A 44,657-nucleotide genomic window follows, 5' to 3' on the forward strand; every position below is an offset into this window, starting at 1 on the left:
CCGGACAGCTACGTGCGCAGGATCCTGACCAACCAGTTCATCGAGTCCCGTCGAGCCTCGTGGTGGCGCCGTGTGCTGCTGCGGGCCGACGCGGATCCGGTGGTCGCGGCGCCCTCCGACCACGCCGCCGAGAGTGCCGAGCGGGATCGCGTCTGGTCCCTGCTCGCCACCCTGCCGCGCCGCCAGCGCGCGGCCCTGGTGTTGCGGTTCTACGAGGACCTGCCCGATCAGGAGATCGCCGACATTCTCGGCTGCGCCGTCGGGACGGTCCGTTCATCCATCTCGCGAGGGCTCGACGCACTCCGCGCCGAGCTGGTGGAGGCCCCCATGAGCGCAGCGGAGGTGACGAAATGAGCACGGTCGAGGAAGACCTGAGGGCCGCCTTCGGGCGGCAGGAGGCGGTGGTCCCGGAGGCTGGTCCGGTCCGGGCTCGCATCGATCTTGCCTGGGTACGGGTGAAGCGCCGCCGCACCCGGCGACGAGCGCTCGGCGCGGCCGCCGCCGTGCTGCTCGCCGCGGCAGCTGTACCGGTCGTGACCACCAACTGGTGGCACGGGGGACAACCGGAACAGATCCAGTCGGAGGAGCTCCTGGGCACCGCCATGCCGGGGAGCTCCGTGCCGGTCGCCCGCGACCCGGTCGACGTGCTGCTGATCGGCATCGACCGCCGACCGGGCTCGAAGACCGCGCGGGCGGACACGGTCATGCTGCTGCACCTGCCGGCCGACCGCAGCGCCGGCTGGATGGTGAGCCTGCCGCGTGACGGCCTGGTCGACGTGCCCGGCCACGGCCGGCAGAAACTCGCCGCGACGACGGCCCTGGGCGGCGCCCAGGTGACCACCGCGACAGTGACGGCGTTGACCGGGGTCGACCTGGATGCCGCCGTGGTGGTCGACTATCCGGCCTGGCGCGGGGTGACCGAGGCGGCCGGCCCGGTCCGGGTCTGCCTCGACCAGGCCATTTCGGCGCAGGGCGGCCGCAAGGGGCTGGCGAAGGGCTGCCAGCAGATCAACGACGGTGACGTCACCGCCCTGCTGCAGGGGCAGGACGGGCTGCGGCAACTCGGCATCGACCGGGATCGCAACACCCAGCGGTTCGTGGCCGCGCTGGCGAGGAAGCTGGCGGCCGACGGCACGGCCGGGTCCCTGACCCGGGTCCAGCAGTTGATCGCCGCAGCCGGGGCGGGTCTGCAGTACGACGGCGACCTGCCGGTCCTGCTGAAAGCGGCCACCCAGCTGGCGAGCCCGGAGCTGATCGGCCTGACCGCGCCCCGCTTCAACATCAGGTATGACGGCGAGAACACCGGCGTGATCGTCGACAGCGCCGACTGGAAGAGTCTCTACCAGGCGATTCGTGACGATCGGCTGGCGGGCTGGGCGGTCGCCAACCCGACCTATGTCACCAAGTGAACCGGTCCGGGCCGCGTGCGGCCCGGACCGTCGTCAGCGGTAGTCGTCGTCGAACTCGACGATCCGGTTCTGTTCCGCGGCGTCCCACTCGTTCGCCTCGGCGAAGACCGGCGCCTCGTCGGGTTCGTCGTCCGGCCCGGCCGGGACCGCACTCATCGCCTGCTCGGCGGCGTCCACCTCGGGCGTCTCCAGGTCGGCTTCGTCCATCAGACGTGTCATCCTCGGCTCCCCTCTCGTGTCGCCGGCTTCAGTCCCATGGTGCGCGTTTGCCCGGCCGGATGCCGCACAAACCGGCACCCGGCCACCGGCTGTCGCGGAGCGCGACACCTGTCGGCGGCAATATGCCCCACAACTGCTGATTCGTCACGGGACGGCGAGGCCGAGCCGACGAATTTCGGGGCGATTTCCGCTACGCACCGCGACTGCGGAATACTGCTGCTGGAGGACAGCGCGGTCCTGCCCTCTGCTTCCCGTTTGAAGAGCAAGGAGCGCACTGATGCCTATCGCTTCCCCCGAGGTCTACGCCGAGATGATCGATCGCGCCAAGGCCGGCGCGTTCGCCTACCCGGCGATCAACGTGACGTCCTCGCAGACTCTCAACGCGGCCCTGCAGGGCTTCGCGGAGGCCGGCAGCGACGGCATCGTGCAGATCTCCACCGGTGGCGCGGAGTACGCGTCCGGCCCGACGATCAAGAACATGATCACGGGCGCGGTCGCGCTGGCTGAGTACGCGACCGAGGTCGCCAAGAACTACCCGGTCAACATCGCGCTGCACACCGACCACTGCCCGAAGGACAAGCTGGACAAGTACGTCCGGCCGCTGATCGCGATCTCCCAGGAGCGCGTGAACAAGGGCCTGGCCCCGCTGTTCCAGTCGCACATGTGGGACGGCTCGGCCGTGCCGCTGGACGAGAACCTGCAGATCGCCGAGGAGCTGCTCGCCGCGGCCGCTGCCGCGAAGATCATCCTCGAGATCGAGGTCGGCGTCGTCGGTGGCGAGGAGGACGGCGTCTCCGCCGCGATCGACGACAAGCTGTACTCGACCGTCGAGGACGGCCTGGCCACCGCCGCCAAGCTGGGCCTGGGCGAGCGGGGTCGCTACCTGACCGCGCTGACCTTCGGCAACGTGCACGGCGTCTACAAGCCGGGCAACGTCAAGCTCCGTCCGGAGATCCTCAAGGAGATCCAGGACGCGATCGGCGCGAAGTACGGCGAGGAGAAGCCGCTCGACCTGGTCTTCCACGGCGGCTCCGGCTCGCTGCTCTCGGAGATCCACGGCGCGTTGGACTTCGGTGTGGTGAAGATGAACATCGACACCGACACGCAGTACGCGTTCACCCGCCCGGTCGTCGACCACGTCTTCAAGAACTACGACGGCGTGCTGAAGATCGACGGCGAGGTCGGCAACAAGAAGGCGTACGACCCGCGCGCCTGGGGCAAGCTGGCCGAGAACGGTCTGGCCAAGCGCGTTGTCGAGGCCTGCGAGCACCTCCGCTCGACCGGCACGACCCTCGCGAAGTAACTCTCCCGACGTAAGCGGCCGGTCCTCGTTCGCGGGGATCGGCCGTCTTCGTCTTGCGGGGTTACACAGCGACATGGGTACGATCGAGCGGTCTTGATCAAGGGACGGTGATCGTGCTCGCTATCGAGGGTTGGAAACCCGAGTGGCATCACGACGCCGAGGCGCTCGCCGCCACTCATCGACACATGTTCGTGCGGCTCATCGGCCGTAAATTGCGATCAAGCCGGCTGCTCTGGGATGTCGCCGAGCGTGGTTGGTTCGCCGACGGTCCGGTGATCCTCGACTTCGGACTGAGTCGCGTTGAGATCACTCACCGTAAGTTCGACGAGTGTGCGATCACCTGGGACCAGATCGACATGTCGATTCCGATCGACATGTACGAGCACTTCGACTGGCGTCCCGATCCGCACGCCGCGCTGCGCAACGCCCGGGGCCGTCAGCTGCGCGCGGTCAACATCATCGAGCGGACCACGGTGGCCGACTGGCGCCCGCGGGTGCTGCACGCGATCGAGTTCCTGTTCGACGGCGCCCGGCTCGCCGTCTTCAACGCGATGGACGAGAACGGGCTCACCGACGTACCGGAAAATGATCTTCCGGCGGCGCACTGGCGCCGGGTGCACGTCGCCTGAGCGGCGGGCTCAATCGCCGCCACCGCCGCTGTCGCCGCCGCCGCTGTCCGACGACGATCCGCTGTCGCCGCCCCCGCCGCCGTCGTGACTCGAGCCGTGGTGGCCGTCTGAGCCGTGGTGGTGGCCGTGCTGCGGGCTGTTGTCGCTCCACGAGTGTGAGGACGAGAGGCTGTCGGTGTGCGGCCCCGGTCCCCCGGAGTACCGGCGCCCGGCCGGGCCGTGGCCGCGCCGGGACCGGAGCCCCTTGGCGAGCCCGACGACGGCGAAACCGGCGATGATCACGAAGAGCAGGATCTCCATCAGCGCAGTGTGCGTCGGGCCGGCAAATCCCGCCTCAGTTCCCGCCGCCCCCACCGTCGCCGCCGCCCCCGAACGAGCCGCCGTCGCCACCCCACGAGGCGCCGCCGCCGTCGTGGTGCCCGACACCGTGGTGCCCGCCGTGATGGTGGTGGTGACTGGAGCCCGCGTCCGGCGGGAGGTAGTTCGCGTCGGTCCCGAAGTAACCGGCGTGATGTCCGCGGCCGGCCGAGCGACGATTGCGCCGCCCGGCCGTCACGGCCGAGATGAGCCCCAGGATCAGAATGCCCGCGAAGAACAGCAACAGGATCGCCATGCTCGCAGTGTGCGCCCCGCTGCCAAGCTCCCGTGAGCTGGGACTATGCGGTCAGTGCCGTCATCGCTTCGTCGATCGAGTCGGTGACCACGATCAGCCCGGACTGGTCGCCGTGCGGCGAGCGGGCCAGCAGCGTGCTCAGCAGCTCCACCACCGGGAGCTTGGCCCAGTGGTCGGAGCCGAGGAAGACGAACGCCCCGGACGGCCCGTCGGTCTGGTAGAACGTCTTCGTCGCGGCCTGGAACACCTCCTGCACGGTGCCGGCCCAGCCGGGCGCGAAGACGATCCCGCCGCGGGACAGGCGCAGGATCGAGTCCTCCCGGACGGCGTTGGAGAAGTACTTGCCGATCTGGCCGGCGAACAGGTTGGCCGGCTCGTGACCGTAGAGCCAGGTCGGCAGCGCCAGCCCGCCGTACCGGAGCCGGTCGGCCAGGTCGACGGCCGGCAGCGGGTAGGTCGCCCGGACACCCAGCGCCGCCGCGGTGTACGGATCGTGGTCCAGGAAGTGCGGCGCGGCCGCCAGCAGGTCGATCGCCGCGTCCAGCTCCCGCTCGCTCCGGGAGGCGAAGTACGCCCCCAGGTTGGCCGCCTCCATCACGCCGGGCCCGCCACCGGTCACGATCAGCCGGTTGCCCTTGGCCAGCCGCCGGGTCAGCGTCGCGGCCATCCGGAACGCCTCCGAGCCACGGGGCTCGGCGTGCCCGCCCATGATTCCGACCGCGCCCGCGGTGCCGTGCGACGTCGCCCACGCGGACAGCGCCTTGCCCAGCGCGTTGTCGATCCCGGCGTCGTGCAGCCGCTGGGCGACCGCCTCGCGGACGTCCGGAACCGCCCCGCCCCGGGCCACGAAGTGCTGGTAGACGACGGTGTCGTACATGCCGGCGAAGCCGCCCTCGTCGAACCCGGCGGCCAGGTCCTCCGGGGTGTAGAGCAGCGCGGGATGCGTCGGGTACGGCAGCGTGCGGAACGGCGGGACCACGTGCGCGCCCCGCCGGATCAGGTCGATCTCCACCTCGGGCGAGACGATCCGGCACCCGACGAACAGGGTGTCGCGCACGTCGACGGAGGCGAGGTCGGGCGGGTTCCGGTCGAGCCGCAGACCGAGAACGATCAGTCCGGCCAGGCTGTTCCGGACGAGGTGGGAATCGAGCTCTTCACGAGACTCGATCTCGAACGCGGTCGCGTCGAACGGCACGTCGCCGCCGAGCACCGGTTGCAGGGGATCGGGCATGGGTACATGGTGCGCCGCTCGGGCCAGGGCCGGACGCACACCCCGACCGTTGATGCGCGATGAACAACCGGGAACCTAGAGTTGCACCATGCGTGCTGCGTCGGGATCGATGTTCGGGTTGGCCTACGGCGACTCCCTCGGCAAACCCACCGAGTTCATGGACTACCCGGCGATCGTCTCCCGCTACGGCCCGGCCGGCCCGCGGCAGCTGCACGGCGAGCCGGCCCTGGTCACCGACGACACCCAGATGGCGCTCGCGGTCGGTGAGTCGCTGCTCGAGGTGCGCGACCCGGACGCCGAGCGGCTCGAACCGGTGCTCCGCCGCCGGTTCCTGGCCTGGGCGTACAGCCCGGAGAACGACCGCGCGCCGGGGATGACCTGCCTGCGCGCGATCGGTGCGCTGGCCGAGGGCGGCCCGTGGGTCGAGGCGACCCAGGCCGGTTCCAAGGGCTGCGGGGCGAACATGCGGGTCACCCCGGTCGGCCTGGTTCCCGGGTTCTCCGACGATCAGCGCGCCGGGGTGGCGCAGTTCCAGGCGGCCCTGACGCACGGGCACCCCACCGCGCTTGCGGCGAGCGAGCTCACCGCGTACGCGGTGCATTGGCTTCGCGGCGGCCTCGCGCCGGCGGACCTCCTGGCCGCCCTCCGCGACCGCTGCGATGAGCAGCGAAAAATTTATCGGGGGGACTGGCTCGGCGAACTTTGGCGCCGCCCGATGGTCGACTCGCCGGAGGAATTCATCGCGCGCGGCTGGGACGAGACCGCGGCCGCGCTGGACAAGGCGGCCGCGGGCCTCGCCGCCGGGCAGTTCGAGGGCGATCCGTGCCAGGTCACCGGCGGCGGCTGGATCGCCGAGGAGGCGCTGGCCGGCGCGCTCTACTGCTACCTGATCTCGCCGGACGAGCCGGTCACGGTCCTCGGCCGGGCCGCCGCGTCCTCCGGCGACTCGGACTCGATCGCCTGTCTGGCCGGTGCGTTCGCGGGCGCGGCGCTCGGCCTGGGCGCCTGGCCGGCCGGCTGGCAGACCCAGATCGAGTACGCCGATCGCCTGGTCAAACTGGGCACGGCCTGGGACTGAAACACAACGCCGGGGGCAGCGGGTTGAATGGGGGCATGCAGAACCTCCTTCCCGAGCCGCCGGCCACTCGACTTCCGGCCGACGCCGACGCCGACCAGGCCCTCGCCGCCGCCGCGACCGCCGGTACCGACGAGGCGTTCAAGGCGGTCGCGGCCAAGTTTCCGTCCTACAGCGCGGCGTGGGCCCCGCTGGCCGCCAACGCTCTCGCCGCCGGCGAGCCGGTGACCGCTTACGCCTATGCCCGCACGGGTTACCACCGCGGCCTGGACGCGCTGCGCCGCAACGGGTGGAAGGGCCACGGCCCGGTGCCCTGGGCGCACGAGGCGAACCAGGGCTTCCTCCGCTGCCTGCACGCGCTGTCGCAGGCGGCCGCGACGATCGGGGAGGCCGACGAGGCGGCCCGATGCGCTCAGTTCCTGCGGGACAGTGACCCGGCCGCGGCCGACGCCCTGACCTGAATCCGGTCCTGAGTCGCGCGTGACCCTCGTCCACATGTGATGAGGGTCACGCGCGAAGGTCCGAAAAGGATCAGGCGTAGACCGCCCAGGCCCCCGCCTCGGTCCACCACGACTTCTTCCGGCTGGTCGACCCGGCCACCCCGTCGTCGAGGAACTGCAGCTCCCCCTCGCGCGGCAGCACGGACACCGCACGGCCACGGGCGCGACGGACCTCGACCCGTACCCGAACGCCTTTTTTGAATCTCTGTTTGACGACGACCGGAACCGCGACCGCGACCTCGACCCGGCCGTCCTCGGGGTTTCCGTCGGCCAGCAGGCGGATCCCGTCGAACTCGGCGTAACCACCACCGTTGCCGACGACGCAGGCCAGGATCGGCTCCTCACCCTCGCTGAGGACGTGGTCGTCGACCTCGACCCGGCCCCGCCACGGCACCGCCGCGCCCTGCTCGTCCGAACCGCCGAGCAGCGCCCCGTCCAGGGTCACCGAGCCGCCGTCGTTGCGCAGCAGGTCGAGCCGGCGGGTCGAGCCGGCCAGCACGGCTTTCGCCACGTCGACCGGGGTCCGCGGCAGGCCCAGCTGAGCGGCCAGATCGTCCTTGTTGTCCGGATCGAGCGGCAGGATCGCCAGCGGCGGCAGATCCGGCACGGTCCGGTCCGCGGCCAGGTCGCCGGGGCGCTTGCTGGGCGCCGGCGCCCAGCGCCGCACCATCCGGCGGACCACGGCGCGCAGCTGGGCGTCGCTCGCGCTGGCGATCACCAGGCGGAGATCGTCGGCGAAGGCCGGCCAGGTCAGGCCGTCCGCCCGGGCCGGGCCGTCGAACCGGGCCAGCACGGCGTCGATCTCCTGATCCGAGCCGGCCTGCACCGTCTCGACCTGGGCGCCGGCCTCGCGGAGCACATCCGCGCAGGCCAGCACCGGGGTGCGCGGCGTGGCGCAGACCGCGTTGCAGCCGCCGCAGCCGGATTCGGAGCCGCACGAGTCGCCCGACCCCTCGGCCAGGCTGAGGACCACCACGTCCATGACTCAGGCCTCGCTCAGCACCGAGTGCCGCTCGATGACCGCTTCGCGGCCGGGGCCGACGCCGACGATCGAGATCCGCGCGCCGATCCGGGCCTCGACGAACTCGACGAAGTCCTGCGCCTCCCGGGGCAGGTCGGCGAACTTGCGGCAGCCGGAGATGTCCTGCTTCCAGCCGGGCAGCGTCTCGTAGATCGGCTTGGCGTGATGGAAATCGGTCTGGTTGATCGGCATCTCGTCGTGCCGGACGCCGTTCACCTCATACGCGACGCAGACCGGGATCTCGTCCAGGCCGTCGTAGTTGTCCAGCTTGGTCATCGCGAAGTCGGTGACCCCGTTGATCCGCTGCGCGTAGCGGCCGATCACCAGGTCGAGCCAGCCGATCCGGCGCGGGCGGCCGGTGGTCGTCCCGTACTCGTGGCCGACCTCGCGCAGGTAGTCGCCCCACTTGTCGCGCAGCTCGGTGGGGAACGGGCCCTCGCCGACCCGGCTGGTGAACGCCTTGAGCACCGCGACGACCCGGTCGATCCGGGTGGGCGGGATGCCGGCGCCGGTGCAGGCGCCGCCGGACGTCGCGTTCGAGCTGGTCACGAACGGGTAGGTGCCGTGGTCGACGTCGAGCAGGGTGGCCTGGCCGGCCTCGCAGAGGACGACCTTGCCCTGGTCGAGGGCCTGGGACAGCTCCAGGGCGGTGTCCGCGACGTACGGCCGCAGGCGGTCGACGTACGACAACAGCTCCTGGACGACCTCCTCGCCCTTGACCGCGCTGCGGTTGTAGATCTTCGACAGCACCTGGTTCTTGAAGGCCAGGGCGGCGGTCACCTTCTGCCGCAGGATCGACTCGTCGAAGAGGTCCTGCACCCGGATGCCGACCCGGTTCATCTTGTCGGCGTAGGTCGGGCCGATGCCCCGGCCGGTGGTGCCGATCCGGCGGGCGCCCAGGAAGCGCTCGGAGACCTTGTCCAGCGAGCGGTTGTACGACGCGATGACGTGCGCGTTCGCACTGATCCGCAGCCGGGAGGTGTCGATGCCGCGGGCCTCCAGGCCGTCGATCTCCTGGAACAGCACGTTCAGGTCGACGACGACGCCGTTGCCGATCACCGGGATGACGTTCGGGGAGAGGATCCCGCTCGGGAGCAGGTGCAGTGCGTACTTCTCGCCGTCGATGACGACGGTGTGGCCCGCGTTGTTGCCACCGTTGAACTTGACCACGTAATCCAGCCGGTCGCCCAGCAGGTCCGTGGCTTTGCCCTTGCCCTCGTCGCCCCACTGGGCGCCGATCAAAACGATCACCGGCACTGGAAGGATGCCTTTCCCCAAGGTCGTACCTGGAGGAGCCCGGGTACTGCCGAAGTTTACGCGACGTAAGATGGGCCGTCGTGCGCGTACTTCTGATCGGCTCCGGCGGGCGTGAACACGCGCTTGCTGTCGGGCTAGCCGCCGACCCATCCGTCAACTTCCTCGCCGCCGCTCCCGGCAATCCAGGGATAGCGCAGGTGGCGGAGCTGCACGAGGTGACGGCCACCGATCCCGCCGCGGTCGCCGCGCTCGCCGTCGAGCTGAGCGCCGACCTGGTGGTGGTCGGCCCGGAGGCGCCGCTGGTGGCCGGGGTCGCCGACGCGGTCCGGGCCAAGGGCATCGCCTGCTTCGGCCCGTCCGCCGCCGCGGCGCGGCTGGAGGGCTCCAAGGCGTTCGCCAACGAGGTGATGGCCGCCGCCGGGGTGCCGACCGCCCGGTCGTTCGCCTGCACCGACATGGCCGCGGTCCGCGCCGCGCTGGACGAGCTGGGCGCGCCCTACGTGGTGAAGAACGACGGTCTCGCCGCCGGCAAGGGCGTGGTGGTCACCGACGACCTCGACGAGGCGCTGATCCACGCCGAGGCCTGCGGCAAGGTCGTCATCGAGGAGTTCCTGCCCGGCCCCGAGGTCTCGCTCTTCGTGATCACCGACGGCACCGCGGTTGCCCCGCTGATGCCGGCACAGGACTTCAAGCGGCTCGCCGACGGCGACGAGGGTCCGAACACCGGCGGGATGGGCGCCTACGCGCCGCTCGACTGGGCGCCGGAGGACCTGACCGAGCGCGTGCTCCGGGAGACCGTCGAGCCCACCCTCGCCGAGATGCGCCGGCGCGGCACGCCGTTCGCCGGCCTGCTCTACGTCGGCCTCGCGCTCACCCCGGACGGGCCCAAGGTCATCGAGTTCAACGCGCGCTTCGGCGACCCGGAGACCCAGGTGGTCCTCGCGCTGCTGGGGACGCCGCTGGGCGGTCTGCTGAAGGCCGCCGCGGACGGGACGCTCGCCGCCCACCCGCCGCTGATCTGGCACGGCGGTTCGGCGATCACGATCGTCGTCGCGAGCCACAACTACCCCGGCACCCCGCGCACCGGCGACGTGATCACCGGCGGCGAGGTCCCCGGGGTGATCCACGCCGGCACCGCGCGCAACTCCTCGGGCGAGCTGATCTCGGCCGGCGGTCGCGTGCTCAGCGTCACCGCGACCGGCGTCGATCTCCCGTCCGCCCGCGACGCCGCCTACGCCCTGGTCAGCGGCGTCTCACTGCCGGGCGCACAGTTCCGCTCGGACATCGCGCTGCGCGCGATCAACCACGAGATCAAAATCTAAAACCTGCTTGGCGTACGGGGTGAAACCGCGCCCCGCCGCCCCTGAGCGCCACGCGGCCGGGCCCGGCACCGGGGCGGACGCCGCGACGGGTCACTGGGCGGGGCCTGCACGTCGTACCGAAAAGGGGTGTGTGATCTGGTCGCGGAAAGCGCGACCGGACCGCACACCCCGCCCGGAGCGGACCTGGATCAGGCCTTCGGGATGTCGAAGAGCTTGGCGATGCTGGCCGCCAGCGCCAGGTCGCCCTTCGCCTTGATCTTGCCGGTCATGAACAGCATCATCGGGTTGCCGTCGCCCGCGACGACCTTGAGGAAGGTGACCGCGTCCATGGTCATCGCCAGCTTCGGCTCGCGGGCCGGCTCGGTGGTGACGGTGCAGGCGCCGTTCTCGATCACGGTCTCGTAGGTGTTCGAGGCGGCGTTCGGCCCGGTGATGATCCAGTGGATGACGGCCTGGGCGTCGCCCGCCTTCTCCGCGCGGAACAGCGAGGGCATCCGGTTGAAGACCTCGTCGAGGATCTTCGTCCGCGAGTCCGACGCCATGACCTCAGCGAGCTTGGAGTCCGGCGTGGACTTGACGAGCTGAGCGAACTCCTTCGGGCCGATCGAGGAGAGCGACTCGGTGTTGAATTCAGTCATCGGTGGACCTTTCGGAATGAGCGTCGAACCTACTCGCCAGTAACCTTAGCGAGAATGCCGCCTTTTCGTGCAGTCTGCCACTCTCCAACAAGTGTTGGACGGTTGACCCGGCCGGTTCTAGACTCCCCAACATGTCTTTGGGGGATGCTTCGCTGCGCGCCCTGGCCCACCCGGTCCGCCTGCGCATTCTTTCGCTGCTCACCGGGGCCGAGCTGACCGCCGCCGACATCGCGCGGGAGCTCGGCATCACCCACGCCAACGCCAGTTATCACCTGCGCAACCTGCTGGCCGGCGGCCTGATCGTGGCCGCCGGGGAGGAGAAGATCCGCGGCGGTCTGGCCAAGCGCTACCGGTACGACCTGAAGAGTTCACTCAGCAGCGACCAGGTCGCGCACTTCTACCCGGCCGCGGCCGAGGAGCTGACCCGGCGTGCCGCGCGACGTCGACCGGGCAACAAGGGCGCGCTCGGCGACGCCGAGGTCTGGGTCGACCCGGCGGTCTGGCTGGAGATCCGGGACCGGATCGCCGCCGCGGTGCGCGACCTGCACGCCGCGGCCCGCCCACCCGGCACCCCGGGCACGATCCGGACCAGCACGACGGTGGCCCTGTTCGAGATGGAGGACGAGTGACCCGCGCGTTCCGCCTGCTCGTGGCCGGGCGGGCGGTGGACGTGTTCGGCAACGCGTTCGCGCCGATCGCGCTCGCCTTCGCGGTGCTCGACCTGACCGGCAGCGCCGGCGACCTGGGCCTGGTGGTCGGCGTCCGGACCGTCTGCAACGTGGCCTTCCTGCTCTTCGGCGGCGTCCTCGCCGACCGCCTGCCGAAGAATCTGCTGATGGTCGGCGCCAACCTGGTCGCCGCGCTCACCCAGGGCCTGATCGCCGCGCTGGTGCTCACCCACACCGCGACCATCCCGGCGCTGATCGGGCTCTCCGCGGTCAACGGCGCGGTGGCCGCGCTCGCCATGCCGGCCAGCTCCGCGCTGCTGCCCCGGACGGTCGCTCCGGACTACCGGCAGCGGGCGATCGCGCTCAGCCGGCTCACCTTCAGCGGCGCGATGATCATCGGAGCGCCGCTGGCCGGGGTGGTGGTCGCCGCGGTCGGGCCGGGCTGGGGCATCGTCGTCGACGCCGCCACGTTCGTGATCTCCGCCGCCTGTTTCGCGTTCATCCGGGTGCCCTTCGTGGCTCCGGCGGAGCGGGTGGGTGTGCTCCGGGAACTGCGGACCGGGTGGTCGGAGTTCCGCTCGCACACCTGGCTCTGGGTCGTGGTGGTCGGCGCCTGCGTGACGAATCTGGCCTGGTCCGGGGCCACCCACGTGCTGGCTCCGGCGCTCGCCGACGTGACCATCGGCCGCCGGGCCTGGGGCCTGGTCCTCGCGGCCCAGACCGCCGGCATGATCGCCGGGGGCCTGCTGGCGATGCGGTTGCGGCTGCGGCGCTTTCTTCGGTACGGCGTACTCACCCTGTTCGCGATGGCCGGGCCGCTGATCGTTCTCGGACTCTCTCCGCACCTGCTCCCACTGGCCGGCGCCGCGTTCCTGGCCGGGGTCGGGCTGGAGCAGTTCAGCGTGGCCTGGGAGTCCACGATGCAGGAGCACATCCCGGCGGACCGGCTGGCCCGGGTCTACTCGTACGACATGGTCGGCTCGTTCCTCGCCGTCCCGATCGGCGAGATGGCGGTCGGCCCGATCGCGGACCACATCGGTCTGCGGCCGGCCCTGCTGGGCTGTGCCGGAGTCCTGGTGGCCGGCCTGCTCGGCATGTTGCTCAGCTCGGACGTCCGCACCCTGCGTCACCGGCTGCCGAGGAGTGAGCCGGAGCACATGGAAGAATCAGTGCCGTGACCATCCCGAACGTGCTTGCCAGTCGCTACGCCTCCGCCGACCTCGTCACTCTCTGGTCGCCGGAGGAGAAGATCCGGATGGAGCGCCGGCTCTGGCTGGCGGTCCTGAAGGCCCAGCGTGACCTCGGCGTCTCGGTGCCCGACGGCGCCGTCGAGGCGTACGAGTCGGTGCTCGACCAGGTCGACCTGGCCTCGATCGCGGCCCGCGAGCGGGTCACCCGGCACGACGTCAAGGCGCGGATCGAGGAGTTCTCCGACCTCGCCGGCTTCGAGCAGATCCACAAGGGAATGACCTCCCGCGACCTCACCGAGAACGTCGAGCAGCTGCAGGTCCGGGCGTCGCTCGAGCTGATCCGGGACCGCGTGGTCGCCACCCTGGCCCGGCTCGCCGCCCTCGCCGTGGAGCACTCCGACCTGGTGCTGACCGGCCGCTCGCACAACGTCGCGGCGCAGGCCACCACGCTGGGCAAGCGGTTCGCGTCGGCGACCGAGGAGCTGCTGATCGCGTTCGAGCGGCTGGAGGACCTGCTCGGCCGGTACCCGCTGCGCGGCATCAAGGGCCCGGTCGGCACCGCGGCCGACCAGCTGGACCTGCTCGACGGGGACTCCGAGAAGCTGGCCGAGCTGGAGGCCAAGGTCGCCCGGCACCTCGGCTTCGCCCGGGTGCTGAGCAGCGTCGGCCAGGTCTACCCGCGCTCACTCGACTTCGACGTGGTCTCCGCGCTCGCCCAGATCGTCGCCGGTCCGTCCTCGCTGGCCACCACGATCCGCCTGATGGTCGGCCAGGAGCTGGTCACCGAGGGCTTCAAGCCGGGCCAGGTGGGCTCGTCGGCGATGCCGCACAAGATGAACACCCGCTCGTCCGAGCGGGTCAACGGCCTCGCCGTGATCGTCCGGGGCTACCTGTCGATGGTCGGCGAGCTGGCCGGCGACCAGTGGAACGAGGGCGACGTCTCCTGCTCGGTGGTGCGCCGGGTGGCCCTGCCGGACGCGTTCTTCGCCACCGACGGGCTGTTCCAGACGTTCCTCACCGTGCTGGACGAGTTCGGGGCGTACCCCGCGGTGATCGCCCGCGAGCTGGACCGCTTCCTGCCGTTCCTGACCACCACCAAGCTGCTCGTGGCGGCGGTCCGCAAGGGCGTCGGCCGGGAGGTCGCGCACGAGGTGATCAAGGAGCACGCGGTCGCCGTGGCGCTGGCCATGCGGGAGAAGGGCGTGGCGGTCAACGACCTGTTCGACCGGCTCGCCGTCGACGGCCGCCTGCAGTTGACCCGGGCCGAGATCGACACCCTGGTGGCCGACCGGGCCGCCTTCGTGGGCGCCGCGCCGGCCCAGGTGCGCGCGGTCGCGGACCGGGTCGCCGAGATCGTCGAGCGTTACCCCTCGGCGGCCGGCTACACCCCCGCGCCCATCCTTTGAACTGCCTGAACAGTTGACCAGGTAGTCTCTTTCGTGCTTACACCTATCAGTCAGGAGTGCCCGTGGCTCGCGTCGTGGTCGACGTCATGCTCAAGCCGGAGATCCTGGATCCGCAGGGTCAGGCAGTAGCGAATGCGCTGCCTCGGCTCGGCGTCACCGATGTCTCGTCTGTTCGCATCGGCCGTCGGATCGAGATCGAATTCGATGGCGAACCCGACCTGGATCGGGCTCGTGAGATCGCCGACAAGCTGCTCGCCAACCCGGTGATCGAGGACTACGTGGTCCGGGTCGAGAACGCGGCGGGGGTCGCCTGACCATGCGGATCGGTGTGGTCACCTTCCCTGGTTCACTCGACGACGGGGACGCCGCCCGCGCCGCCCGGATCGCCGGCGCCGAGGCCGTCCGCCTCTGGCACGGGGACCCGGATCTGCACGGGGTCGATGCCGTGGTCCTGCCCGGCGGCTTCTCGTACGGCGACTATCTGCGCTGCGGCGCCATCGCGCGATTCGCTCCGGTGATGGAGTCGATCATCGACGCGGCCCGTGGCGGCCTGCCCGTGCTCGGCATCTGCAACGGCTTCCAGGTCCTCTGCGAGGCGCATCTGCTGCCCGGCGCGCTGACCCGGAACCAGCACCTGCACTTCCGTAACCGGGACCAGTGGCTCAAGGTCGAGGCGACGAACACCGCCTGGACCAACGGCTTCACCCCCGGCCAGGAGATCCTCATCCCGGTCAAGAACGGCGAGGGCTGCTTCGTCGCCGACCCGGCCACGCTGGACAAGCTGGAGGCCGAGGGCCGGGTGATCGCCCGGTACATCAACGGCAACCCGAACGGCTCGCAGCGCGACATCGCCGGGATCACCAACGAGGCCGGCAACGTCGTCGGCATCATGCCGCACCCGGAACACGCCGTGGAGGCGCTGACCGGCCCGTCGCTCGACGGCCTCGGCTTCTTCACCTCCGTCCTGCGGGCCCTGGCGGGGTCGTCCGCGGGCGGCACGCAAGGGGGACAGCAGTGACGACGCAGCAGACCAAGTCGGAGACGGCCTTCGCTGCGACCGACGTCCTGGCCGACAGCTACGCGGACGGGCCGGACACCGTCGAGAAGGCGGAGCAGTCCTCGGACGACCTCCAGCCGTACGCGGATCTCGGCCTCAAGGACGACGAGTACGCGAAGATCAAGGAGATCCTCGGCCGCCGGCCGACCGCCTCCGAGCTCGCGATGTACTCGATCATGTGGAGTGAGCACTGCTCGTACAAGTCGAGCAAGGTGCATCTGCGCGAGTTCGTCGCCAAGGTCCCGAAGAACACCCGGATGCTCGCCGGCATCGGCGAGAACGCGGGCGTCGTGCAGGTCTCCGACGACCTGGCGGTGACCTTCAAGGTCGAGTCGCACAACCACCCGAGCTACGTGGAGCCCTACCAGGGCGCGGCCACCGGCGTCGGCGGCATCGTGCGGGACATCCTGGCGATGGGCGCCCGCCCGATCGCGGTGATGGACCCGCTGCGCTTCGGTGCGGCCGACCACCCGGACACCGCCCGCGTGCTGCCCGGCGTGGTGGCCGGCATCGGCGGCTACGGCAACTGCCTGGGCCTGCCGAACATCGGTGGCGAGATCGTCTTCGACCCGACGTACCAGGGCAATCCGCTGGTCAACGCGTTGAGCATCGGCGTCATGCCGGTCGAGCGGCTGCAGAAGAAGGAAGCCACCGGCACCGGCAACATCGTCGTGCTGATGGGCGCGCGGACCGGCCGGGACGGCATCGGCGGGGTCTCCGTGCTGGCGTCCGCCACCTTCGACGAGGAGGCCGAGCAGCGCCGCCCGTCGGTGCAGGTCGGCGACCCGTTCATGGAGAAGCTGCTGATCGAGAGCTGCCTGGAGCTGTACGACGCCGGCCTGGTCTCCGGCATCCAGGATCTCGGCGGCGCCGGCCTGACCTGCGCGCTCACCGAGACCGCCGCGGCGGCCGGCACCGGCATGCGGGTCTGGCTGGAGCGGGTCCCGCTGCGCGAGGCCTCGATGTCGCCGACCGAGATCCTGGCCAGCGAGTCGCAGGAGCGGATGCTCCTGATCGTCACGCCGGAGAACCTGGACGCGGTGCTCAAGGTCGCCGAGAAGTGGGGCGTCTGGGCCACCGCGATCGGCGAGGTCACCGCGGCCGCCGGGGACGGCACCCCGGGCCGCCTGCTGATCACCTGGAACGACCACGTCGTGGTGGACGTGCCGCCCGGCTCGCTCGCCGACGACGGCCCGGTCTACAACCGGCCGATGCGCGAGCCGTCCGACCTGATCCTGCTGCAGGCGGACCGGGCCGAGACGCTGCACCGCCCGTCGACCGGTGACGAGCTGCGCGAGACCGTGCTGCGGATGATCGCGTCGCCGAACCTGTGCGACAAGACCTGGGTCACCGAGCAGTACGACCGGTACGTGCTCGGCAACACCGTGCTGGCCCAGCCGGAGGACTCCGGCGTGCTGCGGCTCGACGAGGAGACGAACCTCGGCGTGGCGCTGTCGGTGGACGGCAACGGGCGGTTCGCGCGGCTCGATCCGTACGAGGGCGCCAAGCTGTCGCTGGCCGAGGCGTACCGGAACGTCGCCGTCACCGGCGCCGAGCCGATCGCGGTCTCCGACTGCCTGAACTTCGGCTCGCCCGAGGACCCGGCCGTGATGTGGCAGTTCGCCCAGGCCGTGAACGGTCTGGCGGACGGCTGCCAGCAGCTCGGCATCCCGGTGACCGGCGGCAACGTCAGCTTCTACAACCAGACCGGCGCCGCCGCGATCCACCCGACCCCGGTGATCGGCGTGCTCGGCCTGTTCGACGACGTCACCCGGCGCATCCCGATGGGCTTCCCGAAGCCGGCCACGGCCGAGGGTGACCTGCTCTTCCTGCTCGGCGAGACCCGGGCCGAACTGTCCGGCTCGGAGTGGGCCTGGGTGACCCACAGCCACCTCGGTGGCCGTCCGCCCAAGGTCGACCTGGCGGTCGAGCAGTCGCTCGGCAAGCTGATGGCCCGGGCGTCGCAGACCGGCCTGGTCGCCGCGGCGCACGACCTCTCCGACGGTGGCCTGGCCCAGGTGCTGGTGGAGAGCTGCCTGCGGCACGAGGTGGGCGCCAAGGTGACCTTCCCAGCCGGTGGCGAGTCGGCGTTCGTCCAGCTGTTCAGTGAGTCGGCGGGGCGGGCCCTGGTGGCCGTGCCGCGCGGGCACGAGACGGCGTTCGTCGCGCTGGCGGCCGAGTTCGGCGTCCCGCTCACCCGGATCGGGGTCACCTCCCCGGAGGCGGCGCTCGAGGTGGCGGACCAGTTCTCGATCCCGCTGGGCGAGCTGCGGACGGTCTGGTCGGCAACCCTGCCGAAGCTGTTCGGTGGGCCGGCGTTCGCCGGTGCGCCGGTGGTGGAGCCGGTCGCCGAGGTCGAGGCCGAGGTGGCCGAGGTCCGTTCGGTGACGCTGGAGCTGACCGAGTCGAAGGCGCCGGACGAGTCCTGAGCCTCTCGAGAATGTAAAAGCCGGCCGGGGGAGGTTTCCCCGGCCGGCTTTTTGCTGCCATGAAAAAGGCCCCGCGCGATGCGCGGGGCCTTTCTCGCTAGCTCAGATCACTCGTCCCACTCGCGGTTGCGGCGGTTCGGGTTCTGCCCGTACGCGTTGCCGTGCTGGTCGTAACCGGGCTGCTGCGGCTGCTGCGGGTTACCGCCGTAGCCGGGCTGACCGGGCTGGGGGGCGGCGGGCTGACCGCCGTACGCCCCGCCGTGCTGGTCGTAGCCGGCCTGCTGGGTGCCGTAGCCACCCTGCTGGTCATAACCGCCCTGCTGGTCGTAGCCGCCGCCCTGGGCGCCGTAGCCGGCCTGCTGGTCGTAGCCGGCCTGAGCGCCGTAACCGGCCTGCTGGTCGTAGCCACCCTGGTCGTAGCCACCCTGGTCGTAGCCGCCGGCGGGCTGGGCACCGTACGCCCCGCCGTGCTGGTCGTAGCCGGCCTGCTGGGTGCCGTAGCCACCCTGCTGGTCGTACCCGCCCTGGGCGCCGTAACCGGCCTGCTGGTCGTAGCCGGCCTGAGCGCCGTAGCCCGCCTGCTCGTCATACCCGCCGTTGTCCGGCTGGTACATGCTGGTGTGCTCGTCGAAGCGCGGCTGGCCCTGGCCACCCTGGGGCTGGGCCGGACCGTTGTCGTAGCCACCGCCCTGGGCGCCGTAGACGCTCGTCGCGCCGCCGTAGTTGCCACCGCCGGCGGGCTGCTGGCCACCGTAGTTGCCGCCGCCCTGCTGGTTGTCCCACTGGCTGCTGTTCGAGCCGAGGAAGCCGCCCTGCGGCGGGGCCGGAGCACCGTACGGGTCGGGGAACTCGTCCTCGACCGGCGGTCGGTGGATCATCGTGGGCGCGTCGCCCAGACCGCCGCCCATGCCCATGCCCGCGCCCATTCCGGCGCCGGCGACCATGGTCGCGTCGTTGCGCATGCCACCGGCCGGCGCGGCCACCCGGGTGGCATCGGCGCCGGCGAACCGGCCGGGGCCGGACGGGCTGCCGATCGGGCCGTTGGGGCTGCCGTAGCCGCCACCGCCGTTGGTGTCGTCGTCGTTCTTCGCGGCGTTCTTCCGGCGCATCCAGACCAGGACCATCGCGCCGATACCGGCGGCGACGAGCAGGCCGCCCATCACGATCAGCAGCCAGGAGCTGCCGCCGCTGTCCGAGGCGGTGTTCGACGCGTCGCCCGCCGGGGCGGCGGCCGCGTCGCTGGTGTCGTCGTCGGTCGGTTCGTCGCTGAGCTCGTCGGCCACCGGCGCGCTGACCGAGGTACTGGGCGAGGCCGACGCCGACGCGGACGCCGAGGCCAGCGCCTTCAGCGTGACCGTCGCGCTCGCGCTCCTGCCGGCCGTGCCGGTGACCGAGGTGGCCGCGCTCTTGTAGCCGTTCATCTTGGCCCCGACGGTGATCTTGCCGGGCGAGATCGGGCTGGCGTCCGAGGAGGTGAAGGCGAAGCTGCCGTCGCCGTTCGACGCCATCGAATAGGCGTGGCCCTGGCTGTCCTGGATGCCGACGGTCGCGCCGGCGAGGCCGTTGCCGTCGCCGTCCTTCACCTTGCCGGACACCTGCCGGACGGTCTGTGCCGCGGCCGGGCCGTTCACCGTGATGGTCGAGGTCTGGCTCGCGTTGCCGGCCTTGATGGTCACCGTCGCGGACGCCTTCTGGCCGGCCGCGACGTTCGGCATCCGGATGGTCGCCGAGAAGTCGCCCTTCTGGCCCGCCTTGACCGACCCGGTCTGGCAGCTCGCGCACTGGGCCCCGCCGCCGGCACTGATCGAGACGTTGACGTCCTGCGTGGCGGGATCTTGCGACGTGTTATCGACCGTGTACGCTACGTCTACGTTCGCGCCGGGGTCGGCTTGTCCGGGGACGTTGATGGTGATGGTGGGGTCACCTGCTGCTGCCAAGGCGACCGTCTGAACGCCGGCCACCAAGCCAACTACCAGTGCCAATAACGCACCGGCCTGAATTACCCGGCCACGTAGGTGCGTTGTCATATCCACCGCCTTCCGTGTCGCGCGGCTTCCGCCTAATTGCCTGTCGGATCACTCGCGACTTGTACGCCGTCGGCAACTATGCCTTGCCGCACGCCTTTTGCGCGACCCAGGGCGGTCTACCGATGTCGGCAAACCGCGTCGTATCGTCCCGACATGTCGCCTGCGCACAATAAATCCGAGTCCGTGTCCGAAGCGCTGGACGCGCTGGACCGGGGAGACGAACCTGACCGGACAGTCCTGCGAGATGCGGTCCGAGCACTGCTGACCGAGTTGTCCGGACGTGCGCCTGGCCGTTCGGTGGAGGTACGAATTCCACCTTTCGGTGCGATTCAGTGTGTCCCGGGACCTCGGCACACCCGCGGCACACCGCCCAATGTGGTCGAAACGGATCCGAAGACCTGGCTGCTCGTGGCCACCGGCCGCCTCGCGTGGGCAGAAGCGGTCCGTGACGGACGTCTCCGAGCTAGCGGAATCCGGACCGATCTGAGTGAGTACCTGCCGTTGACCCCGGAATGAGCCCGGGTCGGGCGCCTCTGGGCTCGCGTACACTGGGCGATCGGAGCGAGCGGAGTTCGGGCAGACCGGCGATTCGGGTTGGTCAGCGCTTCGAGCAGTTCGTGGCGGATCCGACATGAGGGAGCAAGCAGGTGCCCCGAGGCGACGGCCTACTGACCGACGATCTCGACCCCCAGGAGCGCGGCCCCCAGGATGCCTGTGGAGTCTTCGGTGTCTGGGCCCCCGAGGAAGAGGTCGCCAAACTTACGTACTTCGGGCTCTACGCACTCCAGCACCGCGGCCAGGAGGCTGCCGGCATCGCGGTGAGTGACGGGTCCGGTGTCGTCGTCTACAAGGACATCGGCCTGGTCTCCCAGGTCTTCGACGAGCCGACCCTGGCGAGCCTGCGCGGCCATCTCGCGATCGGTCACGCGCGCTACTCCACCACCGGCGGCTCCAACTGGGAGAACGCGCAGCCCACGATCCGGGCCACCACGGCCGGGACGACGATCGCGCTGGCCCACAACGGCAACCTGGTGAACACGGCCGAGCTCGCCAAGGAGATCGCCGACCGCGGTCTCGACGTGGGCGACTCCACCTCCGACACGGCGATGGTCACCGCGCTGCTGGCGGCCCGCCCCGACCTCTCGGTCGAGGCCGCGGCCATGGAGGTGCTGCCGACCCTGCGCGGTGCGTTCAGCTTCGTGTTCATGGACGAGCACACCCTCTACGCCGCGCGCGACGCCCAGGGCGTGCGCCCGCTGGTGCTCGGCCGGATGGAGCGCGGCTGGGTGGTGGCGAGCGAGACCGCCGCGCTGGACATCACCGGCGCCAGCTTCGTCCGTGAGGTCGAGCCGGGCGAGATCATCGCGATCGACGAGCACGGCCTGCGCTCCACCCGGTTCGCCGCGCCCGAGCCCAAGGGCTGCCTGTTCGAGTATGTGTACCTGGCCCGCCCGGACACCACGATCGCCGGCCGCAACATCTACTCCGCCCGGGTCGAGGTCGGCCGCAAGCTGGCCAAGGAGCACCCGGTCGAGGCCGACCTGGTGATCGGGGTCCCGGAGTCCGGCATCCCGGCCGCGATCGGCTATGCCGAGGCGTCCGGCATTCCGTACAGCGCCGGCTTCATGAAGAACGCGTACGTCGGCCGGACCTTCATCCAGCCCTCGCAGACCATCCGCCAGCTCGGTATCCGGCTCAAGCTGAACCCGCTGCGCGAGGTGGTCCGGGGCAAGCGGATCGTGGTGATCGACGACTCGATCGTGCGCGGCAACACCCAGCGCGCCCAGATCCGGATGCTCCGCGAGGCCGGCGCCCTGGAGATCCACGTCCGGATCTCGTCGCCGCCGGTGAAATGGCCGTGCTTCTACGGCATCGACTTCGCCACCCGCGCCGAGCTGATCGCCAACGGCCTGGAGATCGACGGCATCCGCCGCTCGATCGGCGCCGACAGCCTGGGCTACGTCTCGCTGGACAATCTGGTCCAGGCGACCGAGCAGCCCAAGTCCCGGCTCTGCATGGCCTGCTTCACCGGGGAGTACCCGATTGAGCTGCCGGCCGCCGACCTGATCGGCAAGCACGTGCTGGAGGGGGTCGGCCGCCGGGCCGCGATGCCGAGCGCCTCGCAGCGGGCGGCCGAGAGTGCCGTCGCCGGGCTCGAGGCCGACTACGAGGCCCGCGAGCACGCGGACGATCACGCGGCACCGGTGCCGCTGGTCGCCAGTCCGGGCGGCGCGAACGCGCTGCACCACCCGTGACCTGTTGACTCTGCCAGTTACTGCAGAACCGCTAAAGGGGAGAACCGTGACGCACGTGTCCGAGCGCAGTGCCGGATCGAACGGCGCTGAGGGCGGCGACCGACAGCCGTGGACGGCGGGCGCCGGCCGCGGGCCGCGCAAGCGCTCCGCGACGTACGCGGCGGCCGGTGTCTCGATCGATGCCGGTGACCGGGCCGTCGAGCTGCTCAAGTCCAAGGTGAAGAAGACCACCCGCCCGGAGGTCATGGGCGACCTGGGCGGCTTCTCCGGCCTGTTCAAGCTCAACACCGCGAAGTACAAGAGCCCGATCCTGGCCTCGTCCACCGACGGCGTGGGCACCAAGCTGGTCATCGCCCAGCAGCTCGACATCCACGACACGATCGGCATCGACCTGGTCGCCATGGTCGTCGACGACCTGGTGGCGTGTGGCGCCGAGCCGCTGTTCCTGCTCGACTACATCGCCTGCGGCGAGGTCGTGCCGGACAAGATCGCCGAGATCGGCGCCGGCATCGCGGACGGCTGCCGGTACGCCGGTTGTGCCCTGCTCGGTGGCGAGACCGCCGAGCACCCGGGCGTGCTGCGCCCGGACGAGTACGACGTCTCCGCCACCGGCGTCGGCGTGGTCGAGGAGAGCGAGATCCTCGGCAAGGAGCGGGTCGAGGTGGGTGACGCGGTGATCGCGATGCGCTCGTCCGGCCTGCACTCGAACGGCTACTCGCTGGTCCGCCACGTGCTGCTGGGCGCCGGCCGGATGCGCCTGGACACCGTGGTCGACGACTTCGGCACCTCGCGCACCCTGGGCGAGGAACTGCTGACCCCCACCAAGATCTACGCCAAGGACTGCCTGGGCCTGATCGAGGAGACCGACGTCCGGGCGTTCTCGCACGTCACCGGCGGCGGCATCCCCGGCAACCTGAACCGGGTGCTCCCGCCGACCATGGACGCCGTGGTGGACCGGTCCACCTGGCGCCCGCAGCCGATCTTCGACCTGATCCAGGCCAAGGGCCGGATCGAGGACTCGGAGATGGAGTCGACCTTCAACATGGGCGTCGGCATGTTCGCGGTCGTCTCCTCGGACGACGCGGACCGCGCGATGGCCTACCTGGCCGGCCGCGGTGTCGAGGCCTGGCAGGTCGGCGAGGTGCTGGAGGGCACCGGCCAGGTGCAGATGATGGGTTCGTACACCCGGGGCTGACGCGGAGTGACGACGGCTGTGATCTTGGTATGAGATCAAGGGGCGGCATGTCCCGAGCCTGGTTCACGGTGGGTTGAACATGAAATGATCCGTGTGTGCCGATGTCCGGCACATACGGATCTTTCGCATGGGTGCTGGACCGCGCGGCCTAGCCTGGCCCTGTGTCCCGGGTGCCGGACGGGAGGTGCGCGATGGCGGATGCGTGGAGCGGGATGCGGGGCATCTCGGCAGAACCCGGCTACGTCGTCATGCAGCCGACTACTCTGTGCAACCTGGCCTGCAATTACTGTTACCTGCCGTTCCGACGGGAGAACCGGAAGATGCCGGTCGCCGTCGCCGAGGCGGTGGCCGCCGAGATCGCCGACTTCGCGCGGGCCGGCCGGTTCTCCGTGGTCTGGCACGGCGGCGAGCCGCTGGCCGCCGGGGCGGAGCATCTGGCCGCCCTGTTCGCGCCGTTCGGTGCGGGCGTGGAGCACCACGTGCAGACGAACGCGACGCTGATCGACGACGCCTGGTGCGAGTTCTTCAAGGCGCACGACGTCCGGGTCAGCGTGAGCGTGGACGGGCCCCGGCAGCACAACGGCGAGCGGGTGGACCGGGGCGGCAAGCCGGCCTACGACCTGATCACCAAGGGGATCGACGCGCTGCGGCGGCACGGCATCCCGTTCTCCACCCTGTGCGTGGTCTCCGACCTGCGTCCGGGCATGGCCACCGAGCTGTACGAGTATTTTCTCGGCCTGGGCTGCGAGGTGCTCGGCATCAACGTCGAGGAGCAGGAGGGGGTGAACCTCCGGCTGAACCGGCACGACCCGGCCACGGTCAGCGCGTTCTGGGCGGAGCTGGTCGGGGCCTGGCGCAAGGCGCCCACGATCCACCTGCGGGAGATCGAATGGTCGCTGCGCTACGCCGCGGCGGTTCTCGACGGCACGGCGGACGAGTTGCTGCCCCGGCGGCTGGACCCGATCCCGACGATCGCGCAGGACGGCTCGGTGGTGCTGCTCTCACCCGAGCTGGCCGGCTTCCACGATCCGCGGTACGGGGACTTCACCAGTGGCAACGTGCTCACCACCCCGCTGCGGCAGCTGCTCGCGGCGGCGTCGGACACCCCGTGGATCGCGGAGTTCCTCCGCGGGGTCGAGGCGTGCCGGCAGAGCTGTCCCTACTTCGGCTTCTGTGGCGGCGCCCACGCGGCCAACCGCTACTTCGAACACGGCAGGTTCGACGTCACCGAGACGAACCATTGCCGGAACAGCAAGATTCGCCTACTGGAGGGAGTGCTGGACCATGCCCGAGATCACGAGGCCACGGCCGTCTGACGGCGTGGAGACGGATCCGGTGTCGGCACGGGTGCACGACACTCGGGACGGCCTGGCCGCGCTCATCGCGGAGGCGGAAGTGGCTCGTCGGCAGCGCGCCGAGGAGACGTCACAGGATGACGGCTCGGCGGTGTGCGCCTGGAACCACTTCGAGAACATTCCCACGTTTTACAACTGGAACAACCGCCCACGCTGAAGAGCGGCCTGGCCGGAGCCCACGCGGACACCGCCCGCGTGGGCTTCAGTTGCAAACCGTTAGGAGTTGACGACCACGGCGCACCTGAGCACGCGGGTCATACCGCGTGCTCCGTGCGATACGGGTCAAATCCGCCTTGGAGGCGACCAGGAATCCTGGTCGTCATCGTCAGCGTCATCCTCGTCGTCATCGACCAACTCGTCGTTGTCGTCGTCGAAATGACGGTCGGACTGGCGTGTACTACCGGCCAGTTCGCGCTGCAAGGCGGTGAGGTCGGTGTTCGGGGAGTGATACTTCAACTCCCGGGCCACCTTCGTCTGCTTGGCCTTAGCACGGCCGCGCCCCATGGCTCGACCCCCTCGCACAGAATTCGGGGCAGCCCGAAGGCGGGCCCCGATGACGTCAGGCATCTCTCGTGGGTCTTACGGTACATGGACGACGCCGTCTTCGGCACCTCGGGTTGCGTGTGACACTGCCGCGCGTCGCGGTTAGGACAAAACAGCGCCGCGCGGCAGCCCCTGAACCGGTCTAGTTGAGGTAAATCGCCCGTAGGCGACCGACCTCCGCCATCCGGCGCTCGGCGAGCCGGTCGGCCGCGACCGCGGGCGGGACGCCCTCGTCGCCGGCCAGATGGAGGATCCGCCGGGTGGTCTCGAAGATGCCGGTCGCCCGGAGCTTGGCGCGGTCGAAGTTGAAGCCCTCGATCTCGTCGGCCACCTGGATCACGCCGCCGGCGTTCACCACGTAGTCCGGCGTGTAGAGGATCCCGTGATCGTCGAGCAGCTTGCCGATGCCGGGGTGGGCCAGCTGGTTGTTGGCCGCGCCGGTGACCACCTTGGCGCGCAGCACCGGGACGCTGTCGTCGTTCAGCGCGCCGCCCAGGGCGCACGGGGCGTAGACGTCGAGGTCCGAGGTGATCAGGGTCTGGTTGTCCGGCACCAGCTCGACCTCGGGGTGGTTGGTGCGGGCCCATTCCAGGGCGGCCGGGTTGACGTCGGTGGCGAGCACCGTGGCGCCGTCCTTGATCAGGTGGCCGACCAGGTACTTGCCGACCTTGCCGAGGCCGGCCACGCCGACCGTGCGACCGGTCAGCGTCGGGCTGCCCCAGGTGTGCTCGGCGGCCGCGCGCATGCCCTGGAAGACGCCCCAGGCGGTGAGGACCGACGAGTCCCCGGCGCCGCCGTGCTCGACGCTGCGGCCGGTGACGTAGCGGGTCTCCCGGGCGATCACGTCCATGTCCGGGACGTACGTGCCGACGTCACAGGCGGTGTAATAGCGGCCCCGCAGGGACTCGACGAAACGTCCGTACGCACGAAGGAGAGTTTCGGTCTTGGTGGTTGCCGGGTCGCCCCAGATGACCGCCTTGCCGCCACCCAGGTCCAGTCCGGCCAATGCGTTCTTGTACGCCATCCCGCGGGACAGCTTCAGCACGTCGGCGAGGGCCGCTTCCTCACTCTCGTACGGATAGAACCGGGTGCCGCCGAGTGCGGGCCCGAGGGCGGTGGAGTAGATCCCGATGATCGCTTTCAGGCCCGAGTTCCGGTCCTGACAGAAGACGACCTGTTCGTGTCCCGTGGCGTCGTTGCCGTCGGTGTCGAACACACCCATCGTTGTTCTCCTGATTCTTCTGTGTGGGCCTTCGTGGGGCCCCTGACCCGGCGGGGTGGGCCGGACACCGCGAGCGTAGTCGCGCGAATGGCACGGGGATTACGCCCGCGCGGGAAGTTCCACCCGGCCGGATTTGTGAAACGATCGCGCCGTGCCGTCACTGTTCGCGTCGTACCTACGGATCTACGAGCCGCTGACCGCCTTCGACCGTGAACGACAGGTCTTCTGGCGTCGTTACGCCAAGGAGGGCCGCGATCTCGGACCGATCGAGGGCCCGGTCCGGCAGCGCACCGCCGTGCTCGAGGCGCTCGGGGCCGGTTGGACCCGGCTGCCCGACCTGCCCGACGAGGCGTACGTCCTGGAGTGGGACAACTCCATCCTGGTCTGCCCCTGGAATCTGCGCCTGCGGGTCGCCGAGGCGGCCCTGAACGCCCGCGACGGCGTGCCCGCCGTGCTCGCCGACGCTTTCGTCCCCCCGGTGCTGGCCGGCCAGGCCAAGGCGGTCGTGGAGGACTGGCGCAGCGGGGCCCGGGTGCTGGAGCAGGGGGTGCCCCGGGTGCACGAGCAGATCGCCACCTGGGGGGTGCCGCTGCGCTGGTTCGCCTTCGTCGATCTGGAGGAGCGGGACATCTCGCTGACCGGCCGGCGGCGCACGCTGCGTTACCGCACGGAGATCTCGAAGGCCCGCCGGCGGGCGCATCGGGCGGTCTCGGTGCTGCGCAAGTCGCTGGGCGACGCCCCGATCACCGAGGCGGTCGAGGAGGGCACCCGGTGGCTGGAGGAGTTCCACCCCCGGTCGGTGGTCGAGTTGGACTACGGCGGCCTGGTCAACCTCCTTCCGGAGGACAAACTGACCGGTGACGACTCCCCCGGACTGGTGGCGGCCGGCCTGTCGGCGCTGTCCCGGGGCGACGCCGACGCGGCGAGCGAGGCCTACGAGAAGCTGGTCGCTAGGTGGCGAAGTGTCCAACTTCTTGAGCGATGCAACTGACCTGCAGAAATAGGACAGACCGGGAAGATTCCCCGGGGATGAGAGCGCTCCCGAAGCGAATACTCTTCGTGATCAGTGCCCGCCGAAGCGTGATAATCGGACTAAACGAGACACTATCTGGCGTAGAAAACACGCAAAAATCGGGCATGCTTCATCCGTCTATCTGGGGACGTTCGTCCGTTCGGCCCATGTCGGACATCGGGGACTAGCCGGACCATGAGAGACGCACCGGCCGGCGGGACCCCGGCCGATGTTTTTAGGTACCTGTGGAGGAGTGACCGATGGCATCGCGTACGCACGATCCTGAGCCGCTACTAACGCCGGCCGAGGTGGCGTCGATGTTCCGTGTCGACCCGAAGACCGTGACTCGGTGGGCGAAGGCGGGCAAGCTCAGCGCTATTCGCACGTTGGGTGGCCACCGTCGCTACCGGGAGTCGGAGGTTCGCGCCCTGCTGCAGGGACAGATTCCCACGCAGCGGCAGGGTGACTGACCGGTTCGACCTAGATCGTTGTAAGGGGCGTGCGCTGGGGAAGGCGTATCGCCCCTTCTTCGTTTCCTAGATCTTTTCCCGTCTAGATCAACGACGTGGGGCCGGTCAGGACACGCGGCCCGCACGCCCGAGTTGCTCGGGGCCGGTGCGGGCCACAAGAGTAATGACCATGGAACAGCCCGCGATCGGTGACGCCTTCGGCGACATGATCAAAGACGCCTATGCGGTACGGACCGGGATCGGTCCCCGTCCGCTGGCCGGTGGCCGCCTGCCCCGCCCGGTGATCGAGGTGATCGAGCGGGACGACGGCCTGATCAACGGCGCGCCCGCGGACCACTACCTGGACGAGCCGGAGGCCTGGCAGCCGCACGACCACCGGGCGTTGCGCCTGTGCCGCGGGCACGTGCTGGACATCGGGGTGGGCGCCGCCCGGATCGCGCTCGAGCTCCAGCGCCGTGGCATGGCGGTGACCGGCCTGGACACCTCGGCCGGTGCGATCGAGGTGGCCCGCAAGCGCGGCCTGCGCGACACCGTGCTGAGCACCGTGGACCGGTATGCCCGCGCCGCCGCCCGGTACGACACCTTTCTGCTGCTCGGGAACAACCTGGGCCTGCTGGAGGGGCCGGAGCGGGCGCCGGCCTTCCTGGAGTCGCTGGCCCGGCTGGCGAGCCCGGGCGCGCGGATCATCGCGCAGGGCGCGGATCCGTACGGGACCAAGGACCCGGTGCACGTGAGCTACCACCAGCGGAACCGGGCGCTGGGGCGGCTGGGCGGCCAGCTGCGGCTGCGACTGCGCTACCGGATGGCGGCCTCCGACTGGTTCGACTACCTCAACTGCTCGGTCGACGAGCTGGACCAGCTGCTCAAGGGCACCGGGTGGCACCTGAAATCGGTCGACCGGAAAGATCGGCCGTACTACCTTGCGGTCATGGAGCAAGACCATTGACCGATCTCACCCGCGACCAGGTCCGCCTCAGCCGGCGGATGTCCCTGGTGCTGCGACACCGGCCCGAGGTGGCCGGCCTGACTCTCGACGCGAACGGCTGGGTGCCGGTCGCCGACTTCCTGACCGCCCTGGGGATCTCCCGCACCGAGCTGGACCTGGTGGTGGCGAACAACGACAAGTCCCGCTTCGCGGTGGCCGCCGGCGACGACGGCGTGGAGCGGATCCGGGCCAGCCAGGGCCACTCCCGCCGGGTCGAGGTGGATCTCGACCTGCCGCCCGCCGAGCCGCCGGCGACCCTCTTCCACGGCACCCCGCGAGCGAATCTCGACTCGATCCGGCGGGACGGGCTGCGGCCGCGCAGCCGGCATCACGTCCATCTCTCGGTGGACGTGCCGACCGCCCTGGTGGTGGGCCGGCGTCGGTCGGCCGATGTGGTGGTGTTCGAGGTCGCGGCCGGTGCCATGGCGGCCGCCGGGCACGTGTTCCACCGCAGTGCCAACGGGGTCTGGTTGACCTCCGTCGTCACTCCGCAGCACCTTTCGATAAAACGGACAAATACGTAATCTGCCAGGTTGATCGTCCATCCACTGTGGTCGCACGCCGGGATCGCCGGACACCACCCGGCCAGCATCGTTAGCGTGGACGGATGGGGACGGTCACGCGGCGTCAGCTCACCGATCTCCCCAGCACACCCGGATTGCTCAGCGCACTCCTTCTGGTCGCCGTTCTGGCGGCGCTCTCCCTCGGCCTGCCGGCGCTCGACCGCGCCGTCCCGGCCCAGCGGGCGATGCCGGACGACGTGCCGTACCGGGTCGGTGCCGGGGTCACCGTGGTGCCCCCGGACGGCGCGACCCTGGACGTCACGGGCACCCGTCCGGGTGCGGACCGGGCCACCGCGCTGTTCCGGCTCGGCCGCGTCAAGTACTCGATCGCCGTCCAGCCGTTCTCCGGGGATCTGACCCAGGCCGCCGTGCGGCTCCGCCAGCGGATCACCGGCACCTCGGGATACCAGGTGACCGGCACCCAGCTCGCGGTCTCCACGGCCGGTGGGCTGGCCGGGCTGCAGGGCGGTTACACGGCCGGCGACCGCGGCGGCCGGTACGCGGTCTTCGTCGTGCACGGGCTGACCATCGAGGTCACGGTCAGCGGCGCCGACCTGGACCTGGACCACACGCTGCCGGCGATCGACGCGAGCACCAAGACCCTGCGCTATGAGGGCAAGCCATGAGCGAGCCGGTGATTCCTGGCCCCGCTCGGCCGGCCGCGCTGTTCCGGCTGCCCGCGTTCTGGGTGGTGATCACGCTGCTGGCGGCCGGTGCCGTACGGATGTCGCAGATTTTGACCAAGTTCTTGACCCTCTTCCCGATCGCCTCGCTCACCGCGCTGGCCCTGTTCGCGCTGCTCGCCGTGCCGTTCTGGCTCTTCGTGCAGGAGCTGGACTTCCTCGAGCGGGAGCCGTCCGGCCTGCTGGCGGTCGCGTTCGCCTGGGGCGCCCTGGTCGCGACCAGCGTCTCCATCCCGGGCAGCACCGCTCTGGAGAACCTGATCGCCAAGCTCGGCTCGCCCGGCCTGGCCGCGGACTGGGGCGCCGCGCTGGCCGGCCCGACGGTCGAGGAGATCGCCAAGACCCTCGGCGTGGTGGCCATCGTGCTGATCGCCCGCTCCCAGGTGAACAGCGTGCTGGACGGCGTCGTCTACGGCGCGCTGGTCGGGCTCGGCTTCCAGATCGTCGAGGACATCGTGTTCGCGATCGGGGCGGTCGCCCTCGCCGGGCAGGGCGACGAGGTCCAGCCGGTGGTCACCACGTTCCTGGTCCGCGGATTCCTGGCCGGGGTCTGGAGTCACACCCTGTTCGGCGCGCTGGCCGGGGCCGGCATCGGATACCTGGTGGTCAGCACGGACCGCGGCTGGCCGCGCCGGATCGGGATGGCCGGGCTCGCGCTCTTCGGCGCCTGGGCGTCGCACGTGCTGTGGAACTCGCCGCTGTTCCGGGAGGGGCTGGGCAACGGCGCGGTAGCGCTGCTGGCCGTGCTGGCCTTCAAGGGCCTGCCGCCGCTGCTGCTGATCCTGTGGCTGGTCCGCCGCGCGCACGACCGCGAGGCGGAGTACTACGTCGCGCGGCTCCAGAGCCTGGACGACCCCGAGGTGATCACCGAGGGCGAGCTGCGGGCCCTCGGTTCCGGTTCGCGCCGGGCCGCGGCCCGGCGGCACGCCGCCGATCAGGCCGGGCGAAAGGCCAAGGCGACGGTACGACGTCTGCAGCGCGCCCAGGCCCGGCTGGCCGTCGAGCTCAGCCGGGCTCCCGAACTTGCCGATCAACACCATTCCGAGGTCCGGCACCATCGCGCCACCCTGCGAACGCTGGGCCACCCGGAAGCGGTCGAGGGGACCCCCTCCTGGCGGCACACCGTCTCCACGGTCGGCACCGCGGTCGTCGCGATCGCCGTCCTCTGGGTGGCGCTCTCCGCCCTCGGCGGCGCCTAGCTCAGCTCGCGACCGGCGGGATGCCGCCGTCGCCGTCGACGATCGTGTCCGGGGTGCCGTCCTCGTCCAGGTCCACCATCGTGACGTCGACCTTGCCGTCGCCGTCGGTGTCGAACTGGAACAGGTCCGGCTTGCCGTCGCCATCGGTGTCCGACACCCACACGTCGACCTTGCCGTCGCCGTTGGCGTCACTGGTGATCAGGTCGACGCGGTCGTCGCCCCGGGTCTCGACGATCTCCTGCGGCTCGCTCATGTCGTCTCCTTCGACGAATAATTCGGGTCTTCGATCTCGGTACGGACGCCGACTCTGCCCGGATGGATCAGCCGGCACAACCGCCACATCAGTACCCCGCGTACGCAACCGTCAGTCCCGCCCGTGTGACGGGTATCGCTGGAACCGGGTTGACTCGCGGGTAACGTACGCCGTCGTGGATATCGCGGAAGACGGCATGCAGCACCTCTTCACCAGCAACGGAGGCGGTGCGCTCGCCGAGCGGATGGGCATCGTGATCACCGAGGCGACCGCCGAGCGCGTGGTCGGCACGATGCCGGTCGAGGGCAACACCCAGCCGTACGGACTGCTGCACGGCGGCGCGTCGTGCGTGCTCGCCGAGACCCTCGGCTCGGTCGGGGCGGTGCTGCACGGGCAGACCGTGGACCGGCCGTTCGCGGTCGGGGTGGACATCAACGCCACCCACCACAAGGCGGCCCGGTCCGGTCTGGTGACCGGTGTCGCGGTGCCGGTGCACCGGGGGCGCGCGGTCGCCACGTACGAGGTCGTCCTCGAGGACGAGGGCGGCGAGCGGGTGTGCACGGCACGTATCACGTGCCTGCTCCGCGGGGCGTGAATGCACAGTTGATCCACAGGCGTTCCTTGACGGTTACGCGTACGGTTTGCAACGTGACCGAAGCACCACAGCACGCGTTCGACGACGCCACGCAGATCCTGGCCTGCGCACTTACCGGGGACAGCGATGCCGTGGCCAGCACCTTCGACGCCGTCGTCAGTCGCGACGGGGTGGTCGGCGCGTGGGACGTCGCGTGGTGCCTGGCCGCGACGATGGTCGGCGAGCTGCCCGGCGGCGGGGGCTGGACCCTGGAGTTCCCCGGGATCGACGATGCCCGATACGACAAGCGGTGGGTCGCCCGCTTCGTCAGTGCCTACGTGAACGGCGACGCACCGACCGGCGAGGCGCTCTTCGGGGCCGCGATCGCCGACGGCCAGCTGCCGGACTGTCTGCTCGCGCTGGCCGGCTCGACGGTCGCGACGCTGCGCCACCGGGCGGCCTGACCCGGTTTTCGGCACGGACGGGCGCGGGCTTTACGCCGTACGGCAAATGTCTGGTTTGACGCTGACCCGGGATGACCGTGAGCGTCAGCGGTTTTTCAGGTAGAGCGCCTTCGCGTACTGCGTCGCGGCGGCGGTGTTGTACATCGACGCCTGGGACATGCAGAACGAGTTCTCCGAGATCGCCCGGGACGCCTGCGTCGTGCCGGAGAACCGGATGTCGGCCTCCGCCTCGGACAGCCCCCGCGCCTTGAACTGCCGGCGCATGGCTATCCGCCCGCTCTGGAACGACTTCGCGGCCTCCTCGGCGATCTTCATGAAGGACATCGCCTTGTCGGCCAGGGCCTCGGCCAGGTTGTAGGCCGTCTGTTCGGCCTCGTTGGTGAAGGTCTGCACGGCAGCGTGCCTCCTCGCGAGCCGGTCCGCCCGGACCGTTCCCGATAACACTCTGATTGAGCGGGCGCTCGGCTTCAAGGGGCTGTGGACAACCGATCTCACCCGCAGTGACTCCACCATGGACACGGCGTGGCACGAAAGCGTGATCCACCGCGTGCGGGCGTCCCCATAGTGTTTCCCCATCGAGCCGCGGGGCGCTCGAATCGAAGACTCACTCAAAATCGCACGGGGGTAAATAGTTATGTTCGTCAACCGCAGAGTTCTCGCCGCCATCGGTCTCGCCGCGGTCGCGGTGGCCACCTCGACCACGATCTTCCTGTCGCCGGCCCAGGCCGCGTCGACCACCGGCACCGCGAGCGTCGTCAAGAGCGAGTCCGCCGTCCGCTACGTGGCCGGGAAGGGGGCATCGAACTCACTGGTCATCACGGTCTCGGGCCGGACCGTCACGCTGGACGACCGGGTGGCGATCAAGGCCGGCGCCGGCTGCGTCGCGGTCAAGGGCGACAAGACCAAGGTTCGTTGCACCACCCCGAAGGCGCCGTACCTGGTGGTCGACCTGGGGGACAAGAACGACTCGCTCACCAACAAGAGCTCGGTGCACCTGATCGCCGACGGCGGTGCCGGCAACGACACCCTGCGCGGCGGCAACGGCGCGGACAACCTGTGGGGCGGTGCCGGCAACGACGTGCTGTACGGCGGCAAGGGCGCCGACACGCTCGGCGGCGACGCCGGTGCGGACCGCCTCTACGGCCAGACCGGCAACGACTACCTCGACGCCGGCGCCGGCAACGACTACGTGAGCGCCGGCACCGGCAACGACAACGTGTCGGGCGGCTCCGGGCAGGACCGGATCTACGGCGAGGACGGCCTCGACAAGATCTACGGTGGCGACGACAACGACTACATCAACGGCGGCAGCCGCGCCGACCGGATCTACGGCGGCCGGGGCGCCGACCGCATCGAGGGCGCGGCCGGTGACGACATCATCGTCGGCGACGCCAGCGCCACCTCGGCCAGCGGCACGCCGTGGCGGCTGAGCAACGACATCATCAACGGCGGTTCCGGCAACGACGTGATCATCGGCGGCGCCGGCGACGACCGGATCGACGGTGCGGCCGGTGACGACGTCGTCTACCCCGAGTACTTCAAGGCCGGGTCCACCTACGTGCCGATCGGCCGGGCCGCGGCCGTCGACAAGGTGGTCGGTGGCTCGCAGGACAAGCAGGACTTCGTGCTGACGCTGGCCGGCACGTCGTACAGCGGCTTCGAGAAGGTCTGGAAGGCCGGCGACCCGAACCCGCGGTTCACCAACACGGTTCTGGGCAAGCTGAACTCCCTGTTCTGAGTTCCTCTGTAGAGAACGCCCGGCGCGATTCGCGCCGGGCGTTTTTCGTGGTGGCCGGGGTCACAGAAAGTTGACCGGGGATCGGCCGAAATGGGGAGGCGCGTCGAAACGGTACCGTTCTATGCTCGTGCCCGCGTGCGGTGATCGACACCGCCGGATCCGCACTTCCCCGGGGGAACTCTCCATGTTCTTGATCAACCGCAGGGCGCTGGCCGCGATCGGCATCACCGCCGCGGCAGTGGCCACGACGACCCTCTTCACCTCTCCCGCGCAGGCCGCCTCGGCCGGCATCGCGAAGGTGGTGGGCACGAACACGGTGCAGTTCAACGCCCTGATGGGCAAGTCGAACGCCCTGGTCATCACGATCTCCGGCCGCACGGTCACGCTCGACGACAAGGTTGCGCTCACCCCGGGCAAGGGCTGCAAGAAGGTCGACGCCACCAAGGTGAAGTGCACGACCTCGAAGACGACGACGAAGCTCAGCGTCGCGCTCGGGGACAAGAACGACTCGGTCACCAACAAGACCTCGGTGTACATGCTCGCCGACGGTGGCGCCGGCAACGACGTCCTGATCGGCGGCGCGGGCGTCGACCAGCTGCAGGGCTCCACCGGCAACGACAAGATCTACGGCAAGGCCGGCAACGACATCCTGTTCGGCGAGGCCGGCGACGACCTGATCTGGGGCTACACCGGCAACGACCGGATCGACGCGGGCGCCGGCAACGACCGGGTGGCGGCCGAGGCCGGCAACGACCGGATCCTCGGTGGCACCGGCAACGACCGGCTCGACGGCGGCATCGGCCACGACGGCATCAGCGGTGGCGCGGGCAACGACGCCATCTACGGCCAGGACGGCAACGACACGCTGCTCGGCGACGCCGGCAACGACACCCTGGTCGGCGGCGCCGGCAACGACGACATCGCCGGCGGCGCGGACAACGACCGGGTGCTCGGCGGCGACGGTGACGACTACGTCTACGGCGACAACCCGGACGGCACCGGCACCGGCGCGGACGTTCTCTCCGGCGACGCGGGCGCGGACATCATCGAGGCCGGCGCCGGCAACGACCGGGTCGACTCCGGCGCGGGCAAGGACTACGTCTTCGGCCAGGCCGGCAACGACGCGATCGCCGGCAGCGGCGACGACGACGGTCTGGTCGGCGAGGACGTCGGCTTGGACGCCAACAACCACGAGGTTCTGATCGGCAGCGACTCCGCGCTGGACGTCCTCGACGGTGGCGACCAGATCACCGAGGACACCTGCCTCGTGATGGCCGCCGGCACGACCACCAACTGCGAGGTGACGAACCAGACGGCTGGCGTCGCCACGCTGTCCGGCGCCCGGTCGCACCTCGACTTCGCCGCGCTGACCGAGGCCAAGAAGGACGCGGCCGCCGCGTTCGCCGCAGTCAAGTAATCCAGCACGCCGTGAACCGGCGCCCGGCGATCCCGCCGGGCGCCGTTCCCGTTTCCGGCCACGGTTCGCCGCCGGCGTCAGGCTTCGGCCCGGTCGCTGCCACCCCGCTCTCCACCCCAGGCTGCGGCGCGGTCGCGGTCAATTCGCTTTCCGGTACGCAGCGCGACACAGTCCGGAGTTCCGGGGACCAGGCGCCGCCCGGGGCGTCGAGTCGCCAACCATGGTGATCAGGAAGCGCTGGCCGGCAGCCGGGCTGTACCACGTCTTCGAGCGCACCTTCGACGAGCTCTGGAGCGGTGGCCAGCCCCGATGACCGACTACGCCGACCTACTCCCGATCGCCCACCAGGCCGTCGACCTCGCCCAAAGAATCATCCGCACCATGCAACCCGGCGTGCTCACGGCAAAGGGCGACCGCGACATGGCCTCGGAGGTGGATTTCGCCGTCGAGGCGCAGGTGCGTGCGTTCCTGGCGGAGCAGACACCGGACATCGGTTTTCTCGGCGAAGAGAACGGCACGAGCGGGGCCACCCGCGGCCGGATGTGGGCGCTCGACCCGGTGGACGGGACCGTCAACTTCGTGCACGGATCACCTCTGTGCGCGGTCTCGCTCGGCTTGATCACCGAGGGCCGGTCGGTGCTCGGAGTCATCGACCTCCCATTTCTCGGCACTCGCTACTCGGCCGCGGAAGGCAGCGGCGCACATGCGAACGGAGCCGCTATCGCAGCCAGCGCCACAGGTGACATCGGCGAAGCCGTGGTGGCCATCGGTGACTACGCGGTCGGCGAGGGTGCCGAGGCGAAGAATCGGATCCGGTTCGCGTTGACCCAGCGGCTCGGATCCGAAGCGCAGCGGATCCGCATGCACGGGTCGGCGGCGATCGACCTGGCATGGCTCGCCGCCGGCCATGTTGATGCCGTGGTCATGCTTGCGAACAAGCCCTGGGATACGGCCGCTGGTGTTGTTATCGCCAGGGAGGCCGGCGTAGTTGTCGTGGATTACGACGGCTCACCGCACACCTTCGACTCGCAGGCGACTATCGCGGCTAACCCGAAGTTACTCCCGACGGTCCTCGCCATGCTCGGCGAAGAGCAGAAGCAGGGTTAGGACCTCACCCGAGAAGCCTGCTGGCGGGCTCGGCCGGCGCGCCGGCCCAATCGGTGCTCGGGGCCGTGACGATCGCTGAGTTTGGCTGAGTTCCGGCGATCGCTTCCGCTTCGCTCCGCGGCTCGCCACTGAATGCCCGGGGGCGCGGCTGCGCCGTGGCTCGCGGAATTGTGTCGGCTGTCACCGCGAGGGTTTTAGCCGGTGAGGCTCAGTGGTCGAGAGCGTGGCCCGAACGGCGTGCAACTCACGGCGGTGGTCATGGGAAATTCGCGGTCACCAGAGGGCAATTTCGTGGCGCCGAAAAGGCCGGGAAAGCAAAACGTCCACCGTGCGTTTCCGCAGGTGGACGGTGCTCAGTGCCCGGCGAGAGGCCTGGTGGCCAGGGGCGGGGTCGAACCGCCGACCTTCCGATTTTCAGTCGGACGCTCGTACCAACTGAGCTACCTGGCCGTACATGTTGCCTTGCGGTCCTGACGGGACTTGAACCCGCGACCTCCGCCTTGACAGGGCGGCGAGCACTCCAACTGCTCCACAGGACCTTGCTATTCACTTCTGTTCTTGCTCTGGCCGATCAGCGGCTTGCGTCGCTAACCTTACCAGTACCCCCAACGGGATTCGAACCCGTGCTACCGCCTTGAAAGGGCGGCGTCCTAGGCCACTAGACGATGAGGGCATCTCCGCCATCATTGCACATCGAGTTGGCGACCCGATCTGCAACGCTTGGTGGCCTTGGCCCCAACCGCGCCCCGTTGAAGGCTTGGAAAGCATATGTGATCCACCGGGCGGTCTCCAAATCGGTACCCCTCTTTTCGTTCGCAGGGCTGTGACCAGCACGAACGCTGAGGGTCAGACGGAGGCGAGGAGGTCGACCGCCTCGGTCAGGCCGGTGAGGCGGGTGATTCCGGGGGGAAGATCGCCGGTGGGCCAGCCCGGACCGCCCGCGGCCACCACGATCGGCGGGCGTGGGACGTCGCGGACGCGGAGCAGCTGGTCGACCGTGCCGGTGCTGCTGCGCTGGGACCAGAGCACCACCGCGGCCGGGCCGGTCCGCCCGATCGCGTCCAGCAGCGCCGGAGACGGCACCCGGGCGCCGAACAGGCGGGTCGGGACACCGCGCTGGGCCAGGGCGGCGGCCAGCGCCTCCAGGGGCAGCGTGTGCTGCTCCTCGTCGGCGGCGGCGAGCAGGATCCGCGGGGTGCCGGTGGCGTGCTGGGTGGCGGCCAGCACCTCGGTGACGGTCCGGGAGAGCAGGTGCTCGACCTCGACGTAGCGCAGGGTGGCCTCGTAGCGCTCGCCGATCGCGACCAGGACCGGGATCAGCACCTCGGTCCAGGTGGTCACCACGCCCCGCTCGTGGATCGCCGCGCAGAGGATGTCCCGCATGGCCGGCGCGTCCAGCCGCATGGCGGCCCGGGTCAGCCCGCGGGCAACCAACTCCGGCGAAGGATCGGGCAAAGGCGAAGTAGCGGGCAAAGGCGAAGTAGCGGGCGATGGCGAAGTAGCGGAAGAAGGCGAAGTCGCGGGGGAAGAGGGCGGCGGAACGGTTGGCGGTGAGACGACCGGCTGGGCAAGTGCCCAGGCAGCCGCCTCCGCCGGCGCCACACCCTGCGTGGTGAGCCGCTGCATGATCTGCAGCCGGTCCATGTCCTCGGCGGTGTAGCGCCGGTGGTGACCGGTCTCGTGCCGGCTCGGCCCGAGACCGTAGCGCTGATGCCAGGTACGCAGGGTGGTGACCGCCACACCGAGACGGCGCGCGGCGGCGCCGGCACTCAGCGCCTCATCGGCCACCCGACCGCTCCGTGAGAAGGACACTCGATTGCTCCGTCGAAAGGGCGCCGGCATCGTCCCCGAGGAGGACCTCGAGAACACCGGACAACCAGGGTGCGTACGACTCCGGGGCGGCCGCCACGTCGGCCCGTAACGAGGGCGGCGACACCCAGCGCAGCTCGGCGATCTCGGCCGGGTCCGGCCGGGGCGCCGTCGCCGCCGGGAGCGTGCCGAGCAGCACGTGGTCGTACTCGTGCTCGACCCGCCCGGTGACCGGATCCGTCGCCCGATAGGTGTAGACGCCGAGCTCGGTGAGCGCGACGTCCCGTACCGAAAGCTCTTCGGAGAGACGGCGACCGGCCGCCTCGGTGACCGACTCGCCGGGGCCGGGGTGGCCGCAGCAGGTGTTGCCCCAGCGCAGCGGGAAGCGGGTCTTGACCGCGGCCCGTTGCTGGATCAGCACGCGCCCCTCGTCGTCCCGCAGGAAGACCGAGAACGCCCGGTGCAGCGCCCCGGGCTCCTGGTGCGCGTCCGAGACGGTGGCCGACCCGACGGGCCGGCCCTCCGTGTCGACCAATTCGACGAGATGAGACTCACGAGCGCTCATGAAACCCCCTGTGTGATCCGGCTCGCGGCCAGCTTTCCGGAGATGAGCACCATCGGCACGCCGACGCCGGGTTGTGTGCCCGAACCGGTGAAGACCACGTTCGGTAGCGAGGGGTGCATGTTCGAGGGGCGGAACGGGCCGGTCTGGGAGAACGAGTGCGCGGCGGCGAACGGGGTGCCGGCGGCCATCCCGTCGTCCGCCCAGTCGGCCGGGGTGATGATCCGCTCGACCTCCACGCCGTCCCGGAAGCCGATGTATCCACGCTGCTCAAGCGTGCGCAGCAGCTCGTCGGCGTAACGCTCGGCGAGGCCGCCGCGCCAGTCCATCGGGCCGGTCTCGAGGTTCGGGGTGGGGGCGAGGACGTAGTAGGTCTGCTTGCCGTCGGGCGCCGCGGACGGGTCGGTCCGGGTCGGGTTGGTCACCAGCAGTGACGGGTCACTCATCAGCAGACCGCGGTTGATCACCTCGTCGAAGGTGCGCTTCCACGTCGTACCGAAATGGATGTTGTGGTGGGCGATTTTGGAGAATGACCGCGTCGATCCCACGTGCACCACCACGCAGGACGGTGAGTAGCGCAGGCGCCGCGGGCGCCGGGCCGGGAGCAGGTCGCGGTAGGCGATCGGAAGATCCGGATTCAGTACGACGGTGTCGGCCGCGATGACCTCGCCCCCGGCCGTGAGCACCCCGGTCGCCCGGCCGTTCCGGGTGACCACCCGCTCGACCGTGGTGTCGTAACGGAACGTCACGCCATGCTTCTCGGCGGCCCCGGCCAGCGCCTTCGGCACCGCGTGCATGCCGCCCTTGGGGTAGAAGACGCCGGCGACCGAGTCGAGGTACGCGATCACCGCGTAGATGGCGAGCGCGTCGTGCGGGGCGAGCCCGGCGTACATCGCCTGGAACGAGAAGATCCGCTGGGTCCGCGGGTCACGGAAGTACTCGTTGATCTTCGGCTGCAGCCGGCGCAGGCCGCCCATGCCCAGCAGCTTCAGCATGTTGAGGTTCATCAGGTCGACCGGGGAGTCCAGGTTCCGGTCGATGAAGTGGTTGCGTTCCAGCTGCCAGAGCTTCCGGGTGAAGTCGACGAAGCGCAGGTAGCCGTCGGCCTCCCGGGCGCCGCAGACCCGGGCGATCTCGGCCGCCATCCGGGTGGTGTCGGTGCGCACGTCCAGGGTGGAACCGTCCGGGTAGTACGCCCGATATGCCGGGTCCAGCGGCGTGAGCTCCAGCCAGTCGGAGAGCTTCTCGCCGACCGCTTCGAGCGGCTCCGCGATCAGCTCCGGCATGGTCAGCACGGTCGGGCCGGTGTCGAAGTCGAAGCCGCCGACCGAGAGGCGCCCGGCGCGACCGCCCGGCACCGGCTCCCGCTCGACCACGGTCACCTCGCGCCCGGCCGCGGCCAGGTGCAGGGCGCAGGAGAGGCCGGCCAGACCGGCGCCGACTATGACGACCCGATCGGTGGGTCCGGTGACGGTACGCACGGCGCGACTCCAAGGGGTGGGGGACTTCATCATGCCGGGCGCTGCGTCGACACGGTGGCGAGCTCGATCAGCACGCCCCGGGCCTCGGGGTCGATCGGGGCCGAGGTCAGCGCGGTGAGACCCGCGGTGACCCGGGCGCGGATCATCTCCTCGACCCGGGCGGGCGCCCCGGTCTCCGCGATGATCTGTGCCTTGCGATCGATCTCAGCACTGTCCAGCTCGGACAGCTGAGCCGGGGTGGCCATCCGCCGGGCCAGCATCAGCAGCGCGGTCGGCTTGCCGGTGCGCAGGTCGTCGCCGGCCGGCTTGCCGGTCACCGCGGGGTCGCCGTAGACCCCGAGCAGGTCGTCACGCAGCTGGAACGCCTCGCCGACCGCGGTCCCGTACACCTGGTACGCCTCGGCGACCTCGGGGTCGTCGGCCCCGGCCAGCGCGAGCCCGTAGTCGAGCGGCCACTGCACGGTGTAGCTCGCCGTCTTGTGCCGGGCCACCAGCAGCGCGCGCTCCACCGACCAGGACTCCGGGTCGGTCTCGCCGAGCACGTCCAGGTACTGCCCGGCGACCGCTTCGATGCGCATCCGGTCATACCGCGCCCGCACTTCGAGCAGGGTGGCCGGCGGCACCCCGGTACGGGCCAGCAGCTGGTCCGCCCAGACCAGGCAGAGGTCGCCGACCAGCACCGCCGCCGAGTTGCCGAACCGGGCGCCGTGCTGCCCGGCGAAGATCCGGTGCGCCGTGGGTCGGCCACGCCGGGTCGCCGAGTCGTCCATCAGGTCGTCGTGGACGAGTGCGAACGTGTGCATCAGCTCCAGCGCGCCGAGCGCCGGCAGCAGCGGCGCGGAGTCGGCGCCGGGGCCGGCGACACCGCGCCACCCCCAGTACGCGAACGTCGGCCGCAGCCGCTTTCCGCCGGCCAGCACCAGGTCACGGGCGGTACGGGCGAAGCCGCCGAGCGCGGGGTCGATCGCGTCCAGGGAGGCGATCTGCGGGGCGAGGAAGTCGGCGAGCGTCCCCTCGACGGCGTCGATCAGCCCAGTGTGGGTAACCGGTTGACGGGGTATCGCGCTGACACGATTTCCCTCGAGGGTGTCATTGGCCACGCTCAGTACCGTACCCTAACTTTCGGAAGTTGCGTCGATTCGTGCGTCGATTTACCGGGAGGACCGGGATGGATACCGATCTGGCCGCCGCCTACGCGCGCTGCCGTGACCTGCACCGAGAGCACGGCCGGACGTATTACCTGGCGACCCGCTTACTACCGGCCTGGAAGCGTCGGCACGTGCACGCTCTGTATGGATTCACCCGGTTCGCGGACGAGATCGTCGACCGGACCGAGTCCCAGCCGCCCGCCGAGCGCGCCGCCGAGCTCTCCGCCTGGTCCACCGGGTTCCTGGCCGGCCTGCGCGGCGAGCCGGTCGAGGACCCGCTGCTCCCGGCCGTCCTGCACACCATCGCGGTCTTCGGGCTCGACCTGGACGACTTCGAGAAGTTCCTGCACAGCATGGAGATGGACCTCACGGTCACCGGTTACTCGACCTACGACGACCTGCTCGGGTACATGGAGGGCTCGGCCGCGGTGATCGGCACGATGATGCTGCCGATCCTCGGCTCCGCCGACCCGGTCGCCGCCCGGGAGCCGGCCCGCCAGCTCGGCTTCGCGTTCCAGCTCACCAACTTCATCCGGGACATCGCCGAGGACCTCGCCCGCGGCCGGGTCTACCTGCCCGAAGAACACCTTGCCGAGTACGGCGTCACGATCGCCGACCTGCGTGCCGGGGTCGCCACGCCGCCCGTCCGCGCGCTGATCAAGGCCGAGGTGGGCCGGGCCCGGGAGCACTACGCCGCCGCCGCGCCCGGCATCCCGCTGCTCGAACCCGCCTCGCAGGCCTGCATGCGCACCGCGTTCCAGCTCTACGGCGGCATCCTCGACGAGATCGAGGCGGCCGATTTTGACGTCTTCGTCCGGCGGGCCACCGTGCCCAACCGCCGCCGGGCCGCGGTTGCCGTCCGCAGCCTCCTGACCCGGCCCGGCACCCCGGTCCAACTGGCGGCCTGAGATGGCGGCCCGGATCGCGCTCTTCACCCGGGACCTGCGGATCCACGACAACCCGCTGCTCAGCGGCGGCGACGGGATCGTGCCGCTGTTCGTCCTCGACCCGCGCCTGGGCGGCCTCTCCGCCAACCGGCAGCGCTTCCTCCACCAGAGCCTCGCCGACCTGCGGAGCAACCTGCGGGAGAAGGGCGCCGACCTGGTGATCCGGGAGGGCGACCCGGTGGCCGAGACGGCCCGGCTGGCCCGGGAGATGGACACGTCGTCCGTGGTTCTGGCCGGCGACGTGACCGATTACGCCCAGCGGCGCGAGCAGCGGCTGCGGGACGAGCGGCTGGACGTGGAGATCGTTTCGAGCGTCACGGTGCTGCCGCCCGGCGCGGTCCGGCCTGGGGGCGGTGGGAACTCGTACCGGGTTTTCACGCCGTACTTCAAATCCTGGGAGAAAGCCGCCTGGCGCGAGCCCAGCGCAACCCCGCGCAAGATCGCGATGCCTTCCGGCATCGCGCCGGGCCGCCTGCCCAAGCTGCCCGCCGGCGAGTCACCCGATGCGATCCCGGGCGGCGAGACCGAGGGCCGCCGCCGGCTCCGCTCCTGGTCACAACAGATTTCCCGGTACGGCGATGACCACGACGACCTGGCCGCGGACAACACCAGCCGGCTCAGTGCCTATCTGCGCTTCGGCTGCCTGTCGCCACTCGAACTCGCCCTGGCGGCCCGGGCCGACGACTCCCCGGGGGCCGCCGCCTACCTGCGACAACTCGCCTGGCGCGACTTCTACTACCAGGTCACCGCGGCCTTCCCGAAGATCTCCACGCAGGCCATGCGGCCGAACGCGGACCAGGACTGGCGCACCGACGAGGATGCGCTGAAGCACTGGCAGGACGGGCTGACCGGGGTCCCGATCGTCGACGCCGGGATGCGCCAGCTGCGCGCCGAGGGGTGGATGCACAACCGCGCGCGCCTGATCACCGCGGCGTTCCTGACCAAGCACCTCGGCATCGACTGGCGTCCCGGCCTGCAGTGGTTCTTCCGCTGGCTGATCGACGGGGACGTGCCGAACAATTCCGGGAACTGGCAGTGGACCGCCGGCACCGGGAACGACACTCGTCCTTACCGCAGGTTCAATCCGATTCGGCAGGCACAACGGTTCGATCCGGAAGGCGTGTACGTTCGTCGCTACGTACCGGAGCTCAAGGAGATCGCCGGTGGCGCTGTGCACCAGCCGTGGCGCCTTTCCGAGCCGGCGCGCCGTGGCCTCGACTATCCCGGACCGCTGGAATCGCACCGGGACGAGGCGGTCTGGCTGCGGGACTGAGCAGGGGTCCACCGGCTGGTTGCGTCCGTCAAAACGTCCTCACCGGTGGACCCCGCGACGGTTACCCGTCGTACGCCGGCCTGAATCGTCTTTTTGGGAACGCTCCCGGATAACTCAGCCGAATGGGCGGCCATGAGGATGCCGAGCGCCAGCCAGCGCTCGCCATCGCCCCCTCATGACCGCCCGTTTCCTCGGTGTTCCCGCTTTCCGCGTAGGTTCAGGATCGGTCGGGCCCGGGCGCGCTTGAGGGAATGCCCCACGCAATTCCGGCCCGCCGGTTCGCCCGTTCGCCTGCGCCGGTCCTCACAGACTTCGGCGGCCACCGGACCGGCGATCTCTGCTTAGCTGGACACCATGGCTGAAGCGCGGCAAGTGGACGTGGTGGTCGTCGGACTCGGCGTCGGCGGC

General features: G+C 70.3%; 48 protein-coding genes and 3 tRNA genes (2 of these 51 cut by a window edge). 32 read left to right on the forward strand and 19 right to left on the reverse strand.

What is annotated here, in order from left to right; genetic code table 11:
- A protein-coding gene (locus L3i22_RS00500) for a SigE family RNA polymerase sigma factor (RefSeq protein ID WP_221325043.1) crosses the window boundary here: on the forward strand, window positions 1-354 show its 3' portion. The gene continues 153 nt to the left of window position 1, outside the view; only the last 354 of its 507 coding nucleotides appear in the window; its start codon lies beyond the left edge, outside the window; it ends in the stop codon at window positions 352-354.
- Complete coding sequence (locus L3i22_RS00505) at window positions 351-1,409, forward strand: LCP family protein (RefSeq protein WP_221325044.1); 1,059 nt, start codon at window positions 351-353, stop codon at window positions 1,407-1,409. Before L3i22_RS00500 ends, L3i22_RS00505 begins: the two co-directional genes overlap by 4 nt.
- 33 nt (window positions 1,410-1,442) lie before the next feature.
- On the opposite strand, the gene L3i22_RS00510 is transcribed toward L3i22_RS00505, so the two are convergent.
- A complete protein-coding gene (locus L3i22_RS00510) occupies window positions 1,443-1,628 on the reverse strand; it encodes a hypothetical protein (protein WP_221325045.1) in 186 nt (61 codons plus the stop codon).
- A 277-nt stretch (window positions 1,629-1,905) separates the two neighbouring features.
- Between L3i22_RS00510 and fbaA the strand changes: the two genes are divergently transcribed.
- Complete coding sequence (gene fbaA / locus L3i22_RS00515) at window positions 1,906-2,931, forward strand: class II fructose-bisphosphate aldolase (protein ID WP_221325046.1); 1,026 nt, start codon at window positions 1,906-1,908, stop codon at window positions 2,929-2,931.
- Between the two features lie 107 nt (window positions 2,932-3,038).
- Window positions 3,039-3,560, forward strand: coding sequence for a hypothetical protein (locus tag L3i22_RS00520; protein ID WP_255657849.1), 522 nt, complete (start codon window positions 3,039-3,041; stop codon window positions 3,558-3,560).
- A 9-nt stretch (window positions 3,561-3,569) separates the two neighbouring features.
- Here L3i22_RS00520 and L3i22_RS00525 read toward each other — a convergent pair whose 3' ends face one another.
- From L3i22_RS00525 to L3i22_RS00535, 3 genes are read right to left on the reverse strand one after another with little or no spacing between them, the layout of a single operon-like run.
- Window positions 3,570-3,860 carry a hypothetical protein gene (locus tag L3i22_RS00525; RefSeq protein ID WP_221325047.1) on the reverse strand — a complete coding sequence of 97 codons (291 nt, stop codon included), beginning with the start codon at window positions 3,858-3,860 and terminating at the stop codon, window positions 3,570-3,572.
- A gap of 34 nt (window positions 3,861-3,894) precedes the next feature.
- The gene (locus L3i22_RS00530) at window positions 3,895-4,173 is read right to left on the reverse strand and encodes a hypothetical protein (protein WP_221325048.1); all 279 of its coding nucleotides are present in this window, start codon (window positions 4,171-4,173) and stop codon (window positions 3,895-3,897) included.
- A 43-nt stretch (window positions 4,174-4,216) separates the two neighbouring features.
- Window positions 4,217-5,404 (reverse strand): LOG family protein, encoded by a 1,188-nt coding sequence (locus tag L3i22_RS00535; RefSeq protein WP_221325049.1) that lies wholly within the window; start codon window positions 5,402-5,404, stop codon window positions 4,217-4,219.
- Between the two features lie 88 nt (window positions 5,405-5,492).
- Between L3i22_RS00535 and L3i22_RS00540 the strand changes: the two genes are divergently transcribed.
- Together L3i22_RS00540 and L3i22_RS00545 are read left to right on the forward strand one after the other, a co-directional pair.
- Entirely contained in the window at window positions 5,493-6,482 is a 990-nt protein-coding gene (locus tag L3i22_RS00540; RefSeq protein WP_221325050.1) for an ADP-ribosylglycohydrolase family protein, read from the forward strand.
- 35 nt (window positions 6,483-6,517) lie between these two features.
- On the forward strand, window positions 6,518-6,940 hold the full coding sequence (locus L3i22_RS00545; RefSeq protein ID WP_221325051.1) for a DUF3151 domain-containing protein: 423 nt from the start codon (window positions 6,518-6,520) through the stop codon (window positions 6,938-6,940).
- A 70-nt stretch (window positions 6,941-7,010) separates the two neighbouring features.
- On the opposite strand, the gene L3i22_RS00550 is transcribed toward L3i22_RS00545, so the two are convergent.
- Window positions 7,011-7,961, reverse strand: coding sequence for an acylglycerol kinase family protein (locus tag L3i22_RS00550; protein WP_221325052.1), 951 nt, complete (start codon window positions 7,959-7,961; stop codon window positions 7,011-7,013).
- Window positions 7,962-7,964: 3 nt separating this feature from the next.
- Entirely contained in the window at window positions 7,965-9,257 is a 1,293-nt protein-coding gene (locus tag L3i22_RS00555; RefSeq protein WP_221325053.1) for an adenylosuccinate synthase, read from the reverse strand.
- Window positions 9,258-9,337: 80 nt separating this feature from the next.
- Here L3i22_RS00555 and purD point away from each other — a divergent pair, with 80 nt between their 5' ends.
- On the forward strand, window positions 9,338-10,579 hold the full coding sequence (gene purD / locus L3i22_RS00560; protein ID WP_221325054.1) for a phosphoribosylamine--glycine ligase: 1,242 nt from the start codon (window positions 9,338-9,340) through the stop codon (window positions 10,577-10,579).
- Between the two features lie 188 nt (window positions 10,580-10,767).
- On the opposite strand, the gene L3i22_RS00565 is transcribed toward purD, so the two are convergent.
- Window positions 10,768-11,217: an SCP2 sterol-binding domain-containing protein gene (locus tag L3i22_RS00565; protein WP_221325055.1), complete on the reverse strand. Its 450-nt coding sequence runs from the start codon at window positions 11,215-11,217 to the stop codon at window positions 10,768-10,770.
- A gap of 131 nt (window positions 11,218-11,348) precedes the next feature.
- Between L3i22_RS00565 and L3i22_RS00570 the strand changes: the two genes are divergently transcribed.
- From L3i22_RS00570 to purL, 6 genes are all read left to right on the forward strand, one after another.
- The gene (locus L3i22_RS00570) at window positions 11,349-11,846 is read left to right on the forward strand and encodes a helix-turn-helix domain-containing protein (RefSeq protein WP_221325056.1); all 498 of its coding nucleotides are present in this window, start codon (window positions 11,349-11,351) and stop codon (window positions 11,844-11,846) included.
- On the forward strand, window positions 11,843-13,063 hold the full coding sequence (locus L3i22_RS00575; protein ID WP_221325057.1) for an MFS transporter: 1,221 nt from the start codon (window positions 11,843-11,845) through the stop codon (window positions 13,061-13,063). The genes L3i22_RS00570 and L3i22_RS00575 overlap by 4 nt, the downstream gene beginning before the upstream one ends.
- Window positions 13,060-14,481: an adenylosuccinate lyase gene (purB, locus tag L3i22_RS00580; RefSeq protein ID WP_370644335.1), complete on the forward strand. Its 1,422-nt coding sequence runs from the start codon at window positions 13,060-13,062 to the stop codon at window positions 14,479-14,481. The genes L3i22_RS00575 and purB overlap by 4 nt, the downstream gene beginning before the upstream one ends.
- Window positions 14,482-14,543: 62 nt before the next feature.
- The gene (gene purS / locus L3i22_RS00585) at window positions 14,544-14,795 is read left to right on the forward strand and encodes a phosphoribosylformylglycinamidine synthase subunit PurS (protein WP_221325058.1); all 252 of its coding nucleotides are present in this window, start codon (window positions 14,544-14,546) and stop codon (window positions 14,793-14,795) included.
- Window positions 14,792-15,499, forward strand: a complete 708-nt coding sequence (gene purQ / locus L3i22_RS00590) for a phosphoribosylformylglycinamidine synthase subunit PurQ (RefSeq protein WP_221329726.1) — start codon at window positions 14,792-14,794, stop codon at window positions 15,497-15,499. Before purS ends, purQ begins: the two co-directional genes overlap by 4 nt.
- A gap of 47 nt (window positions 15,500-15,546) precedes the next feature.
- The gene (purL, locus tag L3i22_RS00595; protein ID WP_255658813.1) at window positions 15,547-17,967 is read left to right on the forward strand and encodes a phosphoribosylformylglycinamidine synthase subunit PurL; all 2,421 of its coding nucleotides are present in this window, start codon (window positions 15,547-15,549) and stop codon (window positions 17,965-17,967) included.
- A gap of 107 nt (window positions 17,968-18,074) precedes the next feature.
- On the opposite strand, the gene L3i22_RS00600 is transcribed toward purL, so the two are convergent.
- Window positions 18,075-19,928, reverse strand: a complete 1,854-nt coding sequence (locus tag L3i22_RS00600) for a carboxypeptidase regulatory-like domain-containing protein (protein WP_221325060.1) — start codon at window positions 19,926-19,928, stop codon at window positions 18,075-18,077.
- 219 nt (window positions 19,929-20,147) lie between these two features.
- On the opposite strand from L3i22_RS00600, the gene L3i22_RS00605 reads away from it, so the two are divergent.
- The 5 genes from L3i22_RS00605 (at window position 20,148) to amcA (ending at window position 24,956) form a co-directional block, all read left to right on the forward strand.
- The gene (locus tag L3i22_RS00605; RefSeq protein WP_221325061.1) at window positions 20,148-20,510 is read left to right on the forward strand and encodes a sterol carrier family protein; all 363 of its coding nucleotides are present in this window, start codon (window positions 20,148-20,150) and stop codon (window positions 20,508-20,510) included.
- A gap of 131 nt (window positions 20,511-20,641) precedes the next feature.
- Window positions 20,642-22,249, forward strand: a complete 1,608-nt coding sequence (gene purF / locus L3i22_RS00610) for an amidophosphoribosyltransferase (protein WP_221325062.1) — start codon at window positions 20,642-20,644, stop codon at window positions 22,247-22,249.
- A gap of 46 nt (window positions 22,250-22,295) precedes the next feature.
- The gene (gene purM, locus L3i22_RS00615) at window positions 22,296-23,444 is read left to right on the forward strand and encodes a phosphoribosylformylglycinamidine cyclo-ligase (RefSeq protein WP_221325063.1); all 1,149 of its coding nucleotides are present in this window, start codon (window positions 22,296-22,298) and stop codon (window positions 23,442-23,444) included.
- Between the two features lie 212 nt (window positions 23,445-23,656).
- The gene (gene amcB, locus L3i22_RS00620; RefSeq protein WP_304523480.1) at window positions 23,657-24,760 is read left to right on the forward strand and encodes a cyclophane-forming radical SAM peptide maturase AmcB; all 1,104 of its coding nucleotides are present in this window, start codon (window positions 23,657-23,659) and stop codon (window positions 24,758-24,760) included.
- Window positions 24,729-24,956, forward strand: coding sequence for a multiple cyclophane-containing RiPP AmcA (gene amcA / locus L3i22_RS00625; RefSeq protein WP_221325065.1), 228 nt, complete (start codon window positions 24,729-24,731; stop codon window positions 24,954-24,956). The genes amcB and amcA overlap by 32 nt, the downstream gene beginning before the upstream one ends.
- 125 nt (window positions 24,957-25,081) lie before the next feature.
- Here amcA and L3i22_RS00630 read toward each other — a convergent pair whose 3' ends face one another.
- Complete coding sequence (locus tag L3i22_RS00630; protein WP_221325066.1) at window positions 25,082-25,303, reverse strand: DUF3073 domain-containing protein; 222 nt, start codon at window positions 25,301-25,303, stop codon at window positions 25,082-25,084.
- A 181-nt stretch (window positions 25,304-25,484) separates the two neighbouring features.
- Window positions 25,485-26,564 carry a Glu/Leu/Phe/Val dehydrogenase gene (locus L3i22_RS00635; protein ID WP_221325067.1) on the reverse strand — a complete coding sequence of 360 codons (1,080 nt, stop codon included), beginning with the start codon at window positions 26,562-26,564 and terminating at the stop codon, window positions 25,485-25,487.
- Between the two features lie 151 nt (window positions 26,565-26,715).
- On the opposite strand from L3i22_RS00635, the gene L3i22_RS00640 reads away from it, so the two are divergent.
- From L3i22_RS00640 to L3i22_RS00665, 6 genes are all read left to right on the forward strand, one after another.
- Entirely contained in the window at window positions 26,716-27,555 is an 840-nt protein-coding gene (locus L3i22_RS00640) for a hypothetical protein (protein WP_221325068.1), read from the forward strand.
- Between the two features lie 281 nt (window positions 27,556-27,836).
- Window positions 27,837-28,046, forward strand: coding sequence for a BldC family transcriptional regulator (locus L3i22_RS00645; protein ID WP_014687221.1), 210 nt, complete (start codon window positions 27,837-27,839; stop codon window positions 28,044-28,046).
- A 169-nt stretch (window positions 28,047-28,215) separates the two neighbouring features.
- Window positions 28,216-28,992, forward strand: coding sequence for a class I SAM-dependent methyltransferase (locus L3i22_RS00650; protein ID WP_370644336.1), 777 nt, complete (start codon window positions 28,216-28,218; stop codon window positions 28,990-28,992).
- Window positions 28,989-29,555 (forward strand): RNA 2'-phosphotransferase, encoded by a 567-nt coding sequence (locus L3i22_RS00655; RefSeq protein ID WP_221325070.1) that lies wholly within the window; start codon window positions 28,989-28,991, stop codon window positions 29,553-29,555. The genes L3i22_RS00650 and L3i22_RS00655 overlap by 4 nt, the downstream gene beginning before the upstream one ends.
- A gap of 83 nt (window positions 29,556-29,638) precedes the next feature.
- Window positions 29,639-30,220: a hypothetical protein gene (locus L3i22_RS00660; protein ID WP_221325071.1), complete on the forward strand. Its 582-nt coding sequence runs from the start codon at window positions 29,639-29,641 to the stop codon at window positions 30,218-30,220.
- On the forward strand, window positions 30,217-31,476 hold the full coding sequence (locus tag L3i22_RS00665; protein WP_221325072.1) for a PrsW family intramembrane metalloprotease: 1,260 nt from the start codon (window positions 30,217-30,219) through the stop codon (window positions 31,474-31,476). Before L3i22_RS00660 ends, L3i22_RS00665 begins: the two co-directional genes overlap by 4 nt.
- 1 nt (window position 31,477) lies before the next feature.
- Here the strand turns inward: L3i22_RS00665 and L3i22_RS00670 are convergent, their stop codons facing one another.
- Window positions 31,478-31,729 carry a hypothetical protein gene (locus L3i22_RS00670; RefSeq protein WP_221325073.1) on the reverse strand — a complete coding sequence of 84 codons (252 nt, stop codon included), beginning with the start codon at window positions 31,727-31,729 and terminating at the stop codon, window positions 31,478-31,480.
- A gap of 196 nt (window positions 31,730-31,925) precedes the next feature.
- Between L3i22_RS00670 and L3i22_RS00675 the strand changes: the two genes are divergently transcribed.
- Both L3i22_RS00675 and L3i22_RS00680 read left to right on the forward strand, forming a co-directional pair.
- On the forward strand, window positions 31,926-32,324 hold the full coding sequence (locus tag L3i22_RS00675; protein ID WP_221329727.1) for a hotdog fold thioesterase: 399 nt from the start codon (window positions 31,926-31,928) through the stop codon (window positions 32,322-32,324).
- Between the two features lie 53 nt (window positions 32,325-32,377).
- Window positions 32,378-32,767: a hypothetical protein gene (locus tag L3i22_RS00680; RefSeq protein ID WP_221325074.1), complete on the forward strand. Its 390-nt coding sequence runs from the start codon at window positions 32,378-32,380 to the stop codon at window positions 32,765-32,767.
- 84 nt (window positions 32,768-32,851) lie between these two features.
- Here the strand turns inward: L3i22_RS00680 and L3i22_RS00685 are convergent, their stop codons facing one another.
- Window positions 32,852-33,160, reverse strand: a complete 309-nt coding sequence (locus L3i22_RS00685) for a hypothetical protein (protein ID WP_221325075.1) — start codon at window positions 33,158-33,160, stop codon at window positions 32,852-32,854.
- Between the two features lie 241 nt (window positions 33,161-33,401).
- Between L3i22_RS00685 and L3i22_RS00690 the strand changes: the two genes are divergently transcribed.
- From L3i22_RS00690 to L3i22_RS00700, 3 genes are all read left to right on the forward strand, one after another.
- Window positions 33,402-34,505 (forward strand): calcium-binding protein, encoded by a 1,104-nt coding sequence (locus L3i22_RS00690; RefSeq protein WP_221325076.1) that lies wholly within the window; start codon window positions 33,402-33,404, stop codon window positions 34,503-34,505.
- 184 nt (window positions 34,506-34,689) lie between these two features.
- Window positions 34,690-35,922: a calcium-binding protein gene (locus tag L3i22_RS00695; protein ID WP_221325077.1), complete on the forward strand. Its 1,233-nt coding sequence runs from the start codon at window positions 34,690-34,692 to the stop codon at window positions 35,920-35,922.
- Between the two features lie 309 nt (window positions 35,923-36,231).
- The gene (locus L3i22_RS00700; protein ID WP_221325078.1) at window positions 36,232-37,029 is read left to right on the forward strand and encodes an inositol monophosphatase family protein; all 798 of its coding nucleotides are present in this window, start codon (window positions 36,232-36,234) and stop codon (window positions 37,027-37,029) included.
- Window positions 37,030-37,402: 373 nt separating this feature from the next.
- On the opposite strand, the gene L3i22_RS00705 is transcribed toward L3i22_RS00700, so the two are convergent.
- The 7 genes from L3i22_RS00705 to L3i22_RS00735 form a co-directional block, all read right to left on the reverse strand.
- A tRNA-Phe gene (locus L3i22_RS00705) sits at window positions 37,403-37,479 on the reverse strand.
- A 15-nt stretch (window positions 37,480-37,494) separates the two neighbouring features.
- Window positions 37,495-37,568 (reverse strand) — tRNA-Asp (locus tag L3i22_RS00710).
- Between the two features lie 61 nt (window positions 37,569-37,629).
- Window positions 37,630-37,702 (reverse strand) — tRNA-Glu (locus tag L3i22_RS00715).
- Window positions 37,703-37,875: 173 nt separating this feature from the next.
- Window positions 37,876-38,817: a MerR family transcriptional regulator gene (locus L3i22_RS00720; protein ID WP_221325079.1), complete on the reverse strand. Its 942-nt coding sequence runs from the start codon at window positions 38,815-38,817 to the stop codon at window positions 37,876-37,878.
- Window positions 38,807-39,403 carry an isopentenyl-diphosphate Delta-isomerase gene (gene idi / locus L3i22_RS00725; RefSeq protein WP_221325080.1) on the reverse strand — a complete coding sequence of 199 codons (597 nt, stop codon included), beginning with the start codon at window positions 39,401-39,403 and terminating at the stop codon, window positions 38,807-38,809. Before idi ends, L3i22_RS00720 begins: the two co-directional genes overlap by 11 nt.
- Window positions 39,400-40,914: a phytoene desaturase family protein gene (gene crtI / locus L3i22_RS00730; protein ID WP_221325081.1), complete on the reverse strand. Its 1,515-nt coding sequence runs from the start codon at window positions 40,912-40,914 to the stop codon at window positions 39,400-39,402. The genes idi and crtI overlap by 4 nt, the downstream gene beginning before the upstream one ends.
- Window positions 40,911-41,981 (reverse strand): polyprenyl synthetase family protein, encoded by a 1,071-nt coding sequence (locus L3i22_RS00735; protein ID WP_221325082.1) that lies wholly within the window; start codon window positions 41,979-41,981, stop codon window positions 40,911-40,913. Before L3i22_RS00735 ends, crtI begins: the two co-directional genes overlap by 4 nt.
- A 68-nt stretch (window positions 41,982-42,049) precedes the next feature.
- Between L3i22_RS00735 and L3i22_RS00740 the strand changes: the two genes are divergently transcribed.
- The 3 genes from L3i22_RS00740 to L3i22_RS00750 all read left to right on the forward strand — a co-directional run.
- The gene (locus tag L3i22_RS00740; RefSeq protein WP_221325083.1) at window positions 42,050-42,937 is read left to right on the forward strand and encodes a phytoene/squalene synthase family protein; all 888 of its coding nucleotides are present in this window, start codon (window positions 42,050-42,052) and stop codon (window positions 42,935-42,937) included.
- A gap of 1 nt (window position 42,938) precedes the next feature.
- Window positions 42,939-44,249 (forward strand): deoxyribodipyrimidine photo-lyase, encoded by a 1,311-nt coding sequence (locus L3i22_RS00745; protein WP_221325084.1) that lies wholly within the window; start codon window positions 42,939-42,941, stop codon window positions 44,247-44,249.
- A 354-nt stretch (window positions 44,250-44,603) separates the two neighbouring features.
- Window positions 44,604-44,657, forward strand: partial view of an NAD(P)/FAD-dependent oxidoreductase gene (locus L3i22_RS00750; RefSeq protein ID WP_221325085.1) — the 5' portion only. It continues 1,308 nt past the right edge of the window; 54 of the gene's 1,362 nt are visible here — the first part of the coding sequence; its start codon is at window positions 44,604-44,606; its stop codon lies off the right edge, out of view.

Source organism: Actinoplanes sp. L3-i22, from assembly GCF_019704555.1.
GTDB lineage: Bacteria > Actinomycetota > Actinomycetes > Mycobacteriales > Micromonosporaceae > Actinoplanes.

Coding starts and splice junctions, on each gene's coding strand:
- L3i22_RS00650 (WP_370644336.1), top strand. CDS start 28,216: ATGGAACAGCCCGCGATCGGTGACGCCTTCGGCGACATGATCAAAGAC.
- crtI (WP_221325081.1), bottom strand. CDS start 40,914: ATGATGAAGTCCCCCACCCCTTGGAGTCGCGCCGTGCGTACCGTCACC.
- L3i22_RS00635 (WP_221325067.1), bottom strand. CDS start 26,564: ATGGGTGTGTTCGACACCGACGGCAACGACGCCACGGGACACGAACAG.
- L3i22_RS00545 (WP_221325051.1), top strand. CDS start 6,518: ATGCAGAACCTCCTTCCCGAGCCGCCGGCCACTCGACTTCCGGCCGAC.
- L3i22_RS00670 (WP_221325073.1), bottom strand. CDS start 31,729: ATGAGCGAGCCGCAGGAGATCGTCGAGACCCGGGGCGACGACCGCGTC.
- fbaA (WP_221325046.1), top strand. CDS start 1,906: ATGCCTATCGCTTCCCCCGAGGTCTACGCCGAGATGATCGATCGCGCC.
- L3i22_RS00535 (WP_221325049.1), bottom strand. CDS start 5,404: ATGCCCGATCCCCTGCAACCGGTGCTCGGCGGCGACGTGCCGTTCGAC.
- L3i22_RS00740 (WP_221325083.1), top strand. CDS start 42,050: ATGGATACCGATCTGGCCGCCGCCTACGCGCGCTGCCGTGACCTGCAC.
- L3i22_RS00565 (WP_221325055.1), bottom strand. CDS start 11,217: ATGACTGAATTCAACACCGAGTCGCTCTCCTCGATCGGCCCGAAGGAG.
- L3i22_RS00675 (WP_221329727.1), top strand. CDS start 31,926: ATGCAGCACCTCTTCACCAGCAACGGAGGCGGTGCGCTCGCCGAGCGG.
- idi (WP_221325080.1), bottom strand. CDS start 39,403: ATGAGCGCTCGTGAGTCTCATCTCGTCGAATTGGTCGACACGGAGGGC.
- L3i22_RS00570 (WP_221325056.1), top strand. CDS start 11,349: ATGTCTTTGGGGGATGCTTCGCTGCGCGCCCTGGCCCACCCGGTCCGC.
- L3i22_RS00660 (WP_221325071.1), top strand. CDS start 29,639: ATGGGGACGGTCACGCGGCGTCAGCTCACCGATCTCCCCAGCACACCC.
- L3i22_RS00525 (WP_221325047.1), bottom strand. CDS start 3,860: ATGGAGATCCTGCTCTTCGTGATCATCGCCGGTTTCGCCGTCGTCGGG.
- L3i22_RS00665 (WP_221325072.1), top strand. CDS start 30,217: ATGAGCGAGCCGGTGATTCCTGGCCCCGCTCGGCCGGCCGCGCTGTTC.
- L3i22_RS00505 (WP_221325044.1), top strand. CDS start 351: ATGAGCACGGTCGAGGAAGACCTGAGGGCCGCCTTCGGGCGGCAGGAG.
- amcB (WP_304523480.1), top strand. CDS start 23,657: ATGCGGGGCATCTCGGCAGAACCCGGCTACGTCGTCATGCAGCCGACT.
- L3i22_RS00540 (WP_221325050.1), top strand. CDS start 5,493: ATGCGTGCTGCGTCGGGATCGATGTTCGGGTTGGCCTACGGCGACTCC.
- L3i22_RS00550 (WP_221325052.1), bottom strand. CDS start 7,961: ATGGACGTGGTGGTCCTCAGCCTGGCCGAGGGGTCGGGCGACTCGTGC.
- L3i22_RS00510 (WP_221325045.1), bottom strand. CDS start 1,628: ATGACACGTCTGATGGACGAAGCCGACCTGGAGACGCCCGAGGTGGAC.
- L3i22_RS00745 (WP_221325084.1), top strand. CDS start 42,939: ATGGCGGCCCGGATCGCGCTCTTCACCCGGGACCTGCGGATCCACGAC.
- L3i22_RS00630 (WP_221325066.1), bottom strand. CDS start 25,303: ATGGGGCGCGGCCGTGCTAAGGCCAAGCAGACGAAGGTGGCCCGGGAG.
- L3i22_RS00695 (WP_221325077.1), top strand. CDS start 34,690: ATGTTCTTGATCAACCGCAGGGCGCTGGCCGCGATCGGCATCACCGCC.
- L3i22_RS00700 (WP_221325078.1), top strand. CDS start 36,232: ATGACCGACTACGCCGACCTACTCCCGATCGCCCACCAGGCCGTCGAC.
- amcA (WP_221325065.1), top strand. CDS start 24,729: ATGCCCGAGATCACGAGGCCACGGCCGTCTGACGGCGTGGAGACGGAT.
- L3i22_RS00645 (WP_014687221.1), top strand. CDS start 27,837: ATGGCATCGCGTACGCACGATCCTGAGCCGCTACTAACGCCGGCCGAG.
- L3i22_RS00605 (WP_221325061.1), top strand. CDS start 20,148: ATGTCGCCTGCGCACAATAAATCCGAGTCCGTGTCCGAAGCGCTGGAC.
- L3i22_RS00530 (WP_221325048.1), bottom strand. CDS start 4,173: ATGGCGATCCTGTTGCTGTTCTTCGCGGGCATTCTGATCCTGGGGCTC.
- L3i22_RS00690 (WP_221325076.1), top strand. CDS start 33,402: ATGTTCGTCAACCGCAGAGTTCTCGCCGCCATCGGTCTCGCCGCGGTC.